54 protein-coding genes (2 of these 54 only partly in view) are annotated in these 56,921 nt (G+C 65.3%); 35 read left to right on the top strand and 19 right to left on the bottom strand.

What is annotated here, in order from left to right; translation table 11 throughout:
• The 4 genes from KUW62_RS00360 to KUW62_RS00375 form a co-directional block, all read right to left on the bottom strand.
• A protein-coding gene (locus KUW62_RS00360) for a hydantoinase/oxoprolinase family protein (protein WP_224813531.1) crosses the window boundary here: on the bottom strand, positions 1-1,443 show its 5' portion. 654 nt of this gene lie to the left of the window's left edge; 1,443 of the gene's 2,097 nt are visible here — the first part of the coding sequence; it begins with the start codon at positions 1,441-1,443; its stop codon lies off the left edge, out of view.
• A 69-nt stretch (positions 1,444-1,512) separates the two neighbouring features.
• Complete coding sequence (locus KUW62_RS00365; RefSeq protein ID WP_224813532.1) at positions 1,513-2,448, bottom strand: LysR family transcriptional regulator; 936 nt, start codon at positions 2,446-2,448, stop codon at positions 1,513-1,515.
• A gap of 79 nt (positions 2,449-2,527) precedes the next feature.
• Positions 2,528-2,815: a DUF1330 domain-containing protein gene (locus KUW62_RS00370; protein ID WP_224813533.1), complete on the bottom strand. Its 288-nt coding sequence runs from the start codon at positions 2,813-2,815 to the stop codon at positions 2,528-2,530.
• On the bottom strand, positions 2,808-3,500 hold the full coding sequence (locus tag KUW62_RS00375) for a GntR family transcriptional regulator (RefSeq protein ID WP_224813534.1): 693 nt from the start codon (positions 3,498-3,500) through the stop codon (positions 2,808-2,810). Before KUW62_RS00375 ends, KUW62_RS00370 begins: the two co-directional genes overlap by 8 nt.
• A 102-nt stretch (positions 3,501-3,602) precedes the next feature.
• Between KUW62_RS00375 and KUW62_RS00380 the strand changes: the two genes are divergently transcribed.
• The 7 genes from KUW62_RS00380 to pcaF all read left to right on the top strand — a co-directional run bounded on the left by KUW62_RS00380 (position 3,603) and on the right by pcaF (position 11,807).
• Positions 3,603-4,205 (top strand): amino acid synthesis family protein, encoded by a 603-nt coding sequence (locus KUW62_RS00380; RefSeq protein ID WP_224813535.1) that lies wholly within the window; start codon positions 3,603-3,605, stop codon positions 4,203-4,205.
• Positions 4,180-4,986 carry an alpha/beta fold hydrolase gene (locus KUW62_RS00385; RefSeq protein ID WP_224813536.1) on the top strand — a complete coding sequence of 269 codons (807 nt, stop codon included), beginning with the start codon at positions 4,180-4,182 and terminating at the stop codon, positions 4,984-4,986. The genes KUW62_RS00380 and KUW62_RS00385 overlap by 26 nt, the downstream gene beginning before the upstream one ends.
• Positions 4,987-4,988: 2 nt before the next feature.
• Complete coding sequence (locus tag KUW62_RS00390) at positions 4,989-6,026, top strand: LLM class flavin-dependent oxidoreductase (RefSeq protein WP_224813537.1); 1,038 nt, start codon at positions 4,989-4,991, stop codon at positions 6,024-6,026.
• 10 nt (positions 6,027-6,036) lie between these two features.
• Positions 6,037-7,503 (top strand): aldehyde dehydrogenase, encoded by a 1,467-nt coding sequence (locus KUW62_RS00395; protein ID WP_224813538.1) that lies wholly within the window; start codon positions 6,037-6,039, stop codon positions 7,501-7,503.
• 207 nt (positions 7,504-7,710) lie between these two features.
• Positions 7,711-9,822, top strand: coding sequence for a YjbH domain-containing protein (locus tag KUW62_RS00400; RefSeq protein ID WP_224813539.1), 2,112 nt, complete (start codon positions 7,711-7,713; stop codon positions 9,820-9,822).
• Entirely contained in the window at positions 9,813-10,502 is a 690-nt protein-coding gene (locus tag KUW62_RS00405; RefSeq protein WP_224813540.1) for a YjbF family lipoprotein, read from the top strand. Before KUW62_RS00400 ends, KUW62_RS00405 begins: the two co-directional genes overlap by 10 nt.
• A gap of 99 nt (positions 10,503-10,601) precedes the next feature.
• Positions 10,602-11,807, top strand: coding sequence for a 3-oxoadipyl-CoA thiolase (gene pcaF / locus KUW62_RS00410; protein ID WP_224813541.1), 1,206 nt, complete (start codon positions 10,602-10,604; stop codon positions 11,805-11,807).
• Between the two features lie 88 nt (positions 11,808-11,895).
• Here pcaF and KUW62_RS00415 read toward each other — a convergent pair whose 3' ends face one another.
• The 8 genes from KUW62_RS00415 to paaI form a co-directional block, all read right to left on the bottom strand.
• On the bottom strand, positions 11,896-12,957 hold the full coding sequence (locus tag KUW62_RS00415) for a 2Fe-2S iron-sulfur cluster-binding protein (protein ID WP_224813542.1): 1,062 nt from the start codon (positions 12,955-12,957) through the stop codon (positions 11,896-11,898).
• A 6-nt stretch (positions 12,958-12,963) separates the two neighbouring features.
• The gene (paaD, locus tag KUW62_RS00420) at positions 12,964-13,425 is read right to left on the bottom strand and encodes a 1,2-phenylacetyl-CoA epoxidase subunit PaaD (RefSeq protein ID WP_224813543.1); all 462 of its coding nucleotides are present in this window, start codon (positions 13,423-13,425) and stop codon (positions 12,964-12,966) included.
• Positions 13,419-14,174 carry a 1,2-phenylacetyl-CoA epoxidase subunit PaaC gene (gene paaC / locus KUW62_RS00425; RefSeq protein ID WP_224813544.1) on the bottom strand — a complete coding sequence of 252 codons (756 nt, stop codon included), beginning with the start codon at positions 14,172-14,174 and terminating at the stop codon, positions 13,419-13,421. The genes paaD and paaC overlap by 7 nt, the downstream gene beginning before the upstream one ends.
• Complete coding sequence (paaB, locus tag KUW62_RS00430) at positions 14,174-14,464, bottom strand: 1,2-phenylacetyl-CoA epoxidase subunit PaaB (protein ID WP_224813545.1); 291 nt, start codon at positions 14,462-14,464, stop codon at positions 14,174-14,176. Before paaB ends, paaC begins: the two co-directional genes overlap by 1 nt.
• Before the next feature lie 4 nt (positions 14,465-14,468).
• Positions 14,469-14,936, bottom strand: a complete 468-nt coding sequence (locus tag KUW62_RS00435; RefSeq protein WP_224813546.1) for a DUF3291 domain-containing protein — start codon at positions 14,934-14,936, stop codon at positions 14,469-14,471.
• Positions 14,933-15,910, bottom strand: a complete 978-nt coding sequence (gene paaA / locus KUW62_RS00440) for a 1,2-phenylacetyl-CoA epoxidase subunit PaaA (RefSeq protein ID WP_224813547.1) — start codon at positions 15,908-15,910, stop codon at positions 14,933-14,935. Before paaA ends, KUW62_RS00435 begins: the two co-directional genes overlap by 4 nt.
• 201 nt (positions 15,911-16,111) lie before the next feature.
• A complete protein-coding gene (gene paaK, locus KUW62_RS00445) occupies positions 16,112-17,416 on the bottom strand; it encodes a phenylacetate--CoA ligase PaaK (RefSeq protein ID WP_224813548.1) in 1,305 nt (434 codons plus the stop codon).
• A complete protein-coding gene (gene paaI / locus KUW62_RS00450) occupies positions 17,413-17,844 on the bottom strand; it encodes a hydroxyphenylacetyl-CoA thioesterase PaaI (RefSeq protein WP_224813549.1) in 432 nt (143 codons plus the stop codon). The genes paaK and paaI overlap by 4 nt, the downstream gene beginning before the upstream one ends.
• A gap of 82 nt (positions 17,845-17,926) precedes the next feature.
• Here paaI and paaZ point away from each other — a divergent pair, with 82 nt between their 5' ends.
• The 18 genes from paaZ to KUW62_RS00540 all read left to right on the top strand — a co-directional run bounded on the left by paaZ (position 17,927) and on the right by KUW62_RS00540 (position 39,035).
• Entirely contained in the window at positions 17,927-19,927 is a 2,001-nt protein-coding gene (gene paaZ, locus KUW62_RS00455) for a phenylacetic acid degradation bifunctional protein PaaZ (protein ID WP_224813550.1), read from the top strand.
• Positions 19,924-20,724, top strand: coding sequence for a hypothetical protein (locus KUW62_RS00460; RefSeq protein WP_224813551.1), 801 nt, complete (start codon positions 19,924-19,926; stop codon positions 20,722-20,724). Before paaZ ends, KUW62_RS00460 begins: the two co-directional genes overlap by 4 nt.
• Before the next feature lie 299 nt (positions 20,725-21,023).
• Positions 21,024-22,067, top strand: a complete 1,044-nt coding sequence (locus tag KUW62_RS00465; protein ID WP_370632819.1) for a TRAP transporter substrate-binding protein — start codon at positions 21,024-21,026, stop codon at positions 22,065-22,067.
• A 73-nt stretch (positions 22,068-22,140) separates the two neighbouring features.
• A complete protein-coding gene (locus KUW62_RS00470; RefSeq protein ID WP_224813552.1) occupies positions 22,141-22,725 on the top strand; it encodes a TRAP transporter small permease in 585 nt (194 codons plus the stop codon).
• Complete coding sequence (locus tag KUW62_RS00475) at positions 22,722-24,323, top strand: TRAP transporter large permease (RefSeq protein ID WP_224813553.1); 1,602 nt, start codon at positions 22,722-22,724, stop codon at positions 24,321-24,323. Before KUW62_RS00470 ends, KUW62_RS00475 begins: the two co-directional genes overlap by 4 nt.
• Positions 24,324-24,545: 222 nt before the next feature.
• A complete protein-coding gene (locus KUW62_RS00480; RefSeq protein WP_224813554.1) occupies positions 24,546-25,310 on the top strand; it encodes an SDR family NAD(P)-dependent oxidoreductase in 765 nt (254 codons plus the stop codon).
• Positions 25,307-26,062, top strand: coding sequence for a crotonase/enoyl-CoA hydratase family protein (locus KUW62_RS00485; RefSeq protein ID WP_224813555.1), 756 nt, complete (start codon positions 25,307-25,309; stop codon positions 26,060-26,062). The genes KUW62_RS00480 and KUW62_RS00485 overlap by 4 nt, the downstream gene beginning before the upstream one ends.
• Positions 26,059-26,592: a MarR family winged helix-turn-helix transcriptional regulator gene (locus KUW62_RS00490; protein ID WP_224813556.1), complete on the top strand. Its 534-nt coding sequence runs from the start codon at positions 26,059-26,061 to the stop codon at positions 26,590-26,592. The genes KUW62_RS00485 and KUW62_RS00490 overlap by 4 nt, the downstream gene beginning before the upstream one ends.
• Entirely contained in the window at positions 26,589-28,349 is a 1,761-nt protein-coding gene (locus tag KUW62_RS00495; RefSeq protein WP_224813557.1) for a feruloyl-CoA synthase, read from the top strand. The genes KUW62_RS00490 and KUW62_RS00495 overlap by 4 nt, the downstream gene beginning before the upstream one ends.
• Complete coding sequence (locus KUW62_RS00500; protein ID WP_224813558.1) at positions 28,349-29,530, top strand: thiolase family protein; 1,182 nt, start codon at positions 28,349-28,351, stop codon at positions 29,528-29,530. Before KUW62_RS00495 ends, KUW62_RS00500 begins: the two co-directional genes overlap by 1 nt.
• A gap of 15 nt (positions 29,531-29,545) precedes the next feature.
• Positions 29,546-31,060, top strand: coding sequence for a benzoate-CoA ligase family protein (locus KUW62_RS00505; protein WP_224813559.1), 1,515 nt, complete (start codon positions 29,546-29,548; stop codon positions 31,058-31,060).
• Positions 31,060-31,821, top strand: a complete 762-nt coding sequence (locus tag KUW62_RS00510) for an alpha/beta fold hydrolase (protein ID WP_224813560.1) — start codon at positions 31,060-31,062, stop codon at positions 31,819-31,821. Before KUW62_RS00505 ends, KUW62_RS00510 begins: the two co-directional genes overlap by 1 nt.
• A gap of 110 nt (positions 31,822-31,931) precedes the next feature.
• Complete coding sequence (gene boxC, locus KUW62_RS00515) at positions 31,932-33,587, top strand: 2,3-epoxybenzoyl-CoA dihydrolase (protein ID WP_224813561.1); 1,656 nt, start codon at positions 31,932-31,934, stop codon at positions 33,585-33,587.
• A gap of 101 nt (positions 33,588-33,688) precedes the next feature.
• Positions 33,689-35,137, top strand: a complete 1,449-nt coding sequence (gene boxB / locus KUW62_RS00520) for a benzoyl-CoA 2,3-epoxidase subunit BoxB (protein ID WP_224813562.1) — start codon at positions 33,689-33,691, stop codon at positions 35,135-35,137.
• A gap of 50 nt (positions 35,138-35,187) precedes the next feature.
• The gene (locus tag KUW62_RS00525) at positions 35,188-35,646 is read left to right on the top strand and encodes a flavodoxin domain-containing protein (RefSeq protein WP_224813563.1); all 459 of its coding nucleotides are present in this window, start codon (positions 35,188-35,190) and stop codon (positions 35,644-35,646) included.
• Positions 35,647-36,078: a thioesterase family protein gene (locus KUW62_RS00530; protein WP_224813564.1), complete on the top strand. Its 432-nt coding sequence runs from the start codon at positions 35,647-35,649 to the stop codon at positions 36,076-36,078.
• Between the two features lie 6 nt (positions 36,079-36,084).
• Positions 36,085-36,978 (top strand): helix-turn-helix transcriptional regulator, encoded by an 894-nt coding sequence (locus KUW62_RS00535; RefSeq protein WP_224813565.1) that lies wholly within the window; start codon positions 36,085-36,087, stop codon positions 36,976-36,978.
• A complete protein-coding gene (locus KUW62_RS00540; protein ID WP_224813566.1) occupies positions 36,975-39,035 on the top strand; it encodes a 3-hydroxyacyl-CoA dehydrogenase NAD-binding domain-containing protein in 2,061 nt (686 codons plus the stop codon). The genes KUW62_RS00535 and KUW62_RS00540 overlap by 4 nt, the downstream gene beginning before the upstream one ends.
• Positions 39,036-39,217: 182 nt before the next feature.
• Here the strand turns inward: KUW62_RS00540 and KUW62_RS00545 are convergent, their stop codons facing one another.
• Entirely contained in the window at positions 39,218-40,426 is a 1,209-nt protein-coding gene (locus tag KUW62_RS00545; RefSeq protein ID WP_224813567.1) for a cytochrome P450, read from the bottom strand.
• 208 nt (positions 40,427-40,634) lie between these two features.
• On the opposite strand from KUW62_RS00545, the gene KUW62_RS00550 reads away from it, so the two are divergent.
• A complete protein-coding gene (locus tag KUW62_RS00550; RefSeq protein ID WP_224813568.1) occupies positions 40,635-41,486 on the top strand; it encodes a B12-binding domain-containing protein in 852 nt (283 codons plus the stop codon).
• A gap of 6 nt (positions 41,487-41,492) precedes the next feature.
• On the opposite strand, the gene KUW62_RS00555 is transcribed toward KUW62_RS00550, so the two are convergent.
• From KUW62_RS00555 to KUW62_RS00565, 3 genes are all read right to left on the bottom strand, one after another.
• The gene (locus KUW62_RS00555; protein ID WP_224813569.1) at positions 41,493-42,197 is read right to left on the bottom strand and encodes a YafY family protein; all 705 of its coding nucleotides are present in this window, start codon (positions 42,195-42,197) and stop codon (positions 41,493-41,495) included.
• A 96-nt stretch (positions 42,198-42,293) separates the two neighbouring features.
• A complete protein-coding gene (locus KUW62_RS00560) occupies positions 42,294-42,668 on the bottom strand; it encodes a VOC family protein (protein ID WP_224813570.1) in 375 nt (124 codons plus the stop codon).
• Positions 42,669-42,761: 93 nt separating this feature from the next.
• Positions 42,762-43,334, bottom strand: coding sequence for a DUF1285 domain-containing protein (locus KUW62_RS00565; RefSeq protein WP_224813571.1), 573 nt, complete (start codon positions 43,332-43,334; stop codon positions 42,762-42,764).
• A gap of 130 nt (positions 43,335-43,464) precedes the next feature.
• On the opposite strand from KUW62_RS00565, the gene KUW62_RS00570 reads away from it, so the two are divergent.
• The 4 genes from KUW62_RS00570 to KUW62_RS00585 are packed head-to-tail and all read left to right on the top strand — an operon-like array spanning position 43,465 to position 50,181.
• The gene (locus KUW62_RS00570) at positions 43,465-44,472 is read left to right on the top strand and encodes a MoxR family ATPase (RefSeq protein WP_224813572.1); all 1,008 of its coding nucleotides are present in this window, start codon (positions 43,465-43,467) and stop codon (positions 44,470-44,472) included.
• Positions 44,469-45,356, top strand: coding sequence for a DUF58 domain-containing protein (locus KUW62_RS00575; protein ID WP_224813573.1), 888 nt, complete (start codon positions 44,469-44,471; stop codon positions 45,354-45,356). The genes KUW62_RS00570 and KUW62_RS00575 overlap by 4 nt, the downstream gene beginning before the upstream one ends.
• A complete protein-coding gene (locus tag KUW62_RS00580; protein WP_224813574.1) occupies positions 45,353-48,109 on the top strand; it encodes a DUF4159 domain-containing protein in 2,757 nt (918 codons plus the stop codon). Before KUW62_RS00575 ends, KUW62_RS00580 begins: the two co-directional genes overlap by 4 nt.
• Before the next feature lie 2 nt (positions 48,110-48,111).
• Positions 48,112-50,181: a hypothetical protein gene (locus KUW62_RS00585; RefSeq protein WP_224813575.1), complete on the top strand. Its 2,070-nt coding sequence runs from the start codon at positions 48,112-48,114 to the stop codon at positions 50,179-50,181.
• A gap of 329 nt (positions 50,182-50,510) precedes the next feature.
• Here the strand turns inward: KUW62_RS00585 and KUW62_RS00590 are convergent, their stop codons facing one another.
• From KUW62_RS00590 to KUW62_RS00600, 3 genes are all read right to left on the bottom strand, one after another.
• Positions 50,511-50,861, bottom strand: coding sequence for a hypothetical protein (locus tag KUW62_RS00590; RefSeq protein WP_224813576.1), 351 nt, complete (start codon positions 50,859-50,861; stop codon positions 50,511-50,513).
• A gap of 67 nt (positions 50,862-50,928) precedes the next feature.
• Positions 50,929-51,528 (bottom strand): DUF6434 domain-containing protein, encoded by a 600-nt coding sequence (locus tag KUW62_RS00595; RefSeq protein WP_224813577.1) that lies wholly within the window; start codon positions 51,526-51,528, stop codon positions 50,929-50,931.
• Between the two features lie 3 nt (positions 51,529-51,531).
• On the bottom strand, positions 51,532-51,945 hold the full coding sequence (locus KUW62_RS00600; protein ID WP_224813578.1) for a CopD family protein: 414 nt from the start codon (positions 51,943-51,945) through the stop codon (positions 51,532-51,534).
• A 128-nt stretch (positions 51,946-52,073) separates the two neighbouring features.
• On the opposite strand from KUW62_RS00600, the gene KUW62_RS00605 reads away from it, so the two are divergent.
• From KUW62_RS00605 to KUW62_RS00625, 5 genes are all read left to right on the top strand, one after another.
• Entirely contained in the window at positions 52,074-53,519 is a 1,446-nt protein-coding gene (locus KUW62_RS00605) for an FAD-linked oxidase C-terminal domain-containing protein (RefSeq protein ID WP_224813579.1), read from the top strand.
• 109 nt (positions 53,520-53,628) lie between these two features.
• A complete protein-coding gene (locus KUW62_RS00610) occupies positions 53,629-54,828 on the top strand; it encodes an FAD-binding protein (protein ID WP_224817006.1) in 1,200 nt (399 codons plus the stop codon).
• A 4-nt stretch (positions 54,829-54,832) separates the two neighbouring features.
• On the top strand, positions 54,833-55,177 hold the full coding sequence (locus tag KUW62_RS00615) for a hypothetical protein (RefSeq protein WP_224813580.1): 345 nt from the start codon (positions 54,833-54,835) through the stop codon (positions 55,175-55,177).
• Positions 55,178-55,187: 10 nt separating this feature from the next.
• Complete coding sequence (gene glcF, locus KUW62_RS00620; RefSeq protein WP_224813581.1) at positions 55,188-56,594, top strand: glycolate oxidase subunit GlcF; 1,407 nt, start codon at positions 55,188-55,190, stop codon at positions 56,592-56,594.
• Positions 56,595-56,678: 84 nt separating this feature from the next.
• Positions 56,679-56,921, top strand: partial view of a serine protease gene (locus KUW62_RS00625; protein WP_224813582.1) — the 5' end (the start) only. It continues 612 nt past the right edge of the window; the window shows 243 of its 855 coding nt (coding positions 1-243); its start codon is at positions 56,679-56,681; its stop codon lies beyond the right edge, outside the window.

A 56,921-nucleotide genomic window follows, 5' to 3' on the forward strand; every position in this document is an offset into this window, starting at 1 on the left:
GGGGACCAGGCAACGCGCGATCCCCAGCTTCTCGCACAGGCGTCCGGCATGGAGTGGCGCGGCGCCGCCAAACGCGATCATGGTGTAATCGCTCAGGTCTTCGCCGTTCTCAACCGCGTGGACCCGGGCGGCATTGGCCATGTTCTCATCCACGACCTCGGCCACGCCGAATGCCGCCTCGACCGTGTCCATGTCGAGCGTCTCGCCGATCTGCGCGCGCAACGCATCGGCGGAGGCTGACGGGTCCAGCGCGATCGACCCGCCCGCGAAATTGTCGGGGTCGAGCTTGCCGAGGATCAAATCGGCATCGGTCACGGCGGGCCTTTCGCCGCCCCGCCCGTAACAGGCCGGACCGGGTTCCGAGCCTGCGCTTTCCGGCCCCACCCGGATCTGGCGCATCGCATCCACATGGGCGAGCGACCCGCCGCCCGCCCCAATCTCCACCATGTCGATCACGGGAATGGAAATGGGCATCCCCGATCCCTTCTTGAACCGGTAGGTCCGCGCCACCTCGAACACGCGGGAGGTCTTGGGCGTCTGGTTCTTGATCAGGCAGATCTTCGCGGTCGTGCCGCCCATGTCGAAGGACAGGACCTTGTCCAGCCCGTGGCGCGCCGCGATATGGGCCGCGAACACCGCGCCGCCCGCAGGCCCGGATTCCACCAGGCGCACCGGAAACTCCGCCGCGTTCTCAAGCGAGATGATGCCGCCGCCCGAATGCATCAGGAAGATCGCGCATCCCACCCCTTCCGCCCGCAAGCGGCCTTCCAGACGGCCCAGGTAGGATTTCATCAGCGGCTTGATATAGGCGTTGGCCACGACGGTGTTGAACCGCTCATATTCGCGCATCTGGGGGGAGACTTCGCAGGACAGCGATACCATCGCGTCCGGCATCTTTTCGGCCAGAACGTCCCGCACCAGAACCTCATGTTCATCGTTGAGGTAGGAATGGATCAGCCCCACCGCGACACTCTCGAAACCCGCCGCCGCGATCTGGTCGACAACCGGCTCCACCTCGGCGCGGGTCAGGGGCTTGAGCACATGGCCCAGGGCATCCACCCGGCCCGGCACGGTAAAGCGCATCTGGCGCGGCAGAAGCGGCTCGGGCAGGTTGAGGTTCAGGTCATATTGCTCGAACCGGGATTCCGTCCGCATCTCGATCACGTCCCGGAAGCCTTCGGTGGTGATCAGCGCGGTCTTCGCGCCCCGCCGCTCGATCAGTGCGTTGGTAGCCAGGGTCGTGCCGTGGATGATCTGGTCGATCTGGTCGGGCGTCACACCGGCCTTGGCGCAGACCTGCCCCATCCCGTCGATGATCGCATCCTCCGGCGCGGCATAGGTCGTCAGCACCTTGGTGGAGAATTGCGCCGCCCCGCGTTCCAGAACGACGTCCGTGAACGTGCCGCCGATATCGACGCCCAATCGGATAGAGGAATGAGTCATGGGATCGGACCTTCGTGCGTTGCTGCGCCAGTCTGCAGTCCGACGGCGATCAGTTCCAATTATTTTCTTCTATTGCGGCGATCGAACCGGTTGATGTCCTGCGCGGAATGTATCGGCGGCGACCTGCACGGCCAGGTCCGCCACCGTTCCCAGGAATGTCGGGGCGCGGTCGGCCTGGTACCGGGCCGCGAACCGCAGGGGCGTGGGTGTCCAGTCGACGTCCACTTGCGCGAGCGTGCCTTGGGCCAGGTCGCGACGCACCAGCGCCTCGGGCAGCAGGGTCACACCCATCCCGTCGGCGGCCATCTGCACGCAGGAGGCGAGGCTGCTGGACGACACGATCCGCGCGCTGGGCAGCCCCTGCGCCGCGATCTGGGCGGCCAGTTCCCCGTAGGCCTGCGTGTGGCGGGCATGGGTCAGGATGGAATGAGGCAGAAGGTCCGCAAGGCCGGGGCGCGCGGGCAATTGCCTGGCGATGGCGGGCGTCGCGACCCAGATATAGGGCGCGTGGCCCAGGTCCAGCGCACCGCTGGCGGCACTGGCGAAGGGCGCCGTCTGCACCGCAAGGTCCAGCCGCCGCGCCGCCATTTCGGAATCAAGGGTGTGGGACAGATCGACCGTCAGTTCGACATTTAACGCCGGATACGCGGCCTTGATGGCGCGCAGATAGGCGTGCAGCCAGGTGCAGGCGACCAGTTCCGTCACCCCCAGGCGCAACCTGTCGGTCACCAGATCGGGCCGATCCGCCACCTCCACGACCCGTTCCGCGGCGCGCAAGGTGGTCCGGGCGGCGTCCAGAACCTCTGCCCCCTTGTCGGTCATCCGGATGGAGCCCGCATCGCGCTGCATCAACACGGTGCCGAGGGTCTTTTCCAGCCCGGCGATCCGCGCGGAGATATTGGGCTGCGTCGTGCCAAGATGGGTCGCCGCCTTGCGGAAGGATCCAAGGTCCGCCACCCATATCAGGGCTTCGAGTTGTTTGAGGGTCAGGGTCGATCCGATCATCGCCGCGCGCTCCTTGCTATTGTGCAGGGATTTATCATCGCGCGTCTTGGCGATACAGGAAATCTATCTTCGCCTAGCCCTATAGCCCCTCGACGATGACGATACGGGCCTCGCAGGCCCCGGCCCGACGGTCGCGCGCGGTGCGGTACTCGGCGGAATGGTAGCAGGCCAGCGCGTCTTCCTTGCTGCCGAATTCAATGACGACGTGCCGTTCGAACTCCGCGCCTTCCAACGTCTGCGCATCGCCGCCACGGGCAAGGAACTTCGCGCCGTATTTCGCGAAGGCGGCGGGGGCGTGCCGCTGATAGCCCGCATACCGTGCCGCATCGGTGATGGTGACGCTCGCGATCCAATATCCTTTAGGCATCGGCCTCGTCCTTCAGGAACGCCCGCGCGGTTGCCGACGCCTCCGCGATATGGGTCTCCACCGCGGTGCGCGCGGCCGGCTCATCACGGGCCAGGATCGCGTCATGGATGGCGTTCATGTGGTCCATGCCCGGCTTGTCATGGTCCCGCGCAGCGATGGTCAGGGCCCGCAGGCGGCTGATCCGGCCATTGAGGCGCTGCACGATTTCCCAAGCGATGGTGTGACCGGCCTCCTGAAAGATCAGTTCATAGAAGGCGGTTGTCGCCTGCATCAGATCGGCCCAGATGTCGTCTTGCATCGTGGCGGCAACGGCCTCCAGCGCCTCGGTCAGAAGGGGTCGGAATGCGGCGCCGTGAACCAGCGCGCATTTGCCCGCCGCGGCGCTTTCCAGCTGGCGGCGCACATCGTAGATCTGCTTGGCCTGATCCCAGGATAGCCTCGCCACGATCGGCCCCCGGTTCGGAACGATCTCCACCAATCCTTCGGCTTCGAGGTAGCGGATCGTCTCTCGGATCACGGTGCGGCTGACGCCCAGTTGATCGCAGAGCGGGCGTTCCACGAGCCGTTGGCCCGGTTCGAAATGGCCGCCGATGATCGCCTCCCGCATGCGGATCTGCACCACGTCGCGAAGGGTCTGGGGCGCGTGGTTGATCTTGTCGAGGACGGGCGGCGCGGGAAGGGTCATGCCTTGGGCGTAGCAGCCCGGGCGCGGGGCAACAAGAATTATTGACATACCGTCATATGGTATACCAACTTAAGCGGGCGAAACCTGAGCCCGGAATCACCCATGCCCGCCGAGATCCGAAAGACCCTGCTGCACGTCGAGAACACGCTGATCGAAGGCGGCAAGGCGGCGGAACCGCCGCTGGTGCTGATCGCCGCCATGGCGGTCATCCGGAATCCATGGGCCGGGCAGGGCTTCGTGGAGGATCTCAAGCCCGCGATCCAGGATTGCGCGCCGGGCCTGGGCGCGCTTCTGACCGGGATAGTGCTGGAGGCGGCGGGCGGTGGCGACAGGGTCGAAGGCTACGGAAAATCCGCAATCGTCGGCCTGAATGGCGAGGTCGAACATGCCTCCGCCCTGATCCACACACTGAGCTTCGGAAACCATTACCGGCAGGCGGTGGGCGCGAAATCCTACCTGTCGTTCTGCAACACGCGCGGGCCGGCCAATGCGCCGCTTATGATCCCGCTGATGGACAAGAACGACGGGGGGCGGCGGTCCCACTACCTGACGATCCAGACGTCGATTGCCGATGCGCCCGCGGCGGATGAGATCGTGGTGGCCCTGGGCGCGTCGATCGGCGGGCGGCCGCATCACCGGATCGGGGACCGGTATCAAGACCTCAGGGATTTGGGCCACGATGTCGACAATCCTGCATCTGTCTGAGCGCAAGGTCGCTTGCCACGTGGCGGGGCGGGGCGCGCCGCTGGTGCTGATCCACGGGGTCGGCCTGAATGCGGCGGCTTGGGCCCCGCAGGTGGAGGTTTTGTCCCGGACCCATCGGGTGTTTGCGTTGGACATGCCCGGCCATGGCGGCAGCGATCCCTTGCCGCGCGGTGCTGAATTGCCGGATTTCGTGGCTTGGTGCGCGGATGCGATTGCCGCTTTGGACGTGGGCCCGGTCAGCCTTGCGGGGCATTCCATGGGCGCGCTGATCGCCGCGGGCGTCGCGGTGACGCGGCCCGAACGGGTGGCGCGCCTGGCCCTGCTCAACCCCGTCCACCGCCGTCCGCCCGCGGCGCGCGACGCGGTGGAGGCGCGTGCGAAGCGGATCGCGGCAGGGGAGGTCGACGCGCAGGCCCCGCTGGACCGGTGGTTCACCGAAGATCAGGCCACCCCGCGTGCGCAGGTTGCAAAATGGCTCAGCGCCGTGGATCGCGATGGGTATGCGACGGCCTACGCGGCATTCGCCCGCGGTGATGCGACCTATGCGGACGATTTGCCGGATATCGCCTGCCCGGTCCTCGTCCTGACCGGCGCGGATGACCCGAATTCCACACCCGCCATGGCGCGGGCGATGGCGGCGGCGGCGCAGGATGGGGAGGCGATCATCATCCCCGGCCACCGTCACATGGTCAACTTGACGGCCCCGGCGGCAGTCACGGCGCATCTGGCCCATTGGCTGTCGCGCGATCCAACAGCGAACCCACGCAAAAGGGAGGCATGAAAATGCGGTTCTCACTCTTCGTGCATATGGAGCGGACGGCGCCCGATCAGGATCAGCGGGTCCTTTATGAGGAATTCGTGGAACTGGCGAAGATGGCCGATAAGGGCGGGATGCACGCGGTCTGGACGGGGGAGCATCACGGGATGGATTTCACCGTCGCGCCGAACCCTTTCCTGAACCTCATCGACCTGGCCCATCAGACCGAGCATGTGCGCCTTGGCACCGGCACGATCATCGCGCCCTTCTGGCATCCGATCCGGCTGGCGGGGGAGGCGGCGATGACGGACCTGATTACGCGAGGCCGCCTTGATCTGGGCATCGCGCGGGGGGCTTACAGTTATGAATACGAGCGCATGGTGCCGGGCATGGATGCGTGGGATGCGGGTCAGCGAATGCGGGAGGTGATCCCGGCGATCAAGGGGCTTTGGGCGGGGGATTACGCCCATGACGGCACCTATCATTCCTTCCCCGCCACCACGTCCACGCCGCGTCCGGTGCAGGCGGGCGGTCCGCCGATCTGGGTTGCGGCGCGCGATCCCAACAGCCACGAATTCGCCGTAGCCCATGGCTGCAACGTGCAGGTCACGCCCCTGTGGCAGGGCGATGGGGAGATCACGAAGCTGATGGAGACGTTCAACGCGGCTTGCGAGAAATTCTCCGATGTCCCTCGCCCGCAGATCATGTTGCTCAACCACACCTATATCGCGTCCGATGCTGACGATGCGCGGCAGGCGGCGGAGGAGATCAACCTATTTTATTGCTACTTCGGAGCGTGGTTCAAAAACGAACGCGCCGTGTCCCGGGGCCGGATTGACCCGCTGAGCGATGCGGAGGTCGCCGCGCATCCGTTCTATTCCGCTGATGCGATGATGCGCGACAACGTGATCGCGACGGCGGGGGACGCGATTTCGCGGATCAAGGGTTACGAGGCGCTGGGATATGACGAATACTCGCTCTGGATCGACAGCGGCATGAGCTTCGAGCGCAAGGTGGCGTCGCTGCGGCGGTTCATCGACGACGTGATGCCGGCCTTCGCCTGAAAGGGATCTGATGGAGCAGTTTCAGCACTATATCGGCGGCGCGTTTTCCGAGGGCACCGCCCGGTTCGAAAGCCGCAATCCGGCAACGGGCGAGGTCTGGGCGATGATGCCGGAGGCCCAGGCAGAGGACGTGAATGCCGCTGTGGAGGCCGCCCATGCCGCGTTTCGTAGCCCGGACTGGGCGGGGTTGAGCGCCACGGCGCGCGGCAAGCTGCTCTACCGTCTGGCCGACCTGATCGCTGAGAACGCGGAGGTGCTGGCGCGGTTGGAGACGCGCGATACCGGTAAGATCATCCGCGAAACCTCCGCCCAGGTGGCGTATGTGGCGGAGTATTACCGATACTATGCCGGGCTGGCAGACAAGATCGAAGGGGCGCATCTGCCCATCGACAAGCCGGATATGGAGGTCTGGCTGCGCCGGGAGCCCGTCGGCGTGGTCGCCGCCATTGTGCCGTGGAACTCGCAGCTGTTCCTGTCGGCGGTGAAGATCGGCCCGGCGCTGGCGGCGGGCTGCACGATGGTGCTGAAGGCATCGGAGGATGGCCCGGCACCGATGCTGGAATTCGCGCGCATCTTTGACCGCGCGGGTTTTCCGCCCGGTGTGCTGAACGTGGTCACGGGCTTCGGGTCCGATTGCGGGGCGGTCCTGACCTCTCACCCCAAGGTGTCGCATGTGGCGTTCACCGGCGGGCCGGGCACCGCGCGGGCGGTTGTGCGCAATTCGGCGGAAAACCTGGCCTCCACATCCCTGGAGCTGGGGGGCAAATCCCCGTTCATCGTGTTCGCCGATGCCGATCTGGATTCGGCGGTGAATGCCCAGGTCTCCGGCATCTTCGCGGCGACCGGGCAAAGCTGCGTGGCGGGGTCGCGGTTGTTGGTGGAGCACGCGATCAAGGACGCGTTTCTGGAGCGGTTGAAGGACAAGGCTGAAGCGGTGGTCATCGGGCCGCCCGACGATATGAGCACGGAGGTCGGGCCACTTTGCACAAGGGCGCAGGTGGACCGCGCGGCGGATCTGGTGGCCCGGTCGGTTGCGATGGGCGCGCGGCTTGTGACCGGTGGGCAGGCGCTGGATCGGGCCGGCACCTATTTTCCGCCCACCATCGTCGATTGCACCGATACGCCAGACGCGCCCTGCCTGACGGAGGAGGTTTTCGGCCCCGTCCTGTCGGTCCAGAGTTTCGAGACAGAGGCGGAGGCCGTGGAACTGGCCAATGCCACCGAATACGGGCTTGCCTCGGGCGTGTTCACCCGCGATCTGACCCGCGCGCACCGCATGGTCCGCGCGATCGACGCTGGGATCGTCTGGATCAACACCTACCGCGCGGTCAGTCCCATCGCGCCCTTCGGGGGCCATGGCCTATCGGGGCATGGCCGCGAGGGCGGGCTTCAGGCGGCGCTCGACTATACCAAGGTCAAATCGGTCTGGCTGCGCACAAGCGACGATCCGATCCCCGACCCCTTCGTGATGCGATAGTGCCCGGCCGACCGTCTTGGACGTGTTGTTCCTGCACCGCCTGTGGCGGAAACACGCCACCCGCGCTTGCGCCACGGCATTGGCGGCGGCTACTCCGGTAGACAGATGAGCGGGGCGAACTCCGCCACAGTTTGGTGGTAGGCAAAGATCCGGATGCGAAAGTTCCAGGCATACTTGTGTTTTGGTGTGGCAATTGCCGCGCTGGCCGTGCCGACTCATGCCGAACAACCGCGCTCGCTGTCTGTCCGCCCGACGCTGAATTCCTTCGGCATGCCCGGCCTGATCGACATGCCGACCGCCAACAGCAACCCCGATGGGGAGCTGACCTTCACCGGCTCCTATTCCAATGTCGGCGGGCGTGGCACGCTCGCCTTCCAGGTTCTGCCCGATGTCACGGCCTCCTTCCGGTATAGCGGGATCGACCTGACCAATTCGCTGGGCCGCGATCTGGTCTTCGACCGCAGTTTCGATTTGCATTGGCAGGTGGTGGATGAGGGCGCGTGGCTTCCCGCGCTGGCCGTGGGCATCCGCGATATCGGCGGCACCGGGATCTATGGCGGCGAATACATCGTCGCCACGCGGCATCTGGGCGAACAGGATCAGGTTGCCGTCACCGTCGGCATGGGCTGGGGCCGGTTCGGCGGGCGCAACAGCTTCACCAACCCCCTCGGCGTTTTTGATGACAGGTTCGAGACGCGGCCCGCGAGGACCGGCGGAAATGGCGGTACGCTGAATGCGGACCAGTATTTCCGGGGCGATGCGGCCCTGTTTGGCGGGATCGAATGGCAGGCGACGGATCGGCTTCGCGTGCAGCTGGAATATTCATCAGACCTCTATACCGCTGAGGCCGCCGATGGCCTGTTTTCCGCAGACTCGCCCTTCAATATCGGCGCGACCTACGCCTTCTCCGACACTTTGACCGGCAGTGCCTATGTTCTGGGGGGGGAGGTTTTCGGCATCAGCCTGGCCTATGCGATCAACCCCAACCGCCCCTTCATCCCCGCCAGCGCGCTGGATGCGCCGCCGCGCCCGCTTGCCGTGCGCCCCTTGCAGAACGCGCCCTACGACACCGGCTGGGTGAACCAGCCCGGCGGGGCGCAGGTGCTCAGCGATAATTTCGACCAATTGTTCGAAGATCAGGGCCTGCATTTGGTGGCGCTGGACGTCGATGCGCACCGCGCCACGATCCGGGTGCGCAACACGCAATTCAACCACGAATCCCAGGCCCTTGGCCGCGTCCTGCGCGCGATGAGCGCGGCCTTGCCGCCGTCGGTGGAGACGTTCGAGGTGATTTTCGTGGTCAATGATCTGGACACGTCGCGCGTGCGTATTTCCCGCCGCGACCTGGAGCTTCTGGAATTCGATCCCGGCGGCGCGGAACTGGCCCTTGCCGTGGCCGAGATCGAGGATGCGCGCACCACCGCTGATCCGCAGGGTATCGAGGTTCGCATCCCCCAATCGCGCTATAGCTGGGGCATCGGGCCCTATGTCGATGCGTCCTTCTTCGATCCTGACAACCCCATCCTTGTCGATATCGGAGTTGAATTCTCCGGCGAATACCGGTTCGGCAACGGTCTCGTCGCGAGCGGCACCTTGCGCGGCTCCGTCATCGGAAATTTCGAGGATTCGCAGATCGTGAATGCGGGCCGCCCACCGCCGCCCAATCCACCGCCCCCGGTCCGGACGGAGGCCGCGCTCTACCGCCAGCAAGGGCACCTCTATATCCAGGACCTGACGCTAGCCCATTACGCACGGCCGGGTGAAAATCTCTATAGCCGCGTTACGGTCGGCTATCTGGAGAGGATGTATGCCGGCGTCTCGGCCGAGCTTCTGTGGCAGCCCGCTGATTCCCGGCTGGGCCTGGGTATGGAGGTCAATCACGTCTGGCAGCGGGATTACGATGGCGGCTTCGGCCTGCGCGACTACCAGGTCACGTCCGGGCATGTGTCGGCCTATTACCGCCTGAACGACGATTTCGATCTGCAGGTGGATGCCGGGCGATACCTGGCGGGCGATTGGGGCAGCACGATCACCCTTGAGCGTACCTTCGACAATGGCTGGCGGGTAGGCGCGTTTGCGACCTTCACCGATGTGAGTTTTGCCAGCTTCGGCGAAGGCTCCTTCGACAAGGGGATCACCATCGACATCCCGCTGGCCTGGTTCCTGGGCACGTCGAACCGCAACACACAGTCGGGCACGATCCGCCCGGTTCTGCGCGATGGCGGCGCAAGGTTGAACGTGGACGGACGCCTGCACGAGATGGTGATCGACTATACCCGCCCCGCGCTGGAAGAGTCGGAGGCGATGATATGGCGTTGAAGCCGCTTGCCTTCGCCTGTGCCGCGCTGGCCTGCCTTGCGTCCTGCGGCAGCCGTGCCGAAGACCCCGCGCTCAACGCCGTGCGCGGCTTTGCCTCGGATCTCTTGGGCCGCGGTGACGCCGCGCCTGCCGCCCCCGCCGTTGACCCGCGCCAGGTCCTGACGCGCGCGCTGATCGACCGGACGGCGACCCCGCTTTTGCTGGTGGAAAACGCCGCTGCCGGAACCTCCTCCACCGTGGTCATCATCGCCACCAACGGCCCGAACGAGACGTGGCAGGGTGGCGATCCGATCACTTTCACGCTCAGCCGCGAAGGGGTGCTGCGGGCCACACGCGGCTTCATCACCGACCTTTATGCCGCTGACATCGAGGATACCCGTGCGGCATTGGTGAACCGGCGCGCGGGCGTGGTGCAGCGCCTCTACGTGGATGTCGAAGGCGATATCGAGGAGACGCGGGTGGGCTATACCTGCGAGATCGGCTTCGGCGGGGCGGAGCCTGTGACGATCTTCGAGCGGACCCGCAGCCTGACCCGCATGACGGAGACATGCAGCCGCCAGCCCGATGGCGAGAGTTTCGTGAACCGGTACTGGATCGACGGGACGGGGTTCGCCTGGGCGTCCGAACAATGGGCCGGACCGGAGCTTGGGCATTTCCGGTTCGAGCGTCTCTACCGCTGAGCCATCGCGTTACGCCGAAAAACGCGCCCGCGCGCATCGGTAACACATTCCCTCGGCCCGCATCGCCTGATAGCCTGTCGCCAGCAACGGGAGGCACAGATGGCCGACGCTTATATCTGCGATTACATCCGCACCCCCATCGGGCGCTTCGGCGGCGCGCTGGCCGCTGTCCGCGCCGACGATCTGGGGGCCGTACCTTTGCGCGCGCTGATGGCGCGCAACGGCGGCGTCGATTGGGCCGCAGTCGACGACGTCTATTTCGGCTGCGCCAATCAGGCGGGTGAGGATAACCGCAACGTGGCGCGCATGTCCGCGCTGCTGGCGGGCCTGCCCGAGGATGTGCCGGGCGCCACGATCAACCGGCTCTGCGGATCGGGCATGGACGCGATCATCGCCGCCGCGCGCGCCATCCGCGCCGGTGAGGCGGAGTTGATGATCGCGGGCGGGGTCGAATCCATGTCCCGCGCGCCCTTCGTCATGCCTAAGGCCGACAGCGCCTATTCCCGCCGGGCGGAGATCTTCGACACGACGATCGGCTGGCGGTTCGTGAACCCGCTGATGAAGGCGCAATACGGCATCGATTCCATGCCCGAGACCGCGGAAAACGTGGCGGAGGATTACGGTATCAGCCGGGCCGACCAGGACGCCTTCGCGGCCCGATCCCAAGCGCGGGCCGGCGCGGCGATGGAGGCGGGAGTATTCGCCGAAGAGATCGCGCCGGTCACGATCCCGCGTCGCAAGGGCGATCCGCTCGTGGTGGACACGGACGAACATCCGCGCCCGGAGACGGACATTGCCGCCCTCTCCAGATTGCGCGCGCCATTTCGCGAAGGGGGCTCCGTCACGGCGGGCAACGCGTCGGGCGTGAACGATGGCGCGGCGGCCTTGATCATCGCGTCGGAAGCGGCAGCGGCGAAACATGGCCTGACCCCCATCGCACGGGTTCTGGGTGGAGCCACCGCGGGCGTCGCGCCCCGCGTGATGGGCATCGGCCCCGCGCCTGCATCGCAGAAGCTGATGGCGCGCCTTGGCCTGTCCGTGGGCGATTTCGACGTGATCGAGCTGAACGAGGCCTTCGCCGCCCAGGGCCTTGCCGTGATGCGCGCGCTTGGCGTGCCCGATGATGCAGGCCACGTGAACCCGAATGGCGGCGCGATTGCCCTTGGCCACCCCCTTGGCATGTCCGGCGCGCGGATCACCGGCACCGCGTGCCTCCATCTCAAACGCACCGGCGGAAAGCGTGCGCTTGCCACGATGTGTATCGGGGTCGGGCAGGGCATCGCAATGGCGATCGAGGCTGTCTGAGCCGCGCGATCGGGGCACCCGGCCGCGCCTTCTTTGCTTCATAAATACATCCGCCGGAGGCATCCGGTGCCAGCGGTCTGCGCCGCGCTCAGTGGTCCTGGTATTCGACGGTAATCCTGTCGCCCAAAGGCAGCGCCTGGCAGCTCAACACCATGCCACGCGCCACCTCGTAATCCTCAAGCGCGTGATTGGTGATCATCTGCGCCTCCCCCTCCACCACCTTGCACATGCAGGTCGAACAGACGCCCGCCTTGCACGCATAGGGCGCGTCGAGACCCGCGCGCAGGGCGGCGTTCAGAAGCGTTTCGCCCGCGGCCACATCCACGTCCTGTGCCGTGCCGTCCACGATGATCGTGGCCGTCGTGCTGGTTTGATCTTCTGCCGCAACCTCGCGCTGCGGCACCTGGCCGGGCTGGCGTGCGGCGAACAGCTCGTACTTGATCGCGTCTTTCGCCATCCCGTGCTCGGTAAGTTTCGCGGCGATCACCTCCATCGCCGTTTCCGGCCCGCAGATGAAGGCCGCGTCCGCCGTACCGACATCCACCCAGATCTCGAACATCCGGTCCAGTTTGGCGGCGTCGATCCGACCAGTGAAAAGGTCGATGCCCGTCGGGTCGTTCTTGAGGATATGCACGATGTTGAGCCGACCCATATGGGCGTTTTTCAGGTCCTCCAGCTCCTCCCGGAACATGACCTCCCGCGCGGTGCGGTTGGCGTAGATCAGCGTGAAGCGGCTGTGCGGCTCCACCGCCAGGACCGAGCGCAGGATCGACAGGATCGGCGTGATGCCGGACCCTATCGCAAAGCCCAGATAGTGCCGCTTCGCACCCGGCTCCAGCGCGGTATGGAAGGTGCCCATAGGGCTGAGCGCCTCGATCTCGTCGCCCACGTTCAGATGCGCGTTGGCCCAGGTCGAAAACGCCCCGCCCCTGACCTTCTTGATCCCGACCTCCAGCGTGCCATCCGTCACGCCCGCGCTGATGGAATAGGCGCGGCGCAGCTCCACCCCGTCTATTTCCCGCCGGAAGGTCAGGTATTGGCCCTGGGTGAACGGCAGGGTGGAGCCGTCCTTGGGCCGCAGGCGAAGGGCCACCGCATCCGGTGTGGTGCGGTTGATGTCGGTGACGATCAGCGGGATGAAGGTGGCCATGGGAGCTCAGATGCACTTGAAATAGTCGAAGGGTTCCAGGCAGTCCCGGCAGCGCCACTGCGCCTTGCAGGGGGTGGAGCCGAACTGGCTGATCCGTTCCAGATCCGCCGATTGGCAGCGCGGGCAGCGATCCGGCCCGCCCGCGGGATTGGGCGGCGCGATCCCGTATTCCTCAAGCCTGGCGCGGCCCTTGTCGGACAGCCAATCGGTCGTCCAGGGCGGCGCGATCTGGCGTTTCAAGGTGACATGGTCGAGGCCCCGTTCGCGCAGGGCGGTTTCCACCGACAATTCAATGACGGCAGTGGCCGGGCAACCGGAATAGGTCGGTGTCAGGGTCACTTCCAGACTGTCCCCGGCCCAGGCCACATCCCGCACGATGCCCAGATCGACGATGGAGATCACCGGGATCTCCGGGTCCGGCACGGCATCCAGCCAGCGCCACACATCGTCGGTGCCGGGCTTCACCATGTCGCGCCGGGATAGGCCCGTTGCAACCATTGCATCTGCGCCAGGAGGTGGCCGAGGTGTTCCGAATGCCGCGATCCGTCGCGCCCGCCCCTATGGGCGAACCGGCTGTCGGGCACGGTCAGCGTGGCCGCCGACATCGTGGCCGTAAGCGCCGTGTCATAGGGCGCACGCAACTGGGCCGGGTCAGGCGCGACGCCCTCGGCGGCCAGCGCGGCATCCACCGCATCGCCCACGAAAAGCTCCCCCACGAAGGGATAGAGCAGGTCCAGCGCCGCCTGCATCCTTCCACGGCTTTCTTCCGTGCCATCACCCAGACCCACCACCAATTCCGCGGAGCGTTCGGTGTGATAGGTCACTTCCTTCTCCGCCTTGGCGGCGATGGCTGCGATCCGGTCGTCGCGACTGTCCGCCAAGGCACCAAGCATCAGAAGATGCCATTGATCGAACAGGTATTGCCGCAAGATCGTCTGCCCGAAATCCCCGTTGGGTTGCTGCACCAGCAGGCAGCAGCGGAAATCCCACGCATCGCGCAACATCGCCAGATCGTCGGCGGAGCGGCCCTTGCCCTCCACCTCACCGGCCAGGCCGAGCCACATCTGTGTCTGCCCGATCAGGTCCAGCGCCGTATTCGCCAGCGCGATGTCTTCCTCCAGCACCGGCCCCTTACCGCACCATTCTGACAGGCGATGGCCGAGGACTAGGGTGTTGTCCCCCATGCGCAGAAGGAATTCCGGAAACTCCGCCTGCATCACATCGGCCCCACATCCTTGGGGATGTCGAAAAAGGTCGGGTGGCGGTAGGTCTTGTCCTCCGCCGGGTCGTACATCGGTCCCTTCTTCGACGGGCTGGAGGCGGCGATCTGCGCCGAGGGGACGGCCCAGATGCTCACGCCCTCCTTGCGGCGGGTATAGACGTCACGCGCGTGCTTGATCGCCATCTCCGCATCCGGCGCATGGAGGGAGCCGACATGCCGATGCGAGGCACCGTGCTGGCCACGAATGAAGATTTCCCACAGGGGCCATTCTCGTTGGTCTGCCATCGGGTTAGCTCACTATCTGCAGCGCTGCTTGCGTGTCACGCCACCGCGTGGCGTCGGGCAGGTGATCCCAGCCGAACGCATGGTCGCTGTTGCCGTGGGTGTTGAGGTGGTCGAGCCGCGCGAAGGCGTCGCCGAGGCTTGGCTGGGTGTCCGGCGCCACCCACCACATCGCGAAATGCATGCGGTCGAGAATATCGAACCACTCCGCGCGCTTTTGGTAGAATTGACGGTGAAGAGTGTCCCACACGAAGCGTTCGAACTGCGCAACAGACCACCAGACTGAGACGGTCGCGATCATCCGCGCGTTGCCTTGGATCGGACCGCTGGTTTCCGCCACGTTGCGCCAAATAAACCCGTCCGAGCGCTCGGCAATTCCGTTTACCCGCGCGATGTTGTCGGCGAATGGAGCCACGCGTGGATCGTCCAGATCGTGCTTGAGACGCGCGATATTGATCTCGGCGAGGTGCATCATTCTGCGGCCACCTTGGCGGCTCGCTTCTTCGCCGCGTGTGCCATCAGCCCGTCGCGCACCCAGGCGCCGTCATCCCACGCCTTTTGCCGCGTCGCGATCCGGTCGACCGAACAGGGGCCATTGCCCTTGAGCACGTCGAAGAATTCTTCCCAATCGGGCTCCGCGAAATCGTAGCCGCCCTTTTCCTCGTTCCACGCCAGCGTGTCGTCGGGCACGGTCAGCCCCAGATACTCCGCCTGAGGCACCGTCTGATCCACAAATTTCTGCCGCAGCTCGTCATTGGAATTCATCTTGATCTTCCACGCCATGCTCTGCGCGGAATGCTTGGACTCCGCGTCGCTCGGCCCGAACATCATCAGCGCCGGAAACCAGAACCGGTTGAGCGCATCTTGCGCCATGCGCTTCTGCGCGTCGGTACCGGTGCACATCTTCATCATGATGTCGAAGCCCTGCCGCTGGTGGAAGCTCTCCTCCTTGCAGATGCGGATCATCGCGCGCGCGTAAGGCCCGAAAGATGTCCGCTGCAGCGGCACCTGGTTCATGATCGCGGCCCCGTCCACAAGCCAGCCCACCGCGCCCATATCGGCCCAGGTGAGCGTGGGATAGGCGAAGATCGAGGAATATTTCATCCGGCCGTCGAGAAGCATTTCCGTCATCTCGTCCCGGGACACGCCAAGCGTTTCCGTCGCGCAATAGAGGTAGAGCCCGTGGCCCGCCTCGTCCTGCACCTTGGCCAGCAGGATCGCCTTGCGCTCCAGCGTCGGCGCGCGGGTGATCCAGTTGCCCTCGGGCAGCTGGCCGACGATTTCGGAATGGGCGTGCTGGCCGATCTGCCGGATCAGCGTCTTGCGATAGCCCTCCGGCATCCAATCCTTGGGCTCGATCTTGTCGCCCGCGTCAATGCGGGCCTGGAACGCGGCCAGCTTCGCGGGGTCGTCCTGCGTCGCCTCGGATTTCACCATCTGTGCATACATGATGCGCCTCCTGTCTCCGCCTGATTTCTAGCAGAATCGCCCGCCAAGGTCCAATGAAATGTTACACCCGACGGCCTTGTGTGAAAAACTTGTAACGCAATCGGCTCCGTCTTCCATGTGCCCGAAATATCCCGGTGGGGGTCCGGGGGAGGCAGGGCCTCCCCCGGTCGGTCGGCCCGGCGCAAGCCGGGGCGAAATCCCTTACCCGCGATTGTCCACGACGCGCCGTGCCTTGCCCTGACTGCGCTCGACCGACCCGGGCGCGGCGACCAGCACCTCCGCCGAGACGCCGACAATTTCCTTGATCCGATGCCCCAACGTCGCCGCCTGCACGGCCTGCGCCTCCCCGTCCCCATGGTCCGGCAGGCTTTCCACATGGACCTTCATCGCGTCCATCCGCCCGTCCTTCACCAATTCGATCTGGTAATAGGGGGCCAGTCCCTCGACGCCCAGGACCTGCTCCTCGATCTGGGACGGGAACACATTCACGCCGCGCAGGATAATCATGTCGTCCGAGCGCCCGGTGATCTTCTCCATCCGCCGCATCGACCGCGCCGTGCCGGGCAGAAGGCGGGTCAGGTCGCGGGTGCGGTAACGGATGATCGGCAGGCCTTCCTTGGTGAGCGTGGTGAAGACCAACTCGCCCATTTCGCCATCGGGCAGGACCGCGCCGGTCTGCGGGTCGATGATCTCGGGGTAGAAATGGTCTTCCCAGATATGCAGGCCGTCCTTGGTCTCCACGCATTCATTGGCGACGCCCGGCCCCATGACCTCGCTGAGCCCGTAGATGTCGACCGCGTGCATGTCGAATGCCTCCTCCACCTCGGCGCGCATCTTGTTGGTCCAGGGCTCGGCCCCGAAGATGCCGACCTCCAGGCTCGACGCGCGCGGGTCGATGCCCTGGCGGTGATATTCCTCAAGGATGTTGAGCATGTAGGACGGCGTGACCATGATCGTGGTCGGGTGAAAATCTTCTATAAGAGTGACCTGCCGCGCCGTCATCCCGCCGGAGACGGGGACAACCGTGCATCCCAACGCCTCGGCCCCATAATGGGCGCCAAGGCCGCCGGTGAACAGGCCGTAGCCATAGGCGATATGCACCATGTCGCCGGGGGCCGTTCCGCTCGCGCGCATGGAGCGGGCCACCATATTGCCCCACATCTCGATATCGCCCTTGGTGTAGCCCACGACGGTTGGTTTGCCGGTGGTGCCGGAGGAGGCATGGATACGGGTGATCCGGTCCCGCGGGACAGCGAACAGGCCGAAGGGGTAATTGTCACGCAGGTCTGATTTCACCGTGAAGGGGAACTTGGCGAGGTCCGATAACTCCCGCAAATCATCGGGATGCACACCCGCCGCATCGAATTTTGCGCGGTAGAACGGCACGTTGTCATAGGCGTGTCTGAGGGACCATTTCATCCGCTCAAGCTGGAGGCTCGCGATTTCGTCGCGAGAGGCGATCTCGATGGGCTCGAGCGTGTCGCGGGATGGGGTGAGGTCTTTCATCTGTGTTCCTCGAAAAGGTGCCCGCCGATGGCGCGGGAGGCGCCGCGGAATTCGGCGACGATCACGCCGTCCTGGTTGGTGACGGTGACATCGGTAATGCCGGAACGGCCGGATTGCGTGATCTCGCGCGCGTCGGCTGTCAGCGTATCGCCAAGGCGGACGGGTGCAAGAAAGCTGATGCTGTTGTGTTGGGCGACGGTGGCCACGTTGCGGGAATTGCACGCGAAGGCGAAGGCGCTGTCGGCCAGCATGAAGGTGACGCCGCCATGGCCGATGCCGTGGCCGTTGCAATGGTCCTCGCGGATCGACAGGGTGAGCGTCGCACGGCCTTCGTCGATCTCCACGATTTCCATGCCGACCCACGCCGACGCACGGTCGCCGGCCCACATCGCATCGGCGCTGCGCTGCGCACGCTCCTTTGGCGTCATCCCCGAGCCCTCCCAAACTCCCTATTGCGCGACCCTGCCGCATCGCGCAAAGTGTTACAAGATTTTTCGGGAGGGGGAAATCATGCAACGCATTGGCAGCTTCGCGAAGGGTGTCTGGATCGCGGCCGGACCGGGCGCGCGGCCCATCGCCGATGCGTCCACGGGCGAGGTGATCGCCGAAGCGGGCAATGACACGCTGGATGTGGCGGGCATGGTCGGCTACGCGCGGGAGGTCGGCGGACCTGCGTTGCGCGCGATGGATTTCCACGACCGCGCGCGCATGCTCAAGGCGCTGGCGTTGCATCTGAACGCGAACAAGCAGGCCTTGTATGATCTGTCCTTCACGACAGGTGCCACGCAGGCGGACCATGGCTTCGACATCGACGGCGGGATCGGGACGCTGTTTGTCTTTGCCTCCAAGGGACGCCGCGAGATGCCGGAAGGTCACGTGCTGCTCGATGGCGGGTTCGAGCCTCTAGGCAAGACCGGGGCCTTTGGCGGGCAGCATATCTACACGCCCCGATTGGGCGTGGCATTCCACATCAACGCGTTCAATTTCCCGGTCTGGGGGATGCTGGAGAAGATCGCGCCCGCGTTTCTGGCGGGCGTGCCGAGCATCGTGAAACCTGCCACCGCGACGGCCCATGTGACGGAGCTGTGCGTGCGGATGATGCTGGAGGCGGGCGTTCTGCCCGACGGAGCGTTGCAATTGGTGACGGGCGGTGTGGGTGACGCGCTCGACCACCTCGGGCCGCAGGATGCAGTGACATTCACCGGCTCGGCGAAAACGGCGGGCATCGTCGCCGATGCCCTGCCGCGCGGTGTGCCGTTCACGGCGGAGCAGGATTCGTTGAACGCGAGCATTCTGGGGCCGGATGTCACGGTGGAGAGCCCGGAATTCGAGATCGCGGTGAAGGAAATCGCCTGCGAGATGACGACCAAGGCGGGTCAGAAATGTACGGCGATCCGGCGGGTTATGGTGCCCGGGCCGCTCCTCCAGCCTCTCGTCGATCGTCTGTCCTCGCGACTGTCGAAGGTTGTGGTAGGTGATCCGCGCGATGCCGGGACGACGATGGGACCGTTGGTGTCCATGTCGCAGCAGCGCGATGTCCGCGAGAAGACGGCGCAAATCAACCGCGAGGCGGAACTGGTGTTCGAGGGCGAGATCGGTGGCGATACCGAAAACGGTGCGTATCTGTGCCCGATGCTGTTCCATTGCGCCGATCCCGATGCGGCGCGGATCGTGCATGAGACGGAAGCCTTCGGCCCCGTCTCCACTCTAATGCCGTACCGCGATCTGGATCATGCCATGGCGCTGACGAACCGGGGGGAGGGATCGCTGGTGGCCTCCCTCATCACCCATTCCGGCGACGTGGCGCGGGAGGTGGTGCAGGGCATCGGCGCCTGGCACGGGCGGGTTTACGTGAACAACCGAGACTCGGCGAGTGAGGCGACGGGCCACGGCGCACCGATGCCGCACCTGACCCATGGCGGGCCTGGGCGCGCGGGCGGCGGGGAGGAGCTGGGCGGTATCCGCGCCGTGAAACATTACATGCAACGCGTGGCGGTGCAGGGCTCGCCGGACATCCTGACGGCTGTGACGGGGCGTTTCGTGCCGGGGGCGACCAAGACGCCATCGGAAGCCCATCCGTTCCGGATGCGGTTCGGCGACCTTGCGCACGGCCAGACCCTCACCACCGAAGCCCGCGAAATAACCCTCGACGATATTGAGCACTTCGCCCATTTCACCGGCGACACATTCTATGCCCACATGGATGAGGATGCGGCCAAGAGAAACCCGTTCTTCCCGGGTCGCGTCGCCCATGGCTACCTGATCCTCAGCTTTGCCGCCGGTCTGTTCGTGGAACCCGCGGAAGGTCCGGTCCTTGCCAATACCGGCCTCGACAATTTGCGGTTCCTCAAACCCGTCAGCCCCGGCGATACGATAATTGTTGAGTTGACCGTCATGGACCGCAAGTCGCGTAACGATGTGTACGGTGAGGTCCGCTGGCATGCCCATGTGCGCAATCAAGACGGCGACGCGGTGGCAGAATACGAGCTTCTGACCATGGTGGCCAAATGAACGTGACGCCCTTGCATGCCCGCGATTCCGATCCGGTGCGCGCGCTGGCCGATGCCTTGTCCCGCGACGGCACGCTCAAGCTGTGGTCGGTGTTGGTCACATGCCTGGGGGATATCAGCCAGGACGGCGCGCGGGATGTCTCGGGCCTCGCCCTGTCGCGGCTGGTGGAGCGGATCGGATTGCAGCCGCAGGCGATGCGTGTGGCGTTGCACCGGCTCAAACGCGACGGCTGGACGCTGAGCCGCCGGGACGGGCGGGTCGGGTATCATCGCCTGTCCGAGAGCGCGCTGGCCCAGACCCGCGCGGTGGCGGACCGCATCTACGGGCGGGCCAACACGGGCGCACCTTGGTTGCTCGTGGGCCTTCCGCCCGATGCGCCCGACGCCCTGACGCTCTTGCCGCGCGAAATGTCCGCCGTCCCGATCTCCCGCAATTTCGCGTTGGTCAGCGGGGATTTGGCGGATGTGCCGGGCGAGTGGCTGCGCGCCGATCCGGCCTCCGGCGCGCTGCCGGACTGGGTGCGCGACATCGTGCAAGACGCTGCCTGCGACCGAGAATTCGCCGAGCTGGATGCCGCTTTGCGGGCAATCGGGCCGTTGCCCGACGGGGCTGAGGATCGGTTCGCCCTTCGGGTTCTCGTCCTCCATGGCTGGCGGCGCCTGATCCTGCGGTCCAACCCGGCGGCGGAGGCGGCTTTGGGAGACATGCGCGCGGAAATCTCCTGTCGCGCCACGTTCCTTGACCTGATGGATGCGCTGGGGCCGCCCGATATATCGGCGGTCGAGGCGCGCCCGTGACGGCGACCCCGGTGCACGCACGCATGCACCAAGCGGTGCGATTGCCATATCGCGCGGCCCGGCTTGGTGTAGGTTTCAGTGAACGGTCTGATTCTTCGGGGCCGAATTTTGGGTAAGACAGGCGCGATATCGTGGAAAAACGGGCCACGATCCGTGGCCGGGCAAAATATGGTGACATATCATAATAGTTGTGGTTCGTTACTAACCAGATCCGGGGGTCAGCGATGGCCCGCGCAATATTCGGAACCCGAGGCGGGACGAACCCGCCCACCGATACAACCAATGGGAGGAAGATTGATATGATGAAGAAAACCCTGCTGACCGCGCTTGGCGGAGTGGCCGTGGGCGCGCTTGTCGCCAGCGGTGCGCTGGCCCAGGAAGTCACGCTGCGCCTGCACCAGTTCCTGCCGGCCCAGGCCAACGTGCCCGCGCTGGTCCTCGACGTCTGGGCCGACCAGGTGGAGGAAGCCTCCGGCGGTCGGATCGAGATCGAACGCTATCCCTCCATGCAGCTGGGCGGTGCCCCGCCCGAACTGATGGATCAGGCAATCGACGGCGTGGCCGATATCGTCTGGACGGTTGTGGGCTATACCCCGGGCCGCTTCCCGTCGACGGAAGTGTTCGAGCTGCCTTTCATGGTCGCCGATGCGCGCGCCGCGTCCTGCGCCTATTGGACGATGTACGAAGAAAGCATGCAGGAAGAATTCTCCGATGTGCATCTTCTGGGCACCTGGGTCCACGGCCCCGGCATGTTCCACACGGTCGATCCGGTCGAGGTTCCCGCGGACCTGGAAGGCATGCAGATCCGCGGCGGCTCCCGCCTCGTGAACCAGCTGCTTGAGCTGACCGGGGCCACGCCCGTCGGCATGCCGGTTCCGGCTGTGACGGAAGCCCTGTCGCGCGGCGTTCTGGATGGCACGACGATCCCGTGGGAAGTCACCGCCGCCCTGCGCGTGCCGGAACTGGTGGAAAACCACACCGGGTTCGAGGGCAACGGCCTCTACACCCTGACCTTCGTTCTGGCGATGAACAACGATGCCTACGCCGCGATGCCCGAGGATCTTCAGCAGATCCTGGACGAGAATTCGGGCCTCGACTTCTCCATCTTCGCGGGTGGCACACAGGCCGATGCCGATGGCCCGGCGCGTGAGCTGGCCGTGGATGCGGGCAACAACATCATCATGGTCGACGCCGCATCGGTCGAAGCCGATTGGCTGCCAGTGGTGGAGCCGATCTATGACAGCTGGATCGCCGATGTGGGCGAAAGCGGTCTGGACGGACAGGCCCTGATCGACCGCGCGCGTGAGCTGATGGAAGGCGATTGCGCCAATGCGGGCCAGTAAGGCCAACTGACGAACAGGGCTGCGGCGGAAACCTCGCCGCAGCCCGATCCTCCGGTGCACCTTGGGAGGGGTGATGTACCGCACACTTCTGTTCCTGTCGCGCCTGTTGGCCATTCTGGGTGGCCTCATGCTGTCGGTGCTTGTGCTGCTGACCGTGTTCAATGTGGTCATGCGCGCCGCGGATCGCGTCTTCTTCTGGATGATCGACACCGGGACCATGGCCGGTCTCGGCCAATGGATGATCGACGCGGGCGTCGGCCCGATGCTCGGAACATTCGAACTGATCGAGGCCGGGATCGCCTTCGTCATCTTCTCCTTCATTCCGATCTGCCAGATCACCGGTGGCCACGCCTCCGTCGATATCTTCACGTCGCAGATGTCGGACGGCGCCAACCGCGTGTTGCGCGCGGTGACGGAGCTGATCTTCGCCGCCGTCCTGATCCTGATCGCGACGCAGCTTTACGGCGGGCTGCTTACGAAATTCAATTCCGGCCAGACCACGTTGGAGCTTCAGATGCCGGTCTGGTATTCCTACGCGATCAGCCTTGTGGGCGCGGTCCTTGCCGCCATCGTGGCGGCCTATATCTCCGTCGTGCGCATTGTTGAGCTGGTCACGCGCCGCGCCATCCTTCCGCCTGACCTGGGGGCGGAGCATTGACCGACCAGCTGATCGGGATTCTGTCCTTCCCGGCCCTTCTGCTGATGATCTTCCTTCGGGTGCCTATCGGCCTGTCGATGTTCGTCACCGGCCTTGTCGGGCTGATCCTTGTCACCGGCGACACGCAGATCCCGTTCGGTCGCCTGAAGTCCGAGACATTCACGACCTTCTCCAGCTACTCGCTGTCCATCATCCCGATGTTCCTGCTGATGGGCCATTTCGCGACCCTCGGCGGCATGTCCCAGGCGCTGTTCAAGGCGGCAGAGGGGTGGTTGGGCCACCGCAAGGGCGGGGTGGCGATGGCGGCGGTGGGGGCCTGCGCGGGGTTTGGCGCGATCTGCGGATCATCGCTGGCAACGGCGGCCACGATGGGCCGCGTCGCCCTGCCGGAACTGCGCCGCTACGGATACGAGGGCGGGTTTTCCACCGCCACCTTGGCGGCGGGCGGCACGCTCGGCATCCTGATCCCGCCCTCCGTGGTGCTGGTGATCTACGCCATCCTGACCGAACAGAATATCGCCAAGCTGTTCCTTGCGGCCTTCATCCCCGGCATCATCGCGGCGCTCGGCTATGTACTTGCGATCTCCATCTACGTGCGCCTGAACCCGAAAAGCGCAGGCGTCGGCCCGCGCATGCCCTACGGCGAACGCTTCGTGGCGATGGCGAAGATCTGGCCGGTTCTCGTGGTCTTCGGCCTTGTGGTCGGCGGGATCTACGCGGGCTGGTTCACGCCGACCGAAGGCGCGGCCGTCGGCGCGCTCGGCACCGGGTTGATCGCATGGTTCAATGGTGGGCTGACGCGAGAGACCTTCACCGAAAGCTTTATCGTCACCGCGCGCGCCACGGCGATGATCTTCTTCATCATCCTCGGCGCGGCCTTCTACAATGGGTTCCTCGCGCTGACGCAGGTGCCCCAGGGCATCGCCGAATGGGTCACGACCTCCGGCTTTTCGCCGTACACGATCCTGATCCTGATCCTCGTCTTCTACCTGATCCTCGGCTGTTTCATGGACAGCCTGTCGATGATCCTGCTGACGATCCCGATTTTCTGGCCGGTGATGGAAGGGCTCGATTTCGGGTTCGTCACCATGATCGACCTGCACACCGCCCGCGCGGTGGAGGCCATGGCTATGGTCCCGGAGGTAACGTCCGCCATGGCCCAGGGTCTGATCGACACGTTCCGCGAAGGCGGCAGCCTCGACCAGGCGCAATTGGCCACGATGGCGCTGATCGAGGGCCATTTCGAGATGGAGGACGACATGTTCCGGTCGATCCTCACCGCCCTCGCCAACGGGGAGGAATTGGTCCGAGACCAGACGCGTGCGCTGGAATTGCGCCGCGTGAACCAGGGCGCGCTCAACCGCATCAATTCCGAACAAATCGCCATCTGGTTCGGGATATTGGTTCTGATCGTCGTGGAGGTGGGGCTGATCACGCCGCCCGTGGGGATGAACCTGTTCGTCATCAACGCGATGGAGAAGACCACCAAGATGACGGAGACCTATCGCGCCGTCCTCTATTTCGTGGCGTCCGACCTGTTGCGCGTGGTGCTTCTGGTGGCGTTCCCGGTCATCACGCTGGCTTTTATCACGTGGTGACGTCGTAAGATAGTTATGTAGTATAACGATACAGAATCGACGGCTTGGGAGGGCCGCCGCGCTCAAGTAGCCGGGAGGCGGTCGCGCGAACGACCAGCGCTCAAGTGGCTGAAGGCGGTAGCGCAGCAAAACCAGCGCTCAAGTAGCCGAAGGCGGTAGCGCAGCAAAACCAGCGCTCAAGTAGCCGAAGGCGGTAGCGCACCAAAAAGGGGGGGAGGTCCGATGCAACTCGACGGACAGGTGGCCATCGTCACCGGGGGGGCCAGCGGTCTTGGGGAAGCCACCGCGCGCTACCTCGCGGCACGCGGGGCCGACGTGGCGATCCTCGATTTCAACGGCGACCGCGCGCGCGACATCGCGTCGGAGATCGGCGGCTATTCCCAGCAATGCGATGTCAGCGACGCCGAACATGCCGCGACCGCGGTGACCAGTGTGATGGCCCGGTTCGGGCAGGCGGCGCGCATCTGCGTGAATTGCGCGGGGCTGGGATACGCCGCGCGGATCGTCGGGCGGGAGGGGAAGACCTCCCTCGATACCTTCCGCAAGGTGATCGACGTGAACCTGATCGGCACCTACAACGTGATGACCTACGCGGTGCAGGCGATGATGGACCTTCCGCCGCTGGACACGGGCGAACGAGGCGTCGTCATCAACACGGCCTCCGCCGCCTATCAGGACGGACAGGTCGGCCAATCGGCCTACGCCGCCAGCAAGGGGGCCATCGCGTCCATGTGCCTGCCGCTGGCGCGGGAATTGGCCAAGCCCGGTATCCGGGTCAATGCCATCGCGCCGGGCCTGTTCAACACGCCGATGATGGAAAGCCTGCCGGAAGAGACGACGAAGGCCATCGTCGCCAATGTGCCGTTCCCCGCGCGTTTGGGCGACCCGGCAGAGTTTGGGCAGATGGTCGCGGCGATCATCGAGAACCCCTATCTAAACGGAGAGGTCATTCGCCTTGACGGTGCCACGAGGTTGCCGCCCAGATGAGTGACCTTCTGATCGACATCGACGGGCCCATCGCCACGCTGACGCTGAACCGTCCGGACCGGCGCAACGCGATGAATGACGCGCAGATCGCGCGGCTGGCCGCGTTCTTCGATGCCCCGCCCGAAGGCGTGCGCGTGGCGATCCTGACGGGGGCGGGGGATCATTTCTGTGCGGGCCTTGATCTGGCGGAACAAGTGGACCGTGCCACCGATGCGGCCATGGCCCATTCCCGGATGTGGCACGCGAAGCTCGACCGGGTGCAGTTCGGCGGCCTGCCCGTTGTGGCGGCGATGCGCGGTGCGGTGATCGGCGGCGGGCTGGAAGTGGCCAGCGCCTGCCATGTGCGCATCGCGGCACCCGACGTGATCTTCCAACTGCCCGAAGGCAAGCGTGGCTTTTTCGTGGGTGGCGGCGCGACGGTGCGCGTGGGTCGGATCATCGGCCCGGACCGCCTGACGGAGATGATGCTGACCGGGCGCAGCTATTCCGGCACCGAGGGCGCGGCGCTGGGTCTGGCCCATTATGTCACGGATGATCCCATGGCCCGCGCCCTGGAGCTTGCCGGCCAGATCGCCACCAATGCGCGTCTGTCCAATTACTTCGCAATCCAAGGCGTCGCGCGGATCAACGCCATGGCGCCAGAGGAAGGGTTCTTTACCGAGGCTCTGTGTACCGCGCTCGCCCAGACGTCCCCGGATGCGGAGGAGGGGTTTCGCGCCTTCCTCGAAAAACGCGCGCCGAATTTTCAATGACGCGGGCGGTCGCAGATAAGGCGGCGCCCCCGCGCGATGCCGATGCCGCCAGTGACCGGCCCGTCTATGACGCCGATCTGCGCCGCCTCATCGGGTACAATATCCAGCGGGCGTCGAGCGCCATTATGGGGGCGGTGAACGCCGTGCTGACGCCCTTCGAATTGCGCCGCGCCTCCTATTCCGTCTTGTCGGTGATCGTGGGCCAGCCCGGTCTGCGGCAGGCCGACCTGTCCGAAGTGCTCGCCATCGAGCGGCCCAACCTCGTTCAGATCGTGGACATGCTGGAAAAGGCGGGTTGGATCACGCGCCGCCGCGCCGACATGGATCGCCGCGCTTACGAGCTTCATCCGACGCCCGCCGGGGCGGATCATTACGCGCGCGCCCGCGCGGCGCTGGAGGCGTTCGACACTCGCATGACCTGCGCTTTGTCCGACGAGGCCCTCGCCGCCCTCACAAAAGGTTTGAACGCAGTGGAACGTGCCGGCCCGGGCGCACGGGCCGCGACGGAGGATGCGGAGGGATTGCCGTGAACCATCAACCCCATGACGTAATCCGCGAAGACCGCCCCGATGGCTCCGTCCACCTGTCCGCCCGCGCCGTGCTGGGGCCGGTGGTGAAGCGGACGACCGATTGGCTGGACCATTGGGCGGAGACAACGCCCGACGCGGTTTTCATCGCCGAACGCGCCGGGGACGGGTGGCGGGAGGTCAGCTATGCCACCGCCCGGGACCAGGCGCGCGCCATGGCCGTGGGGCTTCTGGATATGGGCCTTGGCCCGATCCGCCCGCTGCTGATCGTCACCGGCAATTCCGTCAACCACGCCTTGCTGGCGCTTGCCGCGCAATATGCAGGCGTCCCCTTCGCGCCGGTGGCCGAGCAATATGCCGCCATCCCCGCCGCCCGCGCGCAGCTGGACCACATCGCCCGCCTGATCCGCCCTGCCGCGGTTTTTGCGGAGGATGGTGCGGCATTGTCGGAGGTGTTCGACCGGGAGGCCCTGCGCGATGCCCGTCCGCTCATGGCCCACGGGCCGGGGCGCACGCTGGACGATCTGGCGGGCGTGGCGGGGGCGCTGGATGTGAGCGTTACGCCGGACAGCGTCGCCAAGATCCTGATGACATCGGGCAGCACCTCAGCGCCCAAGGGTGTGCTGACGACCCATCGGATGATGTGCACCAACCAGGCGCAGATCGCGGCCTGCCTGCCGTTCCTGACCCGACGTCCCCCGGTCCTGGTCGATTGGCTGCCTTGGAACCACGTCTTCGGCGGATCGCACAATTTCAACCTGGTGCTCGCCAATGGCGGCGCGCTCTATATCGACGGGGGCAAGCCGATCCCCGCGCTCATCGGCAAGACGATCGAGAACAATCGCATCAAGCAGGGCACGATCTCCTTCAACGTTCCGGTGGGCTTCGCCGCCCTGCGTGACGCGATGCGCGGCGACCGGGAATTCGCCCGCGCCTTCTTCGAAGACCTCGACATGCTGTTCTATGCCGGCGCCTCCCTACCGCAGGATGTCTGGGCGGATCTGGAGGCGATGGCCCGCGACGTGAGGGGCGACATGCCACTCTTCACCTCGTCTTGGGGCCTGACGGAAACCGCACCCGCCGCGCTTTTGCAACATGAACCGACCGACCGCTCCGGCGTTGTTGGCGTGCCGCTTCCGGGCGTGGACGTGAAGCTGATCCCGACCGACGACCGCTACGAGGTCCGCGTCAAAGGCCCCTCCATCTTCACCGGCTACCTCAACGATCCCGCCCGGACGGAAGAGGCGTTCGATGATGAGGGTTATTTCAGGACCGGCGATGCCATGGCCTTCGTCGACCCTGCCAACCCCAATCAGGGCCTCCGTTTCGATGGCCGGATATCGGAAGACTTCAAGCTGATGACCGGCACGTGGGTCCGCGCCGCCGCCCTGCGGCTGGACGTGCTGAGCGCGCTGAAGGGCCTGGCGCAGGATGTCATCGTCACCGGCGACGGACGCGCGGAAATCGGCATCCTGATCGTACCTGCCCCGGCGCTGCGCGACAGTGCCCGCGATGATGGGGAGGCGCTCTTGCCCGCCGATCCCATGCCGATCGTGCAAGCCCTTTCCGCCTTCACCGGCGGCTCGTCCACCCGCATCACCCGCGCCCTTGTCCTGTCCGAGCCGCCCTCGATGGCGGATGGAGAGATCACGGCCAAGGGCAACCTGAATTTCGCCAAGATCAAGGCCCGCCGCGCGGATGTCATCGACCGCCTCTACGACGATGCCGATCCCGCCTCCCTCCCGATAGGAGCGTCCTGATGCCCTTCATCCCCTATGGCGCCTATTGGTCCACGCCATTCGCCCGCTGGCAGGGCAGCCTTGCGCATCTGAACTCCGTCGAATTCGCGGCCCATGTGGGCAAGGCGCAGCTGGCCCGGATGGACATCCCCGCCGACAGCTTCGATTTCGCCGCCTTCGGGCAGACCGTGATCCAGAGAGGGAGCTTTTTCGGCGGGCCGTGGTTTACGGCGATGCTGGGGGCCGAAGGTCTCGCCGCGCCCATGGTCAGCCAGGCCTGTGCCACCGGGGCTCGGCTTCTGTCCACTGCGGTGGGGGAGATTGCGCAAGGCGCACAGCAAGCATTGATCGTGTCGGGGGATCGCACTTCCAATGGCCCCCATGTCTATTTCCCCGCGCCCCACGCCCCCGGTGGCACGGGCGAAAAGGAAGACGTTGTGATGGACAATTTCGGCCACGATCCCTGGGCTTGCAATGCCATGATCCAGACGGGGGAGAACGTGGCCGCCCGCGAAGGGATCACGACCGCGGAACAGCACGATGTCGTCGCCTGCCGCCGCGCCCAATACGACGACGCGCTGGCCGATGATTGCGCGTTCCAGCGCCGTTACATGCCGGTGATCGACGTGCCCGATGCGCGCTATCGCAAGACCATCGCGACGCTGTCCACGGATGAGGGGGTGGAGCCGCTGAACGCGGACAAGCTTGCCACGCTCAAGCCGGTGATGCGCGACGGCACGATCACCTTCGCGGGGCAAACGCATCCCGCCGATGGCAATGCGGGCATGGTCGTCGTGGCCGACGCCGACCGCGCGCGCGAGATCGGCGAAGGCCCCGCCGTGGAAATCATCGCCATCGCCCAGGCGCGCGAGGAGAAGGGTTTCATGCCCGCCGCGCCGATCAAGGCCAGCATCGCCGCGCTCGACCGGGCGCGCCTGCTGATCAATCAGGTCGATGCGATCAAGTCCCACAACCCGTTCGCCGTAAACGACATCGCCTTCGCGCGCGCCTTCGGGATCGACTGGAAGAATATGAACAATTTCGGCTCCTCTCTGATCTGGGGCCATCCGCAGGGGCCGACGGGCCTGCGGGCGATGATCGAACTTATAGAAGAACTCGTGCAACGCGGCGGCGGCACCGGCCTGTTCCAGGGCTGCGCTGCCGGGGATTCGGCCATGGCCGTGATCCTGCGCGTGCGCTGAGACAGGGAGAAGCCGATGCAAGGAAACGCCGCCCTCCATTTCGTCGACCGTCACCTCAGCGAAGGCCGCGCCGACAAGACCGCCTTTATCGAGGCCGACGGCAAGCAGCGCAGCCTGACCTACGGCGAATTGCACGACCATGCGGCGCGGTTCGCGGGCGCGCTTTATCGGCACGGCGTCCGGCGCGAAGAACGCATCGCCATGATCGTCCGCGATCAGATCGAGTGGCCGGTGATCTTCTGGGGGTCGATCAAGGCGGGCGCGATCCCGGTGCCGCTCAACACGCTGTTGTCGGCGGATGTCTACGACTCGATCCTCACCGACAGTCGCGCCTCCATCCTCGTCGTGTCCGAGGAGATGTGGGAAATCGTCGAGCCCGCCACCCGCGACAATCGCCACCTGCGCGCGATCCTCGTGATCGGCGATGCACCGGACATGACGGAAAGCTACCGCGACTTCATATCGGGGGCAGAGCCGGTAGAGACGGTTGAGGCCGGCGAAGATGAATTGGCCTTCTGGCTCTACTCCTCCGGCTCCACGGGTCAGCCCAAGGGCGTGCGCCACGTCCATGGCGCGCTGAAGGCCACCTGCGATACGTTTGGCGATCAGGTTCTGGGCATACGGGAAGATGATGTTGTCTATTCCGTCGCCAAGATGTTCTTCGCCTATGGTCTGGGCAATGCCGTGTCCTTTCCGATGTCGGCGGGGGCCACGACGGTGCTTTTTGCCGGGCGACCCACGCCGGATGCCGTCTATGACATCATGGCGCGGCACCGGCCCACGATCCTGTGCGCCGTGCCCACGCTGTTCGCCGCCATGGTGCAGGCCGCCGATGGCCCGCCGGATCACAAACTGCGCCTGTGTACCTCGGCGGGGGAGGCGTTGCCGAAGGATGTGGGCGACGGCTGGCAGCGCCTTACGGGGACGGAGATCGTGGACGGTGTCGGCTCCACCGAGATGCTGCACATCTTCCTGTCCAACCGCCCCGGCGATTGCGTCTACGGCACATCGGGGACCGCCGTGCCGGGCTACGATCTGCGGCTGGTCGATGAGCATGACGAAGACGTGGCAGAGGGGGAGGTCGGCGAATTGCTGGTGCGCGGCCCGTCCTCGGCCGACGGGTACTGGAACAAGCGCGCCAAGTCTCAAGCCACGTTCGAGGGGATGTGGACCCGGACTGGCGACAAGTATGAGCATCGCGACGGGCGCTACATCTATTGCGGGCGCACCGACGACATGTTCAAGGTCTCCGGCATCTGGGTCAGCCCGTTCGAGGTTGAAAGCGCGCTCATCGCCCATCCCGCCGTTCTGGAAGCCGCCGTCGTGGCGCGCGCCGACGATAAGGGCCTCGACAAGCCCGCGGCCCATGTCGTGCTGAAAGACGGGGCAGAGCGACCGGAGGAACAGGCGCTCAAGGATTTCGTCAAAGACCGGATCGGCATGTGGAAATATCCCCGCTGGATCACCTTCGCCGATGATCTGCCCAAGACGGCGACCGGCAAGATCCAGCGCTTCAAGCTGCGCGGCTGATGTGGGGCGACGGCTTCGTCACCGCACACGGCCGGCGGCTCGAATATCGCTGCTGGGGTCCGGACCCGTCCGGCGGGGCAGCGATCGTTCTGCTGCATGAGGGTCTGGGGTCCGTCGCGCTCTGGCGTGGGTTTCCGCAAGCGCTGGTCGAGACGACGGGCCTGCCGGTGCTGGCCTATTCGCGCGCGGGTTACGGGTTTTCGGATGCCGATGATCTGCCGCGCCCGCTCGACTGGATGACGCACGAAGCGGTGGAGGTTCTGCCGCAGGTCCTGTCGGCCTTCGCCCTCGACCGCCCGATCCTTGTCGGCCATTCCGACGGCGCCACCATCGCCGCGATCCATGCCGGGCTTGTGGGCGGCCTGCGCGGCGTCACCCTGATGGCGCCGCATTTCTTCACCGAAGAGATGGGCCTGGCTGAAATCGCCCGCGCCGCACGCCGCTTCGACACGTCCGACCTGCCCGAGCGCATGGCGCGCTACCACACGGACCCGCGCGCAACCTTCCGTGGATGGGCAGATGCGTGGCTGTCGCCGGGCTTCCGTGACTGGAACGTGGCGGAGGTTCTGGACGACACCACCTGTCCGATCCTCGCCATCCAGGGGGTACAGGACGAATACGGGACGAAAGCCCAGATCGACGTGATCTCCACCCGTGCCCGCGACGTCCGCGTCCATATGCTAGACCCATGCGGGCACAGCCCGCACCTGGAACGCCAAGATGCCGTCCTGTCCGCGATCTCCGATTGGCTATTTGCATAATATCGCATCATCTAGAGAAAAATCTGCACCTTTAGCGCAGGAAAGCGCACTATAACGCTTGCCTCGGGCGCAAGCTGCGCTATCCTGCATCCGCGCAACAGGAGATTCCCATGTCCAAGGTCATCGACTTTCAGACGGACCCGTCCCGCTATCGCCATTGGCGCGTGGACTACGATGGCCCGGTGGCGACGCTGACCATGGATGTTGACGAAGATGGCGGCCTGTTCGAGGGCTACCAGCTTAAGCTCAATTCCTACGATCTAGGCGTCGATATCGAGCTTAATGACATCGTGCAGCGGATGCGGTTCGAGCATCCGGAAGTGCGGGTCGTCGTCATGCAATCGGGCAAGGACAAGGTGTTCTGTGCCGGTGCCAATATCCGGATGCTGGGCGGGGCGGCCCATTCCCACAAGGTCAACTTCTGCAAATTCACCAACGAGACGCGCAACGCCTATGAAGCGGCGGAGGCGGAATCGGGCCAGAAATACGTGGCCGCCATCAAGGGCGCCTGCGCGGGCGGCGGCTACGAACTGGCGCTCGCCTGTAACCACCTGATGCTGGTGGATGACGCGACCTCCTCCGTTTCCCTGCCAGAGGTGCCGCTTCTGGCGGTGCTGCCCGGCACAGGTGGCCTGACCCGTGTGACGGACAAGCGCAAGGTGCGCCGCGATCTGGCGGACGTGTTCTGCGCCACGGAAGAAGGCGTGAAGGGCAAGCGCGCCGTCGAGTGGCGGCTTGTGGATGAGGTCGTGCCGAATTCCACCTTCGACAAGGTGGTGGCAGACCGCGCCCGGGAATTCGCCGCGGCCAATCCCCGCGATGCGCAGGGCATCACGCTCGGGCCCCTGCAAAAGACGCTCTCCGATGACGGGTCCATCGCCTATTCGCTTGTCAAGGTGCAGGTCGACCGCGCCGCGCGCACCGCGACCATTACGCTGAACGGCCCCGATGCCGATGCCCCGGCGGATATGGACGCACTCCATGCCGAGGGCGATCAATCCTACATGCTACGCTTGGCCCGCGAGTTCGAGGATGCGATCCTGCATCTGCGCCTGAACGAGATGGAATGCGGCCTTTGGACCCTGCGTACGCAAGGCGACCCGGCTCGCCTGATCGCGCACGAGGCGCTTCTGCGCGACAATGCCGATCACTGGCTGGCCAATGAAATCCGCCATTACTGGAAGCGCACCCTGAAACGGCTCGACGTGACCTCGCGCAGCCTCGTAACGCTGGTGGAGCATGGCTCCTGCTTCGCGGGGGTCTTGGCGGAACTGATCTGGGCCGCCGACCGATCCTACATGATGGAAGACGAGTTCGAGGGCGACAATCGCCCGATGGCGACCATCACCCTGACACTGGACAATTTCGGCGCCTACCCGATGGGCAATGACCTGACGCGGCTGCAAACACGCTTCCTTGCCACCCCCGACGCGGTCGATGCGATGCAGGACCAGATCGGTGCGCCGATGGACGCGGCCGAGGCCGAGGAGAACGGCCTCGTGACGATGATCATGGACGACATAGATTGGGAGGATGAGATTCGCATCATCCTCGAAGAACGCGCCAGCTTCTCCCCCGATGCGATGACGGGGATGGAGGCGAATTTGCGCTTCGCAGGTCCCGAGACGATGGAAACCCGCATATTCGGGCGGCTGACGGCCTGGCAGAACTGGATCTTCAACCGGCCCAACGCCGTGGGCGAAAACGGCGCGCTGCAACGCTATGGCAGCGGTATCCGCGGCGAATACGACATGGAACGGGTGTAGCCCGCGCAACGGTGGGTTTCACCCACCCTACGGGACTCGGCGAGGCCGTACCCGATTGACACTGTAGGGTGGGTGCAACCCACCATCCGGGAGGATAGACAATGACCGCACAAGACGTTGAATACGACACCCAGATCCCCAATAACGTCGGCCTCGGCCAGGACCGCAAGGTTTTGAAGGCGCTGGAAAAATGGCACCCGGGGTATCTGGATTGGTGGAACCGGCTGATCCCCCAGAATTTCCAGGAAAGCATGGTCTATCTGCGCACCGCCGTCTCCGTCGATCCCAAGGGATGGGCGAAATTCGATTACGTGAAGATGCCCGAATACCGCTGGGGCGTGTTGCTTGCACCGCCCGTGGAAGGCCGCACGATTCCGATGGGTGAGCACGCGGGCCAGCCCGCGTGGCAGGAGGTTCCGGGCGAATACCGCAACATGCTCAAGCGCCTGATCGTGATCCAGGGCGACACGGAGCCGGGCAGCGTGGAACAGCAACGCTTCCTCGGCCTGACCGCGCCGTCGCTTTATGACATGCGCAACCTGTTTCAGGTGAATGTTGAAGAAGGACGCCACCTCTGGGCGATGGTTTATCTGCTGCAAAAGTATTTCGGCAAGGATGGCCGGGAAGAGGCCGATGACCTGCTCCGCCGCTCTTCCGGATCGGACGAGGCACCGCGGATGCTCGGCGCCTTCAACGAGGAGACGCCGGATTGGCTCAGCTTCTTCATGTTCACCTACTTCACGGACCGTGACGGCAAGATGCAGCTGGAAAGCCTCGCACAATCAGGCTTCGATCCGCTCAGCCGCACCTGCCGCTTCATGCTGACCGAGGAAGCCCACCACATGTTCGTCGGGGAAACCGGCGTGGGCCGCATCGTGCAACGGACCTGTGAGGCGATGGCGGAGGCGGGCATCACCGACCCCACCGATATCGGGCGCGTGCGCGATCTGGGCGTCATCGACCTGCCGACGATCCAGAAGAAGCTGAACATGCATTATTCGTTGTCGCTGGACCTGTTCGGGCAGGAAGTTTCGACGAATGCCGCCAACGCTTTCAACGCGGGCATCAAGGGCCGTTACATGGAGCAGCGGATCGACGATGATCACCAGTTGAAGGACGCAACCTATGTCGTGAAGCTGATCGAGGACGGCAAGATTCTCGACAAGGAGGTGCCCGCGCTGACCGCGATCAACATGCGCCTGCGCGACGATTACATCCGCGATGCCTCCGGTGGCCTGCGCCGTTGGAACAAGATGATCCAGCGCACCGGCATCGAGTTCGAGCTGAAGCTGCCGGACCAGGCCTTCCACCGCCAGATCGGTGTCTTCTCCGCCATCAAGGCCGATCCGGAGGGCAACCTGATCAGCGAGGTGGACTGGCAGGCCAACAAGGACAATTGGCTGCCCACCAAGGCCGACGGCGAATTCATCCAGTCGCTCATGGTGCCCTGCTACGAGCCTGGTGAATATGCCGGCTGGATCGCGCCGCCCAAGGTCGGCATCGACAACAAGCCGGGCGATTTCGAGTACGTGAAGCTGCACATGGCATGATCGTGGCCTGGCGGGACGTGTCCCGCCACCCGACCCAAAGGACGAAAGCTATGAACATTCATTTTCTCTTCGGCACCGAAACCGGTTCGGCCGAGATGCTGTGCGAGGATATCCGCGACGCATTGGGCGACGGGTTCGATTGTGAGATCACGTCCCTGGGAGAAGTCGATCCCGCCACGCTCGATGCAGACACGTTCTACTTCTTCGTGACGTCCACCTATGGTAACGGCGACCTGCCCGTGACGGCGCAGCCCTTCTACGACAAGATCGTGGAGACGGGCCAGGACCTCAGCCATGTGCGCTTCGCCATCTTCGGGCTCGGCGACATGGTGTTTTCCGAGACCTTCGCCTTCGGCTCCAAGATCCTGATGGAGAAGCTGCTGGAACAGGGCGCCACCATGGTCGGCGAACGCTGCATCCACGACGCGTCTTCCCCCGACATGCCCGAAGATCTGGGTATCCCCTGGGCGCAGGAGATCGTGCAGCAACCCAAAGCCAAGGCCGCCTGAATGCAACCGCGCCCCGACGGTGCCTTCGTCCATGATGTGCGTGTCACCTGGGGCGATTGCGACCCCGCCAAGATCGCCTATACCGCGCGGCTTCCGTGGTTCGCGCTTGATGCCATCGACGCCTGGTGGTCCGAACATCACGGGCCCGGCGGCTGGTATCATATGGAGATCGACACCAATGTCGGCACGCCTTTCGTGCGGCTGGAGATGGATTTCAAATCCCCCGTCACGCCGCGCCACATCCTCAAATGCCACACTTGGCCCTCGCGCCTTGGCACCAAGTCCGTGACCTTCCGGGTCGATGGCGTGCAGGACGGCACCACCTGTTTCGAGGGCGCGTTTACCTGCGTCTTCATCATCGCCGATCAGTTCAAATCGCAACCCGCCCCGCCGTCCCTGCGTGCGCTGATCGAACCCCACATCCCCGGTTGAGGTCCCATGTCGAACCAGGATGCCCATCCCCCCCTTGCGGTCGATGCCGCCATCTCCGCCCTGCAATCCCGCGTGGGCGACCGGGTCCGGGCCGCGCGCGCCTCCATCGGCATCTCGCGTCGGGTCCTGTCGGAGATGTCGGGCGTCTCCCCGCGCTACCTTGCGCAGCTTGAAGGGGGCGATGGCAATATCTCCATCGGGCTCTTGCTGCGCGTGGCCGATGCCTTGGGCGTCTCGCTGGAAACCCTCGTCGCGCGCTCCGACCTCCCGCCGGAGGCGCTGCGCATGGGCGAAGCCTTCGCCGCCGCCGATGAACCGACCAAGGCGCGGGTGCGCGAAATGCTGTCGGGGGCCACGACCAAGGCGGGCCGTATCTGCTTGATTGGCCTGCGCGGCGCAGGCAAATCCACCCTCGGCGCCGCGGCGGCAGCGGCCTTGGATGCCCCTTTCGTGGAGCTCAACCGCACGATCGAGGCATCGGGCGGCATGCCCATCGGCGAGATCATGGCGCTCTACGGCCCCGAAGGCTATCGCCAGTTGGAGGCTGATGCCCTGAACCAGATCGTCGCCGACCACGACCGCGCCATCGTCGCCGTTGCCGGTGGCATCGTGGGGGAGGCGCAGACCTTCGACCTCCTGCTCGACCGTTTCCACACGATCTGGGTCAAGGCCTCGCCCGAGGAACACATGGACCGCGTGCGCGCCCAGGGGGACACGCGCCCAATGGAAGGCAACCCGCAAGCCATGGCGCAATTGCGCGTCCTTCTGACGAGCAGGGAGGCGGAATATGCCCGCGCCGATGCCATCCTCGACACGAGTGGGCAAAGCGTCGACGACTCGCTGGAACGCCTTCTGGCCCTGACCGCGCGGTTGGGCTTCATCACCGGGGATATCCCATGAATGTGACGACCAGATCCGAGGGGCTGACCGGTTTCGTCACCCTCGACAATCCCCCCGTGAACGCCATCGGCAAGGAGATGCGCCAAGGCCTGCTGGACGCCGTCGCCTGGGCGGAGCGAGAGAATTTCGACCGGGTGATCGTCACAGGCGCGGGCCGCGCCTTCGCCGCCGGGGCCGATGCGAAGGAATTCGACGGCGCGGCGCTGGAACCCTACCTGCCGGACGTCTTGGACGCGATCGAGAAAAGCTTCGTGCCCTGGATTGCCGCGATCAACGGGGTGGCCCTTGGCGGTGGCGCGGAAATCGCGCTGGCCTGCCGGATGCGCATCGCCGCGCCCCAGGCGCAGATCGGCCTGCCCGAGGTGACACTTGGCGTGATCCCCGGGGCGGGCGGCACCCAGCGCGCCATGCGTCTGACGGGCCTTGAAACCGCGCTCGACATGATCGCCTTCGGGCGGCCGCTTCGCGCGGGCGCGGCGCTGAAGGCCGGGCTGATCCACGCGGTCGAAGATGATCCGATGGACGCCGCCGACATGGTCAACACCGAGGAGCTTCAGTGCATCGTTCCCACGTGGGAGCTGCCCGCCCCCGACCACGACGCCGCCGCCTTTGACGCCATCCGCGCACGCCTCGCGCAACGCAGTCCGGGCCAGATCGCCCCGCTTCGCGCCGTCGACGTGGTGGAACAGGGCCTCAGCCTTCCCTTCGATCAGGCGATGAAACTGGAACGCGCGACCTTTTTGGACCTCAAGGGGGGCGACCAATCCCGTGCCCTGCGCCACATATTCTTCGCCGAACGCGCCGCCAAGCCGCCCAAGGACTTGCCGCCCGCGTCTGAATTGACCGAAATCGCCGTGGTCGGTGGCGGAACCATGGGTGCGGGCATCGCCTATGCCTGCCTGTCCATCGGCCTGCCCGTAACCCTTCTGGAAAGCGATGCGGAGGGTGTGGAACGGGCTCAGGCCAATATCGGCCAACTTGTCCAGACCGGCCTTGACCGGGGGCGCCTTTCCGATGACGGCGCGCGGGCGCTGCGCGACCGGCTAACCGTGACCACGGACTACGCCAAGGCCGCAAATGCCCCCCTCGCCATCGAGGCCGCGTTCGAGGATATGGAGGTCAAGAAAGCCATCTTCGCGCAACTCGACGCCGCACTTTCGCTCGACGCGGTGCTGGCCACCAACACCTCCTACCTCGACGTGGATGAAATCGCGGCCAGCACCAACGAGCCCTCGCGCGTTCTGGGCCTGCATTTCTTCGCGCCCGCCCATATCATGCGCCTTCTGGAGATCGTGAGGGGCGCGCGCACCTCTCCCAGGGCGCTCGCCACCGGCTACGCCCTTGGCAAGCTGCTCAAGAAGGTGCCGGTGCTGGCCGGTGTCTGCGACGGCTTCATCGGCAACCGCATCTATTCCCGCTACCGCGAGGCCGCCGATACCGTTTTCATGGATGGCTCGACCCCGTGGGAAGTCGACGAAGCGATGGTCAATTTCGGCTATGCCATGGGGCCTTACGAGGTGGCGGACCTGTCGGGCCTTGATATCGGGTACGCCGCGCGCAGGCGGCAGGACGCGACGCGCGATCCGAACCGGCGCTATATCCCCATCGCGGACCGGATGGTTGAGCTTGGCAAGCTCGGCAAGAAAGTCGGCGCGGGCTGGTACCGCTATCCCGGCGGCGGCGGCAAGGTCGAGGATCCCATCGTCGCCGATCTGGCCCTGGAAGAGGCGCATTTCGCCGGGATTGAGCGGACGGACTATACCGAGGATCAGATCGTGGAACGGCTGGTGCTGGCGATGATTAACGAGGCCGCGGACGTGCTGGCCGAGGGGATCGCCCAAAGCGCCGCCGACATCGACCTTGTCACGGTGTTCGGCTACGGCTTCCCCCGCTGGCGGGGCGGTTTGATGCATTATGCCGACACGCTCGGCGTGCCGCATATCGTGGAGCGGATCACCGCATTACAGGCCGAGGACCCGGTGGCATGGAAGCTTTCGCCGGTGCTGGAGGAATGCGAGAAGCGCGGTCTGAGCCTTGCGGAATGGTCGACGGAGTAAGCGCGACGACCCCATCCTTGTTCCCGGAAAATACCTGCCGGAGGCATCCTTCATTCGGTCGCCACGCGGGTGCAGGGGCTTGATCTGCGAAGGCTCGGCAAATGGTTAAGAAATAATTAACAAGAATGCTGAAACGTAGCCCTTTCAGATACTTAACCCACCTTATCAAGCGTGATAACCGGCTACTTTACCCGGATCGGTAGGCTCGTGAACCCCCGGAACCGCGCCAGTCCCAACCGCTCGCGCGGGCCGTTCGCGGCCAGTTTCGGAAACCGCGCGATCAGCCGTCCCAACGCGATCTTCCCCTCCATCCGCGCGAGCGACGCGCCAAGGCAGACATGGATGCCCGTGATGAAGGCGATATGCGGGTTCGGCTTGCGGGCGATGTCGAAATGGTCGGGATCGGCGAAGACCTCCGGATCACGGTTCGCCGCCGCGATGGAGGTGTGGATGTAGGTCCCCTTGGGGATCATGGCGCCGGAGGGCAGCGCGATATCCTCCCCCGCCAGCCGGTTGCCGATCTGAAGCGGGCTTTCTACCCGCAAGCATTCCTCCACCGCCGTTCCGATCAGGTCGGGATCGTCCAGAAGGCGGCGATGCTCTCCCGGATTGTCGAGGAAAAGCCCCACGGAATTGCCCACGAAAGAGGTCGTCGTCTCGTGCCCGGCATTGAGCAGGAAGATGCAGTTCTGGACCAGCTCTTCCTGGGTCAGCCGACGCCCGTCATGTTCGCCGAAGATCAGTGCCTCAAGCACTTCGCCCTCGCCCGCACCGTCGGGATTGTTGCGGCGATGGTCGATCAGGTCGCTCAGGATCGCGCCAAACTCCGTCACCGCATCATTGCCCGCCTTCATCTGCGCCTCCGACACCACGGGGTCGAGCGCGCCCAGAATGGCGATGGAATACCCGCGCAGCTTTTCGCGATAATCCTCCGGCACACCCAGCATGAAGCTGATGATCTCCGTCGGCAGCATCATTCCGAAATCGGCGATCAGGTCCAACTCCCCCAGATCTTCCACCCGGTCCAGAAGCTGGTCGACGATCCCCTCGATCAGGCGCTCCATCACCACCAGCTTGCGCGGCGTGAACGCGGCGGAGATCAGCTTGCGCACCACAGTGTGATAGGGCGGATCGTTGAAAATCAGCGACGTGGTGTGATGCACCTTCAGCGGGCATTCCCCGAACTTGGCCCCGAACGCCTCCGTCTTGTCCGACAGCATGTCGCGGGACCGGTACGTCGCCAGGCAATCGTCGTGCCGTGTCAGGTAGACGGAGCCGTCGCTATTGCGGTGAACCGGATCGTTGCGCCGCAGGGCCGCAAGGGTGGGATAGGGGTCTTCGATGAAATCCGGCCCGATGGCGTTCAGATCGAATTGCGCGACGTCCAGCATTTCATCCCTCCCTTTCCGCGCAACTATCCTTGGCGGACGCACGGGGGGCAAGGGGCTTGGCTGATGCGTGATGTCGCCCTGCTGCGTGACGAGGTGTCGCGAGATGTAAACTAAAGTTGACATATCAGGTGTAATCCACTGAGAATAAATCCGGGCGAGTCCCGCAGCGTCTTGGACAGGCGCGAAGATGCGGCTCGGCCTATGAGGGATGACCGTGACGAGGATGTACAACCAGAGCGGGGCCGCGGATGGCCGCTTGGACACGCTGGATGGACGGCAGAGACTGGCGCGCGACCTGTCGGTCAATGCCCTTGATGCCTTGGCGAAGCAGGCCATGGCGCAAGTCAAGCGAGAGTTCCGGGAAGCCGCGATTTCCTGCACGATCGAAGGCGCGGATCCCATGCCCCACATCATCGCAATGGCCCACGCGCTTGCCGATCCGGAAAGCGATCTTTTCGATACATTGGTCCAGGATCTGCGTGAGACCGGCATCACAGTAGACGTGTTGTGTGATTCCTACCTTGCGCCTGCCGCCCGGCAATTGGGGGTCTGGTGGGCCGAGGACCGGATGACCTTCGCGGAAGTTACGGTCGCCACGACCCGTGTTCAGGCACTGCTGCGCGGTTTGCCGAAAGGCCGCGCGATACCGGGGCAGGACGATAGCAAAGCCGCGATCTTCGCCGCTGCACCGGGGGAGACGCATACCCTCGGCGTCGTGATGGCAGCCCACCACTTCCGCCGCTTGGGCTGGGATATCGGCCTGCATCTGGGATTGGACGGCATGGATCTGGCTGGGGTCATATCCGAGGATTCGCGCGATCTGGTCGCGCTGAGCTGCGGCGGACGTCACGGTGCGGAGGCGCTTCGGCGGCTGATCGTGGATCTGCGCATGCGGCGACCGGAGCTGGCAATCGTGCTGTGCGGCGAGATCGTTCAGGACGCGGACGCCCTAGCGGATTTGCCGGAACTCGACGGGACAGTGACCTGCCTTGGCGATGCCGAGCACGCCCTGCGCGCCGCGCGCCAGATCCGCATCAACGCGACCGGCCACGCCGTCTGAATTATTTTACGAAATCTCGTCCCGGCGCTCTGCGCGAGGGCTCACCTCGCCATAGAACGTATCGAGGCTTTGCTCGGGCGTCGGCGTGAAGGGGCCGATCATCGTGGCACTGGCGATACGATCGAGCCGGAACATGCGGAAATCGTCGCGCAACTCGCACCACGCCACGAGTGTCCAGACGGCCCCCCAGAACCACAGGCCGAGGGGTCGGATCGTGCGGTCCGTCTCTGCCCCCGCCTCATCCCGGTAGGCGAGTGTCAGGCGCTCGGTCGCCTTGATGGCATTCTCGACCGTGTCGATGATGGCGCGGGTTTCCGGGGCGAGTGGCCGTGTCGTCCAGGCCTCGAACCGCAGGGCATCGGCCCGTTTGCGCACGGGATCGGGCAGGATCGCGGCGATCTTGTCATGCGCGCTTTCGGCGCCCTTGGCCATGGAGGACCCGCCCCAGGTTCGGACCATGCGCGCGCCCACCGATAGCGCAATCGCCTCCTCCTCCGTGAACATCAGGGGCGGCAGATCGTAGCCATCGCGCATCATGTAACCAAGGCCCGCTTCGCCGTCGATCGGCACACCGTTGCCCTGCAAATGCGCGATGTCGCGGTAGATCGTCCGTTCCGACACTTCCATCGCGCGGGCGAGTTCGCGCGCGGTGGTCAGGGTTCCGGGACGCAGGCGGTCGATGAGGCGGAAAAGGCGGTCGGCACGGCGCATGGGCTTCACTCTAGTCTCGGGCTTTACCCGTGGAAAGCGGCGGGCGGAGGGCGAGGCGGCACGACCGGATCACATCCGGCCGCGCCCTCCCAAACCTCAGCCGTTGGCCTTGAACATGGCGATCGAATTGCCATCGGGATCGCGGGCGTAGAAGAAGGTGCCCGGCGTAATGGCGATATCGGGGCTTTCGACCTGACCGCCCGCATCGGTGATGCGCGCGCGGGCTGCATCCAGGTCGTCCGGAACGACGAAATGGATCGTCGCCCCCTCGCGGGAAGGTTTGCCGGGGTAAAGATGCCCGCCGATGCCGGGGGTATTGTCATTGAAGCTGAGGAAGACCGCCGGGTTCGGGCCGGTGTGATCCACCGTCAGGCTTTGCTGAAGGACGGCGCCGTAGAAGGCCTTCGATGCGTAAAGATCGCTGACCGCGATCTCAACCCAGCAGACGCTGTTATGGGGGGTGTCGGACATCTGGTTCGCTCCATCTGGTATGTCGATGAAGGCGGTCTAGCATCCCCCTGCTGACAGCGTTCTGTCAGGAGCGTGGCAGGGTGCAAGGATTTTCTAGATGTCCAATTCGGCCACCGGGATGATCGGGAAGAATTGGCCGTCCGACCAGACCCCGAACATCTCGACCCCGTCGACCTCGTGGGATTGGCCGAGATCGACAAGCCGATAGAAGCTCTTGCGGTCAATCAGCGCCTCCAAGCCCGCCCGGATGTGGATGTAGGGCGACGGCACCCCATCCTCACCGCGCTCTACCCGGATTGCGTGATCGGCCCCGGCCACGACACGATCGCCGACATTCGTGGTGAAGGCGATGGATTGATCCGCGCCCTCACCGGCAGCCTCCAGATCCACGGCGACGAAGGGCGCGTCCACCACGCGAATGCCGACCTTTTCCACGGGCGTTACGAGGTAATACTTGCCGTCTTCCAGCTTCAGGATCGTGGAGAACAGCCGGACCAGCGGTTTGCGGCCGATGGGCGTGCCTTCGTAGAACCACGTCCCGTCGCGCCGGATTTCCATGTCGAGATCGCCGCAGAACTCCGGATTCCACAGGTGAACGGGGGGCAGTTTGCCCTGTTTCGCAGCATCCTGCGCGGCTTTGAGCAATTGGTCGGTGGCTGGCGTCATGGATTTGTCCCTTCGAGGCGCGCTTTCACGATCATTTGTCCGTCAATGCCTTTTGCCATTTGTGGTCGGAGGAATAGGTCTGTTACCTGTTGGACGCATATTTAATTTAACGCACGCGCGGAGCATTACCATGGCCCTACCCGAACCCCCTGTCGCCCAGATCGAGGCGCTCGGCGCCAAGCTGGGGGAGGCGAAGACCTCCATCGCGCAGAAGATCATCGGCCAGGAAGAGGTTGTGGAGCTGTCGCTGGCCGCGATGCTGTCGGGCGGTCACGCGCTGCTCATGGGCCTGCCGGGCCTGGGAAAGACGCTTCTTGTTGACACGCTGTCGACGGTGATGGGGTTGAGCGCAAATCGCGTGCAGTTCACGCCCGACCTGATGCCGGCGGACATCCTCGGATCTGAAGTGTTGGAAACGGCGGACGATGGCTCCCGCAACTTCCGGTTCATCGAAGGCCCCGTCTTCTGCCAGCTTCTGATGGCCGACGAGATCAACCGCGCCAGCCCGCGGACGCAATCGGCCCTGTTGCAGGCAATGCAGGAGCGTGAGGTCACGATTGCGGGGGAACACCGGCCGCTGCCCGCGCCATTCCACGTGCTTGCCACCCAGAACCCGATCGAGCAGGAGGGGACCTATCCCCTGCCCGAAGCGCAGCTTGACCGGTTTCTCGTGAAGATCGACGTGCCCTACCCGGATCGGGAGACGGAGCGCGGCATCCTGATCGCCACGACCGGTGTGCAGGAGGCCGTTGCGACCGAGGTCTTCACGCCCGCGCAATTGATCGAGGCGCAAGGCGTCGTCCGGCAGATGCCGGTGGGGGAGACGGTGGTGGAGGCGATCCTGGACCTCGTCCGCGCCTGTCGACCGGAAGAAGGCGACGCGCCCGACGTGGTGAAAAACGCCGTCGCCTGGGGCCCCGGCCCGCGGGCCGCACAGGCGCTGATGCTCACGGCACGCGCGAAGGCGCTGCTGGACGGGCGCCTGGCGCCGTCGATCGACGATGTCGCTGCACTGGCCCGGCCGGTCCTGTCGCACCGCATGGCGCTGAGCTTTTCGGCCCGGGCGGAAGGCGCGGTGTTGGAACAAGTGATCGACGAGGTCACGGCACGGGTGACGCGGATCGAGGCGGCGGCTTGAACGAGCTCACCCTCCATTCCCCCGAAACGCTCCGGTCCCGGTCCGAAGCGGTCGCGGCATCGCTGCCGCCGCTGATGGCCGATGCACAGCACCTTGCGGCCACGGTGCTGCTGGGTGTGCACGGACGCAAGCGCGCGGGGACGGGGGACGAGTTCTGGCAGTACCGTCCGGCGGAACAGGGCGACAGCTACCGCGCGATTGATTGGCGACGCTCCGCCCGGTCGGATGGCCATTTCCTGCGCCAGACGGAGTGGCAGGCCGCCCAGGCGGTGATGCTCGGGGTCGATGACGCGGCGTCCATGACGTTTTCGGGCCACAAATCGCGCCCCTCCAAGCTGCGCCGTGCGCAGACATTGGCAATGGCGCTTGCGATCATCGCAGTGCGCGGCGGCGAGCGGGTCGGCCTGACCCACCTGGCGGAACCGCCGCGCGGCGGTCAGGCGCAGTTGGTGCGGCTGGCATCGGCGATGATGGACGGCGGGGAGCGACCCGAATACGGCGCGCCCAAGCCGCAGGTCATGCCATCGGGCGCGCGGGCGGTGTTTTTCAGCGACTTCCTGGGCGACCCTGCCGCAATCGAAAAAGTCCTTGGCCGCGCGGCGGATCGCGGCGTGAAAGGCGCGCTGGTCCAGGTGCTCGACCCCGATGAGGAAGCGTTTCCCTTCGACGGACGGACGCTTTTCGAAAGCATGTCGGGCGCGATCCGGTTCGAGACGTTGAAGGCGAAATCCCTGCGTGAGGACTACCTCGCCCGTCTGGCCGCGCGCAAAGCCGCGTTGCGTGACATGACCCGCCGGACCGGGTGGCGATACCATGTCCATCATACCGATGCGCCCGCCGAACCCACGCTTCTGTGGCTCTATCAAGCGTTGGAGCGGCAATGATCGGCGCCTTGGGATTTGCCACGCCGCTTCTGTTGCTCGCGTTGATCGCGCTGCCGGTGCTGTGGTGGCTGCTGCGCGCCGTGCCGCCCGCGCCAATCAAGCGGCGGTTCCCGGGCATCGCCCTGCTTCTGGGCCTGAACGACGACGAGAGCGAGACGGACAAGACGCCGTGGTGGCTGTTGCTCTTGCGCATTGCGGCGGTGGCGGCGGCGATCATCGGCTTTGCCGGTCCCGTTCTGAACCCGGCGGAGGAACGTGCGGCCGGTGATGGCCCGCTTCTGATCGTGCTGGACGGATCATGGGCCTCCGCCCGCGACTGGCAGGCGCGGCTGGATCGGGCGGGGCTGCTTTTGGACGATGCGGGCCGGGCCGGGCGCGAGGTTGCGGTGGTGCAATTGACGGACCTGCCCGCAGGTGAGCTGTCCCTCCAAGCCGCAAATGCTTGGGCACCCCGTGTGCCATCTTTGACGCCGGAACCTTTTGCGCCGGATATGGCAGCCGCGGCGGAATGGGCCGCGGCGCTTGAAGGCCCGCTTGAGGTCTTCTGGTTTTCCGACGGGATCGACCACGCGGAACGGGCGGAGCTGGCCAGCGTGTTGGCCGATCTTGGCCCCTTGTCCGTGTTTCAGGGCGATCGGGACCTGATCGCCCTTGCGCCGCCACGGTTCGAGGATGGCGAAATCCGGGTCGATCTGACGCGGCTTGGCAGTGACACGCCCCGGGAGGTCATGGTCGTGGCCCACGGTCGCGACCCCGCGGGCCTGCCGCGTGATCTGGCGCGGACCCAGGCCAGCTTCGGCCCGGGGGAGATGGTGGCCACAACCGCCTTCGACCTGCCGCCGGAATTGCGTAACCGGATCACACGGTTCGAATTGGCGACGGAGCGCCATGCGGGTGCCGTGGCCTTGACCGACGACGCATTGCAACGCCGCCAGGTGGCCTTGATTTCCGGCGGGGCGGCGGATGAGCAGCAGGCGCTTCTGTCGCCGCTGCATTACCTGCGACAGGCGTTGGAGCCGACGGCGGACCTGATGGAAGCCGCGCTCAGCGACGTGCTCGTTGCCTCCCCCGATGTGATTATGCTGGCCGATGTGGCCACACTCGCCCCCGACGAAGAGGCGCAATTGGTCGAATGGGTCGAAAACGGCGGGTTGCTGGTGCGCTTTGCGGGCACGCGGCTGGCCGGATCGGATGTAGCACGGGAGGAAGCGGGACCGTTGATGCCGGTGCGCCTGCGAGTCGGTGGCCGCACGGTGGGCGGTGCGATGTCCTGGGGGGAACCCAAGGCGCTTGAGCCGTTCGAGGAAGGTTCGCCCTTTTTCGGGCTGGCGATCCCCGACGACGTTGAAGTCACGAGCCAGGTGGTTGCGCAGCCCGACCCGACGCTGAGCGAGCGGACAATCGCGAGCCTGACCGACGGCACACCACTTGTGACCCGCGCGGCGGTGGGGCAGGGCTCGGTGATCCTGTTCCACGTCACGGCCAACGCGGAATGGTCGACGCTGCCCCTGTCGGGCCTGTTCGTGCAAATGCTGGAACGGCTGGCGATTTCCACCCGGCCCGTCGCCCCCGACGCCGCAGATCTGGAAGGCACGATCTGGACACCGGAAGAGGTGCTGGACGGCTTTGGCGTGCTGCGCGATGCGGGTACACGGCCCGGTGTGGAAGGGGAGGACCTGGCGGATGCGCCCCTGTCCGCCGACCTGCTGCCGGGGCTCTATGCTGGCGAGGATCGCCGCCTTGCGCGCAATGTCATCGCGCCCGACACCGCCCTTGTCGCGGCCAGCTGGGGTGCGGATGTCCCGGTGGAGGGGATGTCGGTCGTCCTGCCCACGGACCTGATGGCCGCGTTCTTGACGGCTGCCTTAATCCTTCTTCTGGTGGATGCCATCGCGGCCCTTTGGCTCGCCGGTCGCCTTTCGGGCCTGACCCGCGCGGCGGTGATCCTGGCCGCACTGTCCTTGCCGCAAACTGCGGACGCGCAACTGACCCCGGACGAGGAACTGGCGCTCCTGGCGACGTCTGAGGCGACGCTGGCCTATATCCTGACCGGCGACGCGGAGGTGGACGAGACGTCCCGCGCCGGATTGCAGGGCCTGTCGAACACGCTTTACCAACGCACCTCCGTCGAACCCGCGCCGCCCATCGGCGTGACGCTGGAGACGGATGAACTGGCGTTTTTCCCGATGATCTACTGGCCGATCACACCCGATCAGCCGATCCCGTCCGCCGCGGCCTATCGTCGGTTGAACGATTACCTGCGCGGCGGCGGCATGATCGTCTTCGACACCCGCGACGCCCATGTCGGCAGGTTCGGCTCCGGCACGCCGGAGGGGCGGCGGCTACAGGTGATCGCGGCGCCGCTCGATATTCCGCCGCTGGAGCCGATCCCCGAGGATCACGTCCTGACCCGCACCTTCTACCTGTTGCAGGATTTTCCGGGCCGTCACATCAGCCCCGATGTCTGGGTGGAGGCCGCGCCCATAGATGCCGAACAGATCGAAGGGATGCCGTTCCGAAACCTCAATGACGGGGTCACGCCGGTGCTGATTGGCGGCAACGATTGGGCCGCCGCATGGGCGCAGGATGAAACCGGTCGGCCGCTTTTCCCGGTCGGGCGCGGGTCCACGGGCGACCGGCAGCGGGAGATCGCGCTGCGCTTCGGTGTGAACCTTGTGATGCACGTGCTGAGCGGGAATTACAAAAGCGACCAGGTCCATGTGCCTGCCTTGCTGGATCGGTTGGGGCAATAGAGATGGCGAACCAGATCCTCTTCGATCCGCATCTGACTTGGCCCGTCATTTACGTGCTGAGCGCGGCCGTCATGCTGATCGTCGGGCTGTCGATCTGGAGGGGGCTGGCGGGGTGGCCGTTCCGCCTGCTGGCGGGCGCGGCGCTGCTTCTGGCCCTGATCAATCCGTCCCTCCAGGCGGAGGAGCGGGAACCGCTCACCGATATCGTGCTGGTCGTGGTCGATGAAAGCGCGAGCCAGCGGATCAGCGACCGACCGGACCAGACGGCGGAGGCCCTGACGCTGGTCGAGGCGGAGATCGAGGATCTAGGCATGGAGGCCCGGATCGCGCGGGTCAGCGATGCGGAGGACAATTCCGGCACAAGGTTGATGGCGGAGCTTCAGCGCATGATGGCGGAAGAGCCGCGCGCGCGGGTGGCCGGTGCGCTTCTGATCACCGACGGGCGTCTGCACGATCCCGAACTGGTCCCCGACATGCCCGCCCCCATTCACGCGCTGATCACGGGGCGCGAGGGCGATTGGGACCGCCGCCTTGTGATCGAGACGGCCCCGGCGTTCGGCATCATCGGCGAGGAATTGTTCCTGACCCTCCGGATCGAGGATCAGGGAGCCGTGCCGCCCACCGCGTCGGGCGGACGATCGGATATCGTCATCGCGATCGACGGCGGGCCGCCGCAGACCTTTACCGTCCCAGTGGGTGAAAGCCTTGAATTGCCCCTGACCCTGGAACATGCGGGCCAGAACGTGATCCAGTTCACGGTACCGGAGGCGCAGGGCGAGTTGACCACGCGTAACAACGCCGCCGTCGTGCAGATCAACGGCATCCGCGACCGCCTGCGCGTGCTTCTGGTGTCGGGGGAGCCGCATCCGGGGCAGCGCACGTGGCGCAACCTGCTCAAAGCAGACCCGAGCGTCGACCTGGTGCATTTCACCATCCTGCGTCCGCCCGACCGCCAGGATGGCGTCCCGGTCAGCGAGTTGAGCCTGATCGCCTTCCCGACCCGCGAATTGTTCATGGAGGCGGTCGACGAATTCGACCTGATCATCTTCGACCGTTACCAGCGGCGTGGCATCCTGCCGATGCTCTACCTCGATAACATCCGGCGGTATGTGGAGGATGGCGGCGCGCTGCTTGTCGCGGCGGGACCGGATTTCGCCGGGGCATCCTCGCTCTACCGCACACCCTTGGCCGACATCCTTCCCGGTCGCCCCACCGCGCGGGTGATCGAGGAGCCTTACCTGCCGGTCATCTCCGAATTGGGGCAGCGCCACCCGGTCACGACCGGACTGGAAACCGAACACACGCCCCTGCCGGGCAGCGAAGACCCTTGGGGCCGCTGGTTCCGTCAGATCGAGTTGACGGAACAAGGCGGCCAGACCGTGATGCAGGGCGCCAACGGCGCGCCGCTGCTGATGCTGGACCGGGTCGGCGACGGGCGCGTGGCGCTTCTCGCATCGGACCACGCATGGCTGTGGGACCGGGGCTTCGAGGGCGGTGGTCCGCAACTGGAGCTTTTGCGCCGTTTGGCCCATTGGATGATGGGAGAGCCGGACCTCGAGGAAGAGGCGTTGATGGCCGAGGTCGACGGCCAGAGCATCAACATCACGCGCCGCACCCTGTCGGACCGCGCCGGTGCCGTCACGATCACCACGCCCGATGGCGAACAGATCGAGGTGCCGCTCGAAGAAAGCTCTCCGGGCGCGTTCACCGCACAGATAACGGGCGAGGAGCAGGGCCTTTACCGCCTGTTGGAAGGCGATCTGGAGCGGGTCATCGCGCTTGGGCCCGCCGCGCCCCGCGAATTCGAGGTGACGATTGCGGGCGACGAGGCGATTGCACCTATCGCCGCGCAATTCGGGGGAACGACGGCGCGGATCGAGGATGGTTTGCCGGACCTGCGACGGGTGAGCGAGGGGCGCACGGCCTTCGGACGCGGCTGGATGGGGCTGAGCGCGCGGGATGCCTATGTCACGACGGACGTGACGGTCACGCCGCTGGTTTCCGCTTGGTTATTCCTGCTGATTGCCGCGGGCTTGATGCTGGCCGGTTGGTTGCGCGAAGGACGGCAGTAGTCGCGCCTCAGACGTACAGGAGCCCGTGGCAGGTCGGGCAGCGTGTCGTGCGCCGACCGAGGCACCCGTCGCAGCGGGTGAAAGCGGGGTGGCCGTTCGAATCGGCGCCCGACATGACCTGACCCGATCCACCGCACAGGCGGCAGGCGGTTTGCCCGGTGCCGTGGCACCTGTGGCACCGGACCTGTTTCGGCTTCGCGCGGCGCTTGCCAACGTGATGAGGCGTGTAGGTATCCATATCGGTCTCCGTGTCGCAGAGCTTCAGGATACAAGTCAAAAGTGGCAGGACACGCGCATTTTGATGGCGCTGATGCGGCGGGTCGGGCGGATTATTCCGGCACGTCGACAGGCCAGATGGTCTCCGACCAGCCGTCTATATTGGTTCTCGTGCGGATGAAAACCTGGGCCGTCCCCTCGGGGATCAGCACCCCGGACGTGGAGCGTGTGAAGGGCTGCTCGTTCACATGGGGATGGGCCAGCGGACGCTCCCCAACCACGGTGCCATCGGCAAGCTCCACCCGCCAACCGTCGGCGTAATCGTCCCACCCGGTATCCCCGTGGGCAATTGTCACGTCGAACCGGTAACCATCCGCGCTTCCGATGATCGCGGTCTCCACCACCTCCGCGTCATCGGCATGGGCGGGCAGGGTGAGCAGGAGGAGGGGGATGAGCATACGCATAGGGGATTTATAGCGGCCAATGCCGGGGCGCGATATCACATGGGCGCGAGCGGGGTGCGGGCGGCGATCAGTCGCCAAGGGACAGGTCCGACGGGTCATAGACGTGCCGGCCATCGGGGGAGGGGCGCTCGATCTTCCGTGCCCAGATCCGGCGCACTGCGTCCATGTCCAGATCGGGATTATCGGCCAGGATGTCTCGGGTGAACTGGTTGAATTGGTTATGGGGCCGTATCTGCGTCTGCCAATTCGGATCCTTCTTTCGCGCCTCAAGGACGCGCCAGGCGTCACAGGCATCCGCCAATGTCTTGCCGGCATTGGCCTTGAGCCAATCCATGAACGCGATGGAGAAGGTGAATTTCTGCCCCAACTGCGCCTTGAAGAAGCGGCGCACGTTTTGAGTATTGCGGTAGCTGTCGGTCAGCACCGTATCGGGCGTCAACGCCGCGCTGTGCCAATCGAACGCGGAGGTCGGTTTCGCGGGCTTCGCCTTGGGCAGATCACGCTGCCCGGTATCGAGGAAATGCGCGATACGGTCGAGGATATCGAATTTCGCGCCGGTGGTTCGGAGGCCAAGCGTGCGGGCGTGATCCACCAGTTCCGCCTTGCGCCAATACCATTGCTTCAGGTCTGCGCCGGTTGTGCAGGTCGCGATGGACGGGCGCGCCATGGATCAGCCCCAAGGTTTGTAGACGACAAGGATCAGAACGCCGATGGCACCGAGCACGCTGATCTCGTTATAGATCCGCAGCCAACGGTCCGATTGCTCGAAAATGCCTTGGCGGGCCTTCAGGATCAGACGCCCGGTCCAGCCGTAATGGGCCGCAAGGGCCGCCACGACCGCGATCTTCGCATGGCTCCACGCGGGCCAGCCCCAGAGATGCGCGAGGTAGAGGCCGGACAGAATCGCGATGACGCCCAGGCCCAGGGAAAAGCGGTAAATGCGGATCGTGAGGTCACCCGTTGGCCCGAATGCACCGGTCGCAGCCCATTCCCGTTTCCAGAAAATGATCGCGCGGGGGGCGGCGAAGATGCCGGTCATCCACCCCAGAACACATAACAGATGCAAGACCTTGACCCATTCCATGGCCCGGTTCTGGGGGCAAAAGGGCGCGCCTGCAAGTTGCGACGGAAGATGCGAATGACAAAACCTTTGCTTGATGGCGTGATTGGTTATATATTTTTACCAATTCCACGATTTGCGGAGGATCACCCATGGAAATGCCAAAGCCCGATGCAAGCGTTCTGGCACGGAAAGCCCGGATCGTGGAGCTCCTGACCAAGGTGCTGCCTTCCTCCGCCGTGATCCACGACGAGACGGAGACGCGCGCCTACGAATGCGACGCGCTGACCGCCTATAAATGCCCGCCGCTTGCGGTGGTGCTGCCCTCGTCCACCGAAGAAGTGGCGGAGATCCTCAAGATCTGCCACGCGCAGGGCGTTCCGGTCGTGCCGCGCGGGGCGGGAACGTCGCTGGCGGGCGGGGCCTTGCCCACGGCGGACAGCGTGATCCTTGGGGTGGCCCGGCTGAACCGCGTTTTGGAGACAGATTACGAAAACCGCATCATCCGGGTACAGACCGGGCGCACGAACCTGAGCGTGACCGGCGCGGTGGAGGCGGAGGACTTCTTCTACGCACCCGACCCGTCCAGCCAGCTGGCCTGCGCCATCGCCGGCAATATCGCGATGAATTCCGGCGGCGCCCACTGCCTGAAGTACGGTGTGACCACGAACAACCTTCTAGGCGTTACGATGGTGACGATGGAAGGCGAGGTGATCGAGATCGGTGGCGCACATCTGGACAGCGGCGGCTACGATCTTCTGGGCCTGATCTGCGGCAGCGAAGGCCAGTTGGGCGTGGTGACAGAGGCGACCCTGCGCATCTTGCGAAAGCCCGAGGGCGCGCGGCCCGTCCTGATCGGGTTCGACAGCAACGAGGTCGCGGGGGCCTGCGTGTCGGACATCATCAAAGCCGGTGTCCTGCCCGTTGCGATCGAGTTCATGGACCGCCCGATCCTTGAGATCACGGAGCGCCACGCGAAGGCCGGCTATCCCGACTGCGAAGCGTTGCTCATCGTGGAGGTCGAAGGCTCCGAAGGGGAGATCGACGCGCAACTTGGCCTCATCAAGCAGATCGCACGGTCCCACAACCCGGTCGAACTGCGCGAGGCGGAAACCGCGGAGGAGGCCGGGCGCATCTGGCTGGGACGCAAAAGCGCCTTCGGCGCGGTCGGTCAGGTGGCCGATTACATGTGCCTGGACGGCACGATCCCGGTGAGCGAATTGCCGAGGGTCCTGAAGGGGATCGAAGAGATCGCAGACAAATACGGGCTGAAGGTCGGCAACGTCTTTCATGCCGGCGACGGGAACATGCATCCGCTGATCATGTTCGATGCCAACAAGCCGGGCGACCTGGAACTGTGCGAGCAATGCGGCGCGGATATCCTGCGGCTCTGCGTGGAGGTGGGCGGCTGCCTGACCGGAGAGCACGGGGTGGGCGTGGAGAAACGCGACCTCATGGGCGCGCAGTTTACCGAGGCCGACATGGAAGTGCAGATGAAGGTCAAGGATGTCTTCGACCCGGCGTGGTTGCTGAACCCGGCCAAGGTGTTCCCCCTGGCGGCCTCCGCCCGTCGCCGCGAGAAGGATTTCGCTGCTTGACGGCACCGACCGACCGGGGTTCCACCCCGGACCCCGCAAAGGGGGGCTGTCTGCCCCCCTTTGATCCCCCCGAGGATATTTGAGGCACATGGAAGGAGCGGGCGCGATGTTGAGCCCTGCGAGTGAGACAGAACTGGCCGAGATGATTGCCGGGGCCGCAGCACCTTTGCGCATCCGTGGGGGTGGGACGCGATCCATCGGCGCCGCGGGAGCCGGAGAGGTCCTGAGGACCGATGCGCTGTCGGGTGTGGAGCTCTATGAGCCCGGCGCGCTGACCCTCGTCGTGCGCGCGGGCACGCCGTTGGAGGAGGTTGAGACGCTGTTGGCCGAGGAGGGTCAGATGCTGCCCTTCGAGCCGCCACGGATGGCCGGGGTTCTGGGGCGGGACGGTGTGTCTACCATCGGAGGCGTGGTTGCCGCCAATGCCTCCGGCCCGCGCCGGTTCCAGGCCGGGGCCTGCCGGGACGCGCTGATCGGGGTGCGCTTCGTCGATGGTACCGGGTCGGTCCTGAAAAACGGTGGTCGGGTGATGAAAAACGTCACCGGCTATGACCTGGTGAAGTTGATGGCCGGGTCGTGGGGGACATTGGGCGTGCTGAGCGAGGTGGCATTCAAGGTCCTTCCGAAGCTCAACGGGGCGACATTGCGCGTCCACGGGGTGGAGGGCGCGCGCGCCCTGGACGCGATGACGCGGGCTGTGACATCGCCCTTCGATGTCAACGGCGCGGCGCTCGTTCCGGGGGAGGGCGCGTATCTGCGGGTCGAGGGGTTGGAGACCTCCGTCACCTACCGCATCGGCAAGTTGAAGGATCTGTTGGGGGATCTGGGCGAGATCGAGGTGATTGACGACCCGGAGGCCTCCGCCGCCCTGTGGCGCGACCTGCGGGACGTGGCGCGGTTCGCGGACGGAACGGCGGCGCTGTGGCGGATATCCATGAAAGCGTCGGACATGGTGGCAACCTTCCTGTCCGGTCCCTTGCGGGAGGTCGCGTTCGACTATCAGCTGGATTGGGCCGGGGGCCTTGCATGGGTGCGCCTGTCCGAAGATGCCGCGGCGCACGCGGCCACCACGCTGGGGGCGGGCGGGACCGGCGCGGAGGCCGGCATCGTCGCCTTCCACCGGCACCTGCAGAACATGTGCCGCGCGCAGACGGGCGGCCACGCCACCCTGTTCCGGGCACCCGACAGCGTCCTGTCACAGGTTGATGTGTTCCAGCCCGAGGCCGCTGGCGTGGCGCGTCTGTCGGCGGGCTTGCGGGCGAAGTTCGACCCGCGCGGCATCCTGAATCCGGGGCTGATGGGGACATGATACGATGAGCGCCTTTGCCCTGACGGGATTTGCAGGCTTCGTGGCACTCTACTGGGTGCCGGTCCTGCTGCCGCCGATGATCGGGTGGCCGGTGGCGGGCCTCCTTGCCATGCTGGCCGGTCTCGGCACGATCATCGCGCTCCTTACACCACCGGCGCAGAGTTTCGTCGACCTGGGGCCGTTCGTGTTCTCGGTCGCGGGAATTCTTGCCATCGGCGCGACCGCTCCGGCGGCTTTGGTCCAGTGGATCGGTGTGCGCGGCGGTCCCTCTTTGCGCCTCCGCGTCGTCGGGTTTCTCGGCGCGCTACTCCTCTCGGCGGGGCTGCTCGCTATCTTCCTTTCCTTCTGACGGTGCCGCCATGCAAACGACCTTTACGCCAGAGCAGCTGAAAGATTCCGCCACCGCGCGGTCGAACGAGATCCTGCGCACCTGCGTCCATTGCGGGTTCTGCACGGCGACCTGCCCGACCTACCAGGTCTTGGGCGATGAACTCGACAGTCCGCGGGGGCGCATCTACCTCATCAAGGACATGCTGGAAAACGGCCGACCCGCCGACGAGAAGACGGTCAAACATATCGACCGCTGTCTGAGTTGCCTGGCCTGCATGACGACGTGCCCGTCGGGGGTGCATTACATGCATCTGGTCGATCACGCGCGGGAATACATCGAGAACACGTACAAACGCCCCCTGTTCGAGCGGGTCCTGCGGTGGACATTGGCGCAGATCCTGCCCTATCCGATGCGGTTCCGCGTGGCGCTCCTGGGGGCCAAGATCGGGCGGCCCTTCGCGCGGCTGATGCCCGATGCCCGCCTGCGCGCGATGTTGGAAATGGCGCCCAAGCAGATCCCGCCGGTCAGTCGCAATGATGATCCGCAGACCTTCCCGGCCGCCCAGAAAAAGATGCGTGTGGCCTTGATGACGGGATGTGCCCAGAAGGCGCTGAACACGGACATCAACGATGCCACGATCCGGCTTCTGACGCGATTGGGGGCGGAGGTTGTGGTGGCAGAGGGGGCGGGATGCTGCGGGGCGCTGACCCACCACATGGGCAAGACAAGGGAAAGCCACGCCACGGCGGCCAAGAACATCCGCGCCTGGAGCGCCGAGATGAGGGGCGAAGGGCTCGATGCGATCGTCATCAACACGTCGGGTTGCGGGACGACCGTGAAGGATTACGGCCACATGTTCCGGGACGATGTGGACCTGGCAGAGGATGCGGCTGCCGTGGCCGGACTTGCCAAGGACGTGAGCGAGGTTCTGATCGACCTGCTGCCGGAGGGGGCGGAGGTGTTCTCCCCCAATATCGCGCGCGTGGCCGTGGCGGGAACCGACGCGCCGGTGCCGGTGGCGTCCCCGCTCTTTGCCGGCGGACCAAGGGACGGCATCCGTGTCGCCTATCACGCGGCGTGTTCGCTGCAGCACGGACAGCAGATCAAGACCTATCCCAAGGATTTGCTGAAACGGGCCGGGTTCAAGGTGGTGGAACCGGCGGATTCGCACCTGTGCTGCGGAAGTGCGGGAACCTACAACCTCATGCAGCCGGAGATCTCCAAGCAGCTCAAGGCCCGCAAGGTAGAGACGTTGGAGGCGACGAAACCCGACGTGATCGCGGCGGGCAATATCGGGTGCATGATGCAGATCGGCTCGGGCATCGGCGTGCCGATCGTCCACACGGTCGAGCTGCTGGATTGGGCCACCGGCGGCCCCCGGCCCCCTGCCTTCGATCGAGAGGATGACGTGGCCAAAGTGCCGATCCTGCGGTGAGGCGGGCCGCCCCGGCCACCCGGCCATATTTTTGCCCCCGTTAACGGTTACGCCCCGCTTAACCAAGGGACGAAGGGGATCGCGATGCGACTTGCCATGGCCGTAACCATGCTGTGCACGATGGGCAGTTTGCTGTCCGCGCAGGGTCTGCCGACGATCCAACGCGAAAACGCGCTTGGCGGCTTGCGGGCGCTTGGCGGCGCGGATGAGGCTGCCGAATGGCGGGCGGTGGGCCGGTTGGATACCGGCGTGTCCTTCTGCTCGGCGACGCTGATCGCACCTGACGTCGTGCTGACGGCGGCCCATTGCCTCTACCATCCGGAGACC

Source organism: Hasllibacter sp. MH4015 (genome assembly GCF_020177575.1).
Taxonomy (GTDB): domain Bacteria; phylum Pseudomonadota; class Alphaproteobacteria; order Rhodobacterales; family Rhodobacteraceae; genus Gymnodinialimonas.

Excerpts from the sequence above, each read along its gene's own strand:
- KUW62_RS00485 (WP_224813555.1), top strand. The coding sequence starts at position 25,307 with ATGAGTGACCTTCTGATCGACATCGACGGGCCCATCGCCACGCTGACG.
- KUW62_RS00490 (WP_224813556.1), top strand. The coding sequence starts at position 26,059 with ATGACGCGGGCGGTCGCAGATAAGGCGGCGCCCCCGCGCGATGCCGAT.
- KUW62_RS00535 (WP_224813565.1), top strand. The coding sequence starts at position 36,085 with ATGTCGAACCAGGATGCCCATCCCCCCCTTGCGGTCGATGCCGCCATC.
- boxC (WP_224813561.1), top strand. The coding sequence starts at position 31,932 with ATGTCCAAGGTCATCGACTTTCAGACGGACCCGTCCCGCTATCGCCAT.
- KUW62_RS00480 (WP_224813554.1), top strand. The coding sequence starts at position 24,546 with ATGCAACTCGACGGACAGGTGGCCATCGTCACCGGGGGGGCCAGCGGT.
- KUW62_RS00545 (WP_224813567.1), bottom strand. The coding sequence starts at position 40,426 with ATGCTGGACGTCGCGCAATTCGATCTGAACGCCATCGGGCCGGATTTC.
- KUW62_RS00405 (WP_224813540.1), top strand. The coding sequence starts at position 9,813 with ATGGCGTTGAAGCCGCTTGCCTTCGCCTGTGCCGCGCTGGCCTGCCTT.
- KUW62_RS00435 (WP_224813546.1), bottom strand. The coding sequence starts at position 14,936 with ATGATGCACCTCGCCGAGATCAATATCGCGCGTCTCAAGCACGATCTG.
- KUW62_RS00375 (WP_224813534.1), bottom strand. The coding sequence starts at position 3,500 with ATGACCCTTCCCGCGCCGCCCGTCCTCGACAAGATCAACCACGCGCCC.
- KUW62_RS00605 (WP_224813579.1), top strand. The coding sequence starts at position 52,074 with ATGGAAATGCCAAAGCCCGATGCAAGCGTTCTGGCACGGAAAGCCCGG.
- paaK (WP_224813548.1), bottom strand. The coding sequence starts at position 17,416 with ATGAAAGACCTCACCCCATCCCGCGACACGCTCGAGCCCATCGAGATC.
- KUW62_RS00415 (WP_224813542.1), bottom strand. The coding sequence starts at position 12,957 with ATGGCCACCTTCATCCCGCTGATCGTCACCGACATCAACCGCACCACA.
- boxB (WP_224813562.1), top strand. The coding sequence starts at position 33,689 with ATGACCGCACAAGACGTTGAATACGACACCCAGATCCCCAATAACGTC.
- paaD (WP_224813543.1), bottom strand. The coding sequence starts at position 13,425 with ATGGTGAAGCCCGGCACCGACGATGTGTGGCGCTGGCTGGATGCCGTG.
- KUW62_RS00365 (WP_224813532.1), bottom strand. The coding sequence starts at position 2,448 with ATGATCGGATCGACCCTGACCCTCAAACAACTCGAAGCCCTGATATGG.
- KUW62_RS00560 (WP_224813570.1), bottom strand. The coding sequence starts at position 42,668 with ATGTCCGACACCCCCCATAACAGCGTCTGCTGGGTTGAGATCGCGGTC.
- KUW62_RS00585 (WP_224813575.1), top strand. The coding sequence starts at position 48,112 with ATGGCGAACCAGATCCTCTTCGATCCGCATCTGACTTGGCCCGTCATT.
- pcaF (WP_224813541.1), top strand. The coding sequence starts at position 10,602 with ATGGCCGACGCTTATATCTGCGATTACATCCGCACCCCCATCGGGCGC.
- KUW62_RS00380 (WP_224813535.1), top strand. The coding sequence starts at position 3,603 with ATGCCCGCCGAGATCCGAAAGACCCTGCTGCACGTCGAGAACACGCTG.
- KUW62_RS00550 (WP_224813568.1), top strand. The coding sequence starts at position 40,635 with ATGACCGTGACGAGGATGTACAACCAGAGCGGGGCCGCGGATGGCCGC.
- paaC (WP_224813544.1), bottom strand. The coding sequence starts at position 14,174 with ATGCAGGCGGAGTTTCCGGAATTCCTTCTGCGCATGGGGGACAACACC.
- KUW62_RS00540 (WP_224813566.1), top strand. The coding sequence starts at position 36,975 with ATGAATGTGACGACCAGATCCGAGGGGCTGACCGGTTTCGTCACCCTC.
- KUW62_RS00470 (WP_224813552.1), top strand. The coding sequence starts at position 22,141 with ATGTACCGCACACTTCTGTTCCTGTCGCGCCTGTTGGCCATTCTGGGT.
- KUW62_RS00570 (WP_224813572.1), top strand. The coding sequence starts at position 43,465 with ATGGCCCTACCCGAACCCCCTGTCGCCCAGATCGAGGCGCTCGGCGCC.
- glcF (WP_224813581.1), top strand. The coding sequence starts at position 55,188 with ATGCAAACGACCTTTACGCCAGAGCAGCTGAAAGATTCCGCCACCGCG.
- KUW62_RS00395 (WP_224813538.1), top strand. The coding sequence starts at position 6,037 with ATGGAGCAGTTTCAGCACTATATCGGCGGCGCGTTTTCCGAGGGCACC.
- KUW62_RS00555 (WP_224813569.1), bottom strand. The coding sequence starts at position 42,197 with ATGCGCCGTGCCGACCGCCTTTTCCGCCTCATCGACCGCCTGCGTCCC.
- KUW62_RS00590 (WP_224813576.1), bottom strand. The coding sequence starts at position 50,861 with ATGCGTATGCTCATCCCCCTCCTCCTGCTCACCCTGCCCGCCCATGCC.
- KUW62_RS00595 (WP_224813577.1), bottom strand. The coding sequence starts at position 51,528 with ATGGCGCGCCCGTCCATCGCGACCTGCACAACCGGCGCAGACCTGAAG.
- KUW62_RS00370 (WP_224813533.1), bottom strand. The coding sequence starts at position 2,815 with ATGCCTAAAGGATATTGGATCGCGAGCGTCACCATCACCGATGCGGCA.
- KUW62_RS00500 (WP_224813558.1), top strand. The coding sequence starts at position 28,349 with ATGCCCTTCATCCCCTATGGCGCCTATTGGTCCACGCCATTCGCCCGC.
- KUW62_RS00600 (WP_224813578.1), bottom strand. The coding sequence starts at position 51,945 with ATGGAATGGGTCAAGGTCTTGCATCTGTTATGTGTTCTGGGGTGGATG.
- KUW62_RS00460 (WP_224813551.1), top strand. The coding sequence starts at position 19,924 with ATGAACGTGACGCCCTTGCATGCCCGCGATTCCGATCCGGTGCGCGCG.
- KUW62_RS00510 (WP_224813560.1), top strand. The coding sequence starts at position 31,060 with ATGTGGGGCGACGGCTTCGTCACCGCACACGGCCGGCGGCTCGAATAT.
- paaB (WP_224813545.1), bottom strand. The coding sequence starts at position 14,464 with ATGGCAGACCAACGAGAATGGCCCCTGTGGGAAATCTTCATTCGTGGC.
- KUW62_RS00530 (WP_224813564.1), top strand. The coding sequence starts at position 35,647 with ATGCAACCGCGCCCCGACGGTGCCTTCGTCCATGATGTGCGTGTCACC.
- KUW62_RS00615 (WP_224813580.1), top strand. The coding sequence starts at position 54,833 with ATGAGCGCCTTTGCCCTGACGGGATTTGCAGGCTTCGTGGCACTCTAC.
- KUW62_RS00505 (WP_224813559.1), top strand. The coding sequence starts at position 29,546 with ATGCAAGGAAACGCCGCCCTCCATTTCGTCGACCGTCACCTCAGCGAA.
- KUW62_RS00385 (WP_224813536.1), top strand. The coding sequence starts at position 4,180 with ATGTCGACAATCCTGCATCTGTCTGAGCGCAAGGTCGCTTGCCACGTG.
- KUW62_RS00390 (WP_224813537.1), top strand. The coding sequence starts at position 4,989 with ATGCGGTTCTCACTCTTCGTGCATATGGAGCGGACGGCGCCCGATCAG.
- KUW62_RS00465 (WP_370632819.1), top strand. The coding sequence starts at position 21,024 with ATGATGAAGAAAACCCTGCTGACCGCGCTTGGCGGAGTGGCCGTGGGC.
- KUW62_RS00565 (WP_224813571.1), bottom strand. The coding sequence starts at position 43,334 with ATGACGCCAGCCACCGACCAATTGCTCAAAGCCGCGCAGGATGCTGCG.
- KUW62_RS00580 (WP_224813574.1), top strand. The coding sequence starts at position 45,353 with ATGATCGGCGCCTTGGGATTTGCCACGCCGCTTCTGTTGCTCGCGTTG.
- KUW62_RS00525 (WP_224813563.1), top strand. The coding sequence starts at position 35,188 with ATGAACATTCATTTTCTCTTCGGCACCGAAACCGGTTCGGCCGAGATG.
- paaA (WP_224813547.1), bottom strand. The coding sequence starts at position 15,910 with ATGTATGCACAGATGGTGAAATCCGAGGCGACGCAGGACGACCCCGCG.
- paaZ (WP_224813550.1), top strand. The coding sequence starts at position 17,927 with ATGCAACGCATTGGCAGCTTCGCGAAGGGTGTCTGGATCGCGGCCGGA.
- paaI (WP_224813549.1), bottom strand. The coding sequence starts at position 17,844 with ATGACGCCAAAGGAGCGTGCGCAGCGCAGCGCCGATGCGATGTGGGCC.